Raw genomic sequence first — 55,827 nt, 5'->3', positions numbered from 1 at the left:
CCTCAAGGGCGCCGCCGAACTGGGCGTCGCCCCGGCCGACTGCATCGTCTTCGAGGACTCCGGCGCCGGCATCCAGGCCGGCCGCGCGGCCGGGATGCGGGTCGTCGGTGTGGGGTCGAGGGCCGGTTTCCATGGGCCGGACGCGCTGGTGCGGGACCTGACGGAGGTGCGGGTGGAGGCCGTGGGTGACGGGGCGGTCAGGGTGTGCGTCGGCTGAGAGCCGCGTGCGGGGTCCCGGGTGCGTCGGCTGAGTGCTGCCTGCCCGGTTTTCCGTGTATGTCGGACACGGCGTCCGGGGCCGGTTTCCGAGGCGGCCGCGCGGCCCGGTCAGGGTCTATGTCGGCTGAGAGCCGCGTGCGTCGGGTAAGGCGTCAGGGCCGGCTTCCGAGGCCCGTTTTCGAGGTCGGTCTTGGGGCCGGTCACGGCTCCGTCGTCTCCGACTCCAGCTTGGCCCGGGTCTTGTGCTCGTACACCCCGAGGTTGTCGGTGCCGACGTTCCGGGACCACTGGTAGTTGCGCAGCGCGTCCTCGACCGCGGTGGTGAAGTCCCCGTCGATCGCGCCGTTGTAGAGGTACAGCTGGCGCAGGCGCTCCTGGAGCTCGGTGACCTCGGGACCCTCGTCGCCGCGGCGCAGGACGGGGGGGTCGCTGCGGTCCTCCCCGGACTCGTCCCCGGAGCCCGGGCCCGCGGCGCTGCTCGTCACCGACTGCGTCGGCTCGGCCGACCGGGACGGGCTCGGCGAGGCGCTCGACGCGGATGCCGACGGCGAGGTGGTGGGCGACGGGCTGCGGCTGGCGGACGCGGACGGGGAGGCGGACGTCGGCGCCGCGGACGTGGTCCGCATGGACGGCGACACGGACGCCGCGCTCGGCGAGGAGTCCGGCACGGCCGCCCGTACGTCCTGCGGTGGTGCGCCGTCCCGCGAGGGCGTCTCGTACGCGAACAGCCCGCTCGCGAACCCGGCCGCCGCCACCACCGACACGACGGCTCCGCCGACGCCGAGCAGGACGGTACGAGGCCGGCGGCGCCCCGGCTCCCCGTCACCGTCGGCTTCGACGGGGCCCGGGCCGTCGGTCGCCTCGAACAGGTGCAGGTCGGTCGGGCTGGGGTAGGAGGCGGGGGGTGCCAGGGGGGTCGGGAGCGCGGAGGTCGCGTCGACGGCCGGGAGCGTGACCGTGGCGTCCTCGGCGCCGGAGGCGGTCGCGGCCGGGGTCACCGCACGCAGCGCCATGGTGGCCTCGACGGAAGGCACCCCGGGAACCCCAGGCATGTCGGGCGTGGCACGCACCTCACGAGCGTCGTCGGGTGTCTCGGACACCTCAGACGCGTCCGCCGCCCCCTCCAGCTCGACGTACGGCCGTATGCGCAGCGGATCGAAGTCCTCCGCCGCGGCCGCCTCCGCGGTGCGGGCGTCGCGCAGGGCGTCGGACGCCCGCTGGGTGCAGGCGCAGGACGGGGTGTTGTCGGCGCCTCTGGGGGCACCGCACTCCGGGCACAGGTGCCCCTTCGACTCGGTCACGCGTTCGCCCCTCCCCTCGCCGTCTTCCCCTCGCGAACTCCAGAGATTATCCAGACCTCCTCCACACCATCGCTCACGAGCCCCCGGAACAATGGCTTCCGGCATGACTCAACAGGCCATAACTGGTCACACCGACCACGATGGAAGATGGAACGAGACGGTCGGGAGGTCTTCATGGCCGGGGACGCACACGCAATGACGGGTCAGGTGCCGGACGCACGCGCCGAACACGTGCCCGGCAACGTTCTCGTCTCCATTGGTGCCCTGCTCCTCGGGATGCTGCTGGCCGCCCTCGACCAGACCATCGTGTCGACCGCGCTGCCCACGATCGTCAGCGAACTCGGCGGCCTGGAACACCTGTCGTGGGTGGTCACCGCCTATCTGCTGGCGTCGACGGCGGCGACCCCGCTGTGGGGCAAGCTCGGCGATCAATACGGCCGAAAAAGGCTGTTCCAGATCGCCATTGTGATTTTTCTGATCGGTTCGGCGCTGTGCGGCGCGGCACAGGACATGGCCCAGCTGATCGCGTTCCGGGCGCTGCAGGGCCTCGGCGGCGGCGGGCTGATGGTGCTGTCGATGGCGATCGTCGGCGACCTCGTCCCACCGCGCGAACGCGGCCGCTACCAGGGGCTGTTCGGCGCGGTCTTCGGGGCGACCAGCGTCCTGGGCCCGCTGCTGGGCGGGCTGTTCACCGAGCACCTGAGCTGGCGCTGGGTGTTCTACATCAACCTGCCGGTCGGTGTCGTCGCCCTCGCGGTGATCGCGACCGTGCTGCGCATCCCGGTCAAGTCCACGCGGCACGTCATCGACTACCTCGGTACGTTCCTCATCGCGTCCGTCGCCACCTGCCTGGTGCTGGTGGCCTCGCTCGGCGGCACCACCTGGGGCTGGGGCTCGCCGCAGATCGTCGGCCTGGCGGTGCTCGGCGTCGTCCTCGCCTTCGTGTTCGTGGCCGTCGAGCGGCGGGCGGCCGAACCCGTCCTCCCGCTGAAGCTCTTCCGGATCCGCACCTTCACCCTCTCCGCGGTCATCAGCTTCATCGTCGGCTTCGCGATGTTCGGCGCGATGACCTATCTGCCGACCTTCCTCCAGGTCGTCCAGGGCGTCAGCCCGACCATGTCCGGTGTGCACATGCTGCCGATGGTGTTCGGCCTGCTGCTGTCGTCGACCGTCTCCGGGCAGATCGTCAGCCGCACCGGTCGCTGGAAGGTGTTCCCGGTCGCGGGCACCGGTGTCACCGCCCTCGGCCTGCTCCTGCTCCACCAGCTGGACGAGACCAGCTCCACGGCCCGGATGAGCGGCTACTTCTTCGTCTTCGGCCTGGGGCTCGGCCTGGTCATGCAGGTCCTCGTCCTCATCGTGCAGAACGCGGTCTCGTACGAGGATCTCGGCGTCGCCACCTCCGGCGCGACCTTCTTCCGGTCCATCGGAGCCTCCTTCGGCGTCGCCATCTTCGGCACGGTCTTCGCCAACCGCCTCGGCGACAAGCTCACCGACGCCTTCAGCGGCACCCAGCTCCCGCCCGGCGTCTCGGTCGGCTCTCTGGAGGCCGACCCGCGCGGTATCGAGGCACTGCCGGCCGCGCTGCAACTCCCGGCCGTGCAGGCGTACGCCTCGTCCATCACCGACGTCTTCCTGTACGCCGCGCCCGTCGCCGTCGTCGGCTTCGTACTGGCCTGGTTCCTGAAGGAGGACCGGCTGCGCGGCTCGGTCACGGCGCCGGACGTCACGGAGACGCTCGCCAGCAACCCGGTGGAGCGGTCCTCGTACGACGAGGTCTGCCGGGCGCTGTCCGTCCTCGGCACCCGGGAGGGCCGGCGCGAGATCTACCGCAAGATCACCGCACGGGCGGGCTACGACCTGCTCCCCGCGGCGAGCTGGCTGCTGCTGCGGATCAAGAGGTACGGCATGGTCGAGCCGGGCGTGCTCGCCGAGCGCACCACCGTCCCGCTGACCGTCATCATCGAGGCCGCCCGCCAGGTCGAGGTGCGCCGCCTCGCCCTCCGCCAGGGTCTCGACCTCGTCCTGACCGACGAGGGCCGCGAGGTCGCCGACCGGCTCGCCCAGGCCCGCGAGGAGTCGCTGGCCGAGCTGCTGGGCGACTGGTGGGGGCCGGACCGGCCCACCGACCTGATCCAGCTGGTCAAGGAGCTGAACGGGGAGCTGTGCGGCTCGGAGGCGGAACGGCCGCACGACGAGCGGGCGGTGAACCGTCCTACGTGAGCCGCTTGCGGAACCAGTGCTCGGCGTACGTGTCGGCGTTGTGCGGCTCGGTCTCCTCGTAGCCGAGCCGCGCGTACAGGGCGCGGGCCTCCACCAGGTCGCCGCGCGTGTCCAAGATCATCGACACGGCACCGAGGGCGCGCGCCGCGTCCTCGGCGGCCCGGACCAGGGGCGCGGCGCCGCCCCGGCCGCGCATCCCCTCGTAGAGGAACACCCGGGTGAGCTCGGCGCTCCCGCCCTCCAGCAGCCGTACGCCCGCGCTCCCGGCCGGTTCGCCCCCGTACCGGGCGACCAGCAACTGTCCGCTCGGCGGGGCGAGTTCGGCCCCGGTGTGGGCGGCGATCTCCCGTTCCAGCTCGTCGGGGTCGGTCCGCCGTGCCTCGTGCAGCAGGTACCAGCGGTCGCTGACCTCCGTGTAGTACGCCCGCCAGAGCGCGGCGGCGACGGGCGAGTCGAAGGGTTCAGGGGCGATGGTCCAGGTCGTCATGGCGCCCATTCTCGGGAGCGCGGCTAAGCCGTCCGCAACCGGATATGGGTGGCCTCCGGCGAGTCCAGCACCTGCGTCTTGCGCCACTCGAGCTGCTGGTCGCCGAGGCCGTCGAAGAGGCGGCGGCCGCCGCAGGCGAGGACGGGGACGACGTGCAGCCACAGTTCGTCGAGCCATCCGGCCCGGACGAACTGCTGCACGAGGTCGGCGCCGCCGGCCAGGGAGACGTCCTTGTCGCCGGCCGCCTTCCGGGCGAGAGCGAGGGCGTGTTCCGGGCCCTCGGTGACGAAGTGGAAGGTGGTGCCGCCCTCCTTCACGAGGGGCTCGCGCTCATGGTGGGTGACGACGTACACCGGCATGTGGAAGGGCGGGTCGTCGCCCCACGGGATCTCGCCGGTGATGTACATGCGGTGGCCCATGACCACCGCGCCCGGGCGGGCGATCCTCCCCCACTGCCTGAACGGCGTGGGGGGACCCCCATGGCGAGCAATTCGTCCTCCGGGCCGGTCGTCCCGCCCTTCATCCCCTGCATCCGGCGCCACGAACGCAGCCCGAACACTCACTGGTGCAGCCGCTCCCCGCCGATGCCCAGGGGGTGCTCGCGCCCCGATTCCGGACCGGCGATGTACCCGTCCAGCGACGTGGACAGCTGTGCGATGACGTCACTCATGACGACCTCCTCCTCGGAGCACTCTTCCGGTGCCTTCACCCTTGCGTCGATCGGGCGCACACCGGATCGACACGCCGTTGCCACGGATGCGCGGACCGTTTGGACGGGGCCGCCCGGGCTACCCGGTCGTTGAAACCGGCCCGTACGGAGAGCCGGTTGGGTCGAGAACCCGGAAGGCACTCATGTCGACAGGCTTGATCATCGCTCTGATCGTGATCGTGGCGGCCCTCGTGATCGTCGCGGCGGTACTGACCCTGCGGGCCCGGCGCGGGCCCGGCGGCCAGAACCTGAAGCGGCGCTTCGGGCCCGAGTACGACCGGGCCGTGGCCCGGCACGACGGGGACGCCACGGCCGCCGAACACGAACTCGCCGAGCGCGTGGAGCGGCACGGATCGCTGCGCGAGCGGCCGCTGGAACCCGCACAGCGCGAGCAGTACGAGGCCCGCTGGACGGCCGCGCAGGAGCGGTTCGTCGACTCGCCGCGGGAGGCCGTGGCCGAGGCGGACCGGCTGCTCGCCGAGCTGGCCGGCGCCCGGGGCTTCCCGGACGGCGCGCGGTACGACGAACAACTCGACGCGCTGTCCGTGCACCACGCTCACCACGTGCACGGCTACCGGCGCGTGCACCGCGTCGCCACCGCGGGCGGGACCCGGACGCAGGACGGCGACGGCAGGGCAGGCACCGAGGAAATGCGCGAGGCCATGGTCGAGGCGCGGGCCCTGTTCGAGGACCTGACGCGCCCGACCCGGCACCGGGACGAGTCCCGGAAGACCGTCGAAAGGTCCGACGGCGGGGCGGCGCACGGTCGCGCCCACCACCAGCCGTGGGGATTCACCAGGCGTCATGCGAAGGGGAGTTGAATGACATGACGGATGCGACGAGCGGCCCGGGCGCCGAGGGCGCCCCGCGCGACGGAAAGCCCAGGGGGCGGTCCGCGGTCCCGGCTGCGGCTCCGGGCCGCGACCCGGTGACGGGCGAGAAGGTACCGGGCACCGTGCAGGCGACCGGCGCGGAGACCGGGCGAGGCCGTGAGACGGAGTCGGGCGGCGGGTTCGGCGGCGAGACCGCCACGGGCCGCGACGCCCCGGCCCCGGCGGGTACCTCGGGCGCTACGGCCCCGGCGGGCATGCCGGGCAGCCATGGCCCCTCCGGTACATCCTCCGACTCGGCACCGCTGGTCACCGGCTCCGAGCAGAGCCACGGCAGCCACGGCTCCGAGCAGGGCCAGGGCAGCCACGGCGGCCGCCTCCTCCCGCATGACGAGAGCGACAAGCTCTCCTCGCGACTGCAGCACGCGGTCACCGGGTTCGTGGACGCTCCGAAGTCGGCCGTCGAGGAGGCCGACCACGTGCTGGAGGAGGCCGCCGCCCGCTTCACCGACGCGGTGACACAGCGGCGCCGTACCCTCCGCAACTCCTGGCAGGCCGCGGACGGCGGCGGCACCGAGGGCGGGCCCGCGACGTCCACCGACACCGAACAACTCCGGCTGGCCCTGCGGGACTACCGCGAACTGGCGGAGCGACTGCTACGTATCTGAGGATTCAGGCCTTCAGGCCTGCGCCGCCCGGCGCTCCCGCCACTGCCGTACGACGTCCTCGACGTCGTACGGCTTCATGCCCAGCGGGGGACCGGGCGGCGGTTTGAACATCATCTCGCTGATCCTGACGTTGACGTCCGTCAGGATCTTCCGGACGATCCGCTCCGAGGGCGCCGCGTACGCAGCCGCGAGCGCGTCCTCGGCCTCCTTGCGCAGCGCGAGGGTGGGCGGCAGGACGGCGAGGCCTTCGCGGGCCATCTTCCGTTTGATCCACCACAGTTCGTCGTACGACGTGTCGGTGATCTCCGGCAACGGCTTGCCCGCGCCCGGAAGTTGGTCGAACTCGCCGCGGCGCTCGGCATCATGGATCTGTTTGTCGACCCAGGACTCGAACGGAACTCCGGGTGGTTTTCGCTCGGTCATGAGTCCATTGTGCCGGACGGGCCGGGGCCGGGCGATTTATCATGCGGCGGCTGTGTAAGGACACTTCAGGAGGAGCGCACGTGCTCGAACTCACCATGGCCGCCGTCTCCGCGACGGAGGAGGGTGCCACGGCCGGCATGCTCATGGCCGACTCGCCCAGCGAGCCGGGCGCCGTGCTGCGGGTGGGCCGGGACAAGACCGTGTGCCGCCTCGCGACACCCGACGACTGGCTGTTCGTCTCCCGCGTCCACCTGGAGTTCCTCTGTGGCCCGGACGGCACCTGGCACCTGACCTGGCTGCAGGGCTCCCAGCCCGACCCGTCCTCCGAGGTCCGCCTCACCGTCGGCGAGTACGCGCAGCCGCTGTCCTACGGCGGGACCGTGCCGCTGCCCAGGGGCGGCAGCGGCGAGATCATCGTCCAGGACCGCACCGCCCCGCGCAGCGTCAACGTCGGCTTCTATCACGAGGTGTGAGGGAACCGGGGCAGGGGTCACGCGAGGACGCGGGCCAGCGCGAAACCGTCGTAGCCCTTGCTGCCCACCGTCTGGATCGCCGTACCGCTCAGCCTGGGGTGCCTGCCGATTAGTTCGATGGCGGCCCGGGTGCCCTGGACGTCCGGGACGGCGCTGTCCGCGTCGGCGACCCGGCCGCCCCGCACCACGTTGTCGACGACGATCAGGCTGCCGACGCTGGTGAGTTTGAGCGCCCACTCCACATAGTGCGGGTTGTTGTCCTTGTCGGCGTCGATGAAGACCAGGTCGAAGGGGGCCGGGTTCTCGTCGGCCAGTTCGGGCAGCGACTCCAGGGCCGGGCCCACCCGCACCTCGACGAGCTTGTCGAGGCCCGCGCGGGCGATGTTGCGGGTGGCGACCTCCGCGTGCCGCGGGTTGTACTCCAGGGAGATCAGGCGACCGTCGGCGGGCAGGGCGCGGGCCAGCCAGATGGTGCTGTAGCCGCCGAGGGTGCCGATCTCCAGGATGGTGCGGGCGCCCTGGATCTGGGCGAGCAGCTGGAGGAGCTTGCCCTGGGGTGCCGTGACGCTGACCGGCGGCAGCTCGGCGGCTTCACTGTCGCGCAGGGCCGCCGCCAGGGCCTCGTCGTTCCGCGCGAGGTGGGTGGTGAAGTAGTCGTCGATGTCGTCCCAGCGCTGCGACTCGCTCATGGACCTGTGCCTTTCGTATGTCTAGTTAGAACAGCTAACTAGCTGTGCTAACGAACATAGTCGCGTGCCGGTTCCCTGTCAGGGACTCCCGCGGGGAGGTTTCAGCCGATCGGCCCAGGCGCCGCCGCTTGCGGCGACGGAGGGCAGGCAGAAAACCCGCATCCCGGCCTCGCAGCGGATGTTCCGACGTCCCGCTGTGATCCTTCTCGCGCCCCGCGGAGGCAAGTGAACCTTCCGCGCACTATCGTCATCCGGACAAAAGGAGAGCGGACGTCAGGTGAAGCAGGGGTTGCCCGCGTCTCTCTCCGGGGGTGATGCGAGCCTCATAGGGTTCGCTAAGCAATCCGACGCACGCGACGCGTGGGACGAACGGGGCGGGAGGCCGACGAGGCGTGGCGAATGCGGAGCACAGTGGGCGACCGGCGGAAGCTTTCGGAGCGACAGCCGTCGGCACGGCTGCGGCTGCCCAGGCCCGCCTGCGCGCGGCCCGGCTCGGCCTGTGGCTGGTCGCCGTGGTCATCGCCGTACGACAGGTGGCTGTCGTCCTCAGTACGCCCCGGGGGGAGCGGCTGACGGATCTGGAGACCTGGGTCGGTCCGAACGGTGTCCTGCATGTGAAGGGCTCGCTGTACGACTCGACGCGCTTCACCGGCACGCCCTTCGGCGGATGGGTCATGAAACCGCTCACCCGAGCGGCCGAGCAGGCCCTCGGCTGGGGCTGGACCTTCGGCACCCTCCTGCTGGTCGTCGCGCTCGGCCTGGTCGCCGCCCGCGCCCTGCCTCAGCCGGTCAGCCGCCGTACCTCCCTGCTCGCCGCACCCGTCGCGATCAGCCTGCTGATGCTGTCGCTGCCGGTGCGCAACACGCTCTCGCTCGGCCAGACCAGCATCATCCCGGTCCTGCTCGTGCTGCTCGGCTGCTTCTCCGTACGCGGCCAGCGCGCCAGCGGCCTCCTCATCGGCATCGCCGCCGCACTCCAGCCCACGGTCCTGCTGTTCGCCCCGCTGCTGTGGTTCACCGGCCGCCGCCAGGCCGCCCTGTCCACCGGCGTGACCTTCGCCGGATGCACGGCGCTGGTCTGGGCGGCGATGCCGCACGACTCGTACACCTACTGGGTGCACCACATGGCCGGCGTCGGCCTCGGCGGCAAGGCCGACGACCTCGCCAACCAGTCCCTGCACGGGTTCCTGCTCCGCCTCGGCCTCTCCGGCCCGCTGGAGATCACGCTCTTCCTGCTGCTGGGCGCCGCGGTCGCCACCCTCGGCGTGCACCGGGCCGTGCGCTACGCGCGGGACGGACAGCTCCTGCTCGCCGTCGCGATCACCGGCTGCGCCGCGATCGCCGTCTCGCCGACCACCTGGCAGCACCAGCTGCTGTGGGTGCTGCTCGCGGTCGTCGGCCGGGTCGGCAAGCGGGCCTCCGACCGCTATGTGTGGCCGGTCGCCGTCGTCCTGGTGATGACGCTGCCCGCGAAGATGATGCTGCCGAACATGCCGGCGCTGTACGCCCTGCGCGACAACGTGGTGCTGCTCGCGGCCGTCGCGGCGGCCACCGTCATCCCGTTCCTGTCCCGCACCTCGGCGCACTACCGGTCACCGATCCCGACGGAGTACGCCGAACCCGTCCCGGCACGCCTCAAGCAGGTCCCGCTGCTGCCCTTCCTGCGCCGGGTCCTCAGCCGCCCGAACCTGCTGCTGGAACTCCTGCTCATCCGCGTCACCTACGCCGCCTACCAGCAGGTCAGACTCGCGGCGACCGGCGGATCCAACTCGGCCGGCCGGGCCCGCGCGGAGAAGCACGGCCACCAGATCCACGACATGGAGCGCTGGCTCCACATCGACATCGAGCACTGGGCCAACCACGCCGTCGTCAAGGTCGACTGGATCCGGAACTTCTTCGACTTCTACTACACGTCGTTCCACTTCGTCGTCCCGCTGAGCGTCCTCGCCATCCTGTACTGGCGCCGCCCCGTCGACTACCGATGGGCCCGCGCCACCCTCGGCTTCACCACCCTGCTCGCCCTCGTCGGCTTCTGGCTCTACCCGCTCGCCCCGCCCCGCCTGATGCCCAACCTCGGCGTCATCGACACCGTGCACGGCGTCCAGGACTTCACCAAGCCGGACTACGGCACCCTGACCGCCCTCACCAACCAGTACGCGGCGATGCCGTCCCTCCACTTCGGCTGGTCCCTGTGGTGCGGCCTCGTCATCGCGATCATCGCCCCGAGATGGTGGATGAAGGCGCTGGGCCTGCTGCACCCGCTCTTCACGGTTACGGCGATCGTGGTGACCGGCAACCACTGGGTACTGGACGCGGCGGGCGGCGCGGTGGTCGTGGCGGCCGGGTTCGGGCTGGCCTATCTGTTCCAGGGGCCGCGGGCCAGGAGCGCGCAGGCCGGGCGGGTCAGCAACGAACCGTCACTGGTGAAGGACCCCGCACCGAGCTGACCCGCCCCGCCCGCGCCCCCGGCGACCTGGTCACGAAGGCGCGGGCCCGCCGGTCCCACCGCTGGTGCCGCTCTCCGGACTCCCTTCGGGCGCGGGCCGGCTGAACACGGAGTCGACGACCGCCAGGTCGTCGTCCGTCGTGTCCCGCGAGCGGGACAGCGCCCGGGCGAGCCACAGCCCCGCGGCGAGCACCAGCACCGCCCACACGACGGCCGACGCACTGCCCGCGACCTGCTCCGGGCAGCTCCCGCTGCCACCCGGCAGGTCGCTGTGGTAGGCGGGGGGCAGACACTGCGCCGAGGCGGACGAGGGCCCGCCGAGCACGAGGACCACGATGGCCGCGGCCAGGGCCAGCAGCCGCACGGCACGGGAGCCGGTCATGACAGCGCTCCCCGCGCCGGCAGGGCGGGCGGTTCCGGGGCCATGGGCGCTCCCTTCAGTTCCAGTACGCGGTCTCGCAGCGGCCGTTCATCCGGTACGAAGATGTCGGCGCCGGATCGGTCACGGTGCAGGCGCTGTGTCGCGAGGTCCAGCTGCGCCTGCTGGAGGCGCATGAGGTGGCGTACGCCTGCCACTCCGTCCCGGCGCCACACCCGCAGTTCCAGCAGGAGCCGGCGGCGCGGGGCGAGCAGGAGCCCGATCTCCGGTTCCGTGACGGCGCCGTCCCCCTCCGCGGCCTCCGCGCGCAGCGCGCGGGACAGTCCCAGCCGCTGCGCCCTGAGTCCCTGCCTGAGGACCAGCACGTACAGGACGATGAACACCCCCGAGGTGAGGGCCGTCATCAACGGCACCCCCAGCAGCAGCCCCACCGCGTCGCTGTCGGAGAACCAGTCGTCCCGCCGCTTGGCGAGCTGCCCCAGAGCGATGTCCGTCCAGAAGTGCCCGCCCACCGCGGCCAGCACCCCCGCGCCGACGACCAGGGCCCGGTCCCTGCGCTCCCGCAGCCGGCGGGCCGCGCCGAACCCGGCCCCCACCAGCGCCGTGAACGCCACGTGCACCGCCATCAGCCCGACCACCTGCCGGGTCCAGAACTCCACGGGCAGCTGGGCCTCGGGGCCGGCCGAGCCGAGCGCGCCCGGGTAGTCGCTCATGTAGGCGACCGTCTCCGTGAGGTTGAACCCGAGGCCGACGGCCGCGCCGAGGACCACCCCGGAGACCACGCCGTCGAAGTGGCGCCGGCAGAGGAAGTACAGGGCGGCGACCACGGCGGCCTTGCCCAGTTCCGTGAAGAGGGCGCTGTTGAAGCAGCCGACGGCGAAGAGCGCGCGGACCGTGTCCCGGGGGGTCGACCAGTCGAGAAGGTAGCCGGGGGCGTACCACCACGCCCAGACGTTCATGGTGAGGCCGTACCCGGCGGCGATCAGCGCGCCCGAGCCGAACCCGGCCAGCAGCAGCCGGCCGGGCAGCCGGCGGAACAGCTGGAGGCGGTGCACGAGGAGCAGGGCCGCCGCCGTGGTGGGCAGGCAGAGCAGCAGCAGGGGCAGGCTCCGGAACAGGACGTGGAACGCCATCGTCGTGTACGGCAGGGTCAGGGCCGCCAGGATGCCGTACTGGTGGGCGCGGACCGTCCTGGCGTGCGCTTCGGGATCGGCCGGGGGAGCGCCGCGCCGCAGGGCGAGCGACAGGCCCAGGACCGCCGCGACGCCCCAGCCGACGAGCAGCAGGATCCGCGTCGCCTCGAAGATGCCCGGCAGGGGCTTCAGCCACAGCACCATCAGGGAGGTGGGCGAGGTGACGTCGGGCGTGGACCAGTAGAGGATCTGCGCGATGCCGTAGGCCGCTGACATCACGAGCGCCACCACGATCGCGGTCGGCAGGCCGTGCCGCGGCACGCGGGCCGGCGGCCGGGGCGGGGGCGGTGGGAGAGCTCCGGGTGCCGTCGTCATGGGGCACCTCCGTCCTGCGGAAGGTCGAGGCTCGGCCAGCCGCTGGGGAGTTCCGTAAGGGTCGGCAGCTCGGGCAGGGACGGGAAGGAGAAGGTCGGCGTCGGGTAGTTCGGGCCGCCGGTGGGCCAGGAGGTGGGCCACTCGCTCGGGACCCCGGTGAGCCAGTCGCTCGGGTAGCCACTGGGCAGGGGCATCTCGGTGACACCGGACGGAAGCAGTTCCGTGGGCACGATCGACGCGGGCGGCGGCATGTCGGTCTGCGGCACCGCCGGTTCGGTGGTGGCCCCCATGACCGCGGCGACCACGAGGGCCACGGCGCCGACCCCGCCGATCGCGGCCATCAGCCGTACGTAGGGCCGGGGCCCGCGCTCCGGCTCGGCCGCATACGCCGCGGTCTCCTCGTCCGGGAATCCCCTGAGCTCCGGGGGAGGAGACGGATCCGGAGGATACGGCGCTGAACCCGGCGGGTACGACGACGATCCCGCCTGCTGCGGCGTCATGGGCGGCGGGCCGGCGCCCGCCGGTAACTCAGGGGCCGGGCCCCTCTCGTCCTCGGACGTCATGGTTGTCTCCCTGTGGAGAGGGACGGGGTCGGGTACGGGCGGATCGGAGAGCCGCCTGGCGCAGGGGACTCACGGCGGCCGGGGTGGAGAGGGGACGGCGTCGCCACCGCCGGAGCAGCAGTACGGCGAGCGGCAGGAGCAGCACGGCCGCCGCGAAGGGCAGCAGACGCAGCGTCAGGTCCCACGGGGACGAGCCGTCGCCGGGCGGGCCGAGGCCGGCCGCCTGGCGCGGGGTGGGGGAGCCGAGCGACAGCGTGCCGGACGCGTCGCCGGGCGACGGCTGCCGCAGGGACTTGTCGACGTCCTCGCGCAGGTCGCCGTACCGGCTCTCGAACGAACCGTCCGACATCTGCCGCAACGGTACGTCGCGCAGGTTGACGCCGCCGGACACGTACGAGCGCCGGTAGCGCACGCCGTTCTCGGTCCACTCGCGGACGATGTCGAACTCGTGGTTCGTGTACGAGTCCACGTACGCGTCGTAGGTGTCATCGGCCGTCCACCCCGTCCTCGTCGTCCACGGGCCGATGTCGCCCCGGTCCACGAGATCGCCGTAGGTGGTCTGCTGCGACCGGCTCAGGTCGCGGTACCACTCGGCGGCCACCCGGGCGAGATACACGCGGCGCAGATCGGCGTACCCCGGGCCGGAGTTGACGTCCTTCTTCAGCCGGGGCAGCACGAGGCGCTGGATCAGCCGCTCGTTGTGGTTCTCGGTGGCCACGTCGTTCCCTGGGCAGCTCTCGGCCGGGCGGGAGCGGTACTGGGACTTCATCCGCACGTCCAGCGGCGCGTCGAGGATGTAGAGCCGGTCATCGTCACGGCGGACCTGCGCGGGAGCGGGCACGATCCACACCCGGGTCCGCGTGCACGTCCCCAGCAGGCCGTCCCAGAACTCCCGGCCGCTCGCGGTGTCCGGGTGGAGGATCCTGCTGGTGTCCTTCTTGAGCCGCAGGTCGGCCTGGAGCATGACGCGTCCGACGTCGGTGCGGCCGAGCCGGGAATCCACGATGCGGTCCGGCTCGTTCGGATTCAGATTCACCCAGTACGTCGACGGATCCAGCGCCAGCCAGGTGAAGAAGGCGTCCGAGGTGAGCCGCGCCGCGTCCACGCCGAGGTCCGGGGAGGTGCCACCGGTGGTGGAGGCCGGGGCCTGGAAGGAGTACTGCAGGCCGCTGCCGTCGCCGGGGTCGGACAGGTAGCGCAGTTGGAGAGCGGAGAAGTCGATACCGCCCAGGGCCTGCTCGACGGGTGCCGCCAACGCCCTGACGAGCCCGCTCTCGGCGCCGCCCGCCGCGTCGCTCTCGCCGCACGCCGAACGCACCGCGGAGGTGAGCGCCGCCGAGGCGAGGCCGAGACTGCAGGAGCCGCCCCCTCGGGCGGTTCTGAAGACGCGGCTCGTTTGCCTGGCCTTTTCCCGCCTGCGCTCCTCGGTCACCTCCTCGCGCTGTTCGAGCCTCTCCTTCTCCTGGGCCACCTCCTGGCGGAACGCCGCGTTCTTCTCCGTGGCCGGTGCCGTTGCGGTGAGGAGCCTCCTCATCGCCGCTGTCGAGCGCGTGCCGTGCGGGACGGCGTAGTACACGCGCGCGTTCTTCGGGATCTCGGGAGCACACCTCGGGCAGGGCGAGCGGTCGGTGTAGACGGCGAAGAGCCGGTTCTGGTCCTTCACACCGAGGTAGTCCAACTCTTCCAGCAGGCGTATTTCGGAGTGCTCGGCATGGGCGTTGTTGGTCTTCCGGATGATGATGAACCGCTTGATCTCCGGGTTCTCGTCGAGGCAGAGCTGCCGGTGGAGCTCGGGGTCACTCTCCTGTAACTCCGTGACGTCGACGACCTCCAAACCCTTGGTGTTCAGGCCGTCCAGGTTCGTGATGTCGATGAATCCCATGGCGAGGTTGCGCCATGCCTTTTCCGGATCGTCGATGTACCTCGCCGCCCGTGCGACGTACGCCCTCCGCCCGATCGGGGTCTGGAACCACGACGTGAGCTTCGTCCTCGCCTTGCCGCACGGCTTCGGCGTCGCTTCGACGACCTGCGCTTGGGCGACCGGCGTCGCGGTGCTCTGCGGTACCCCGAGTAGGAGAACGAGGACGAGGCCGATGACAGCAGCTGCCCCCCGTGTCACGACATTCACAGCAAAACCCCCGTAATGCTGTCCCTCTCCCAGACTGTCGTCGGCCCCGGAGGCGGTCAACCCGTCGGGAGGACGAAAGGCCGGACGGGCCGACGGCGCCGGGAAGCCGTCGGCCCGAGAACCGCGGGGTACGCGAGAACCGCGGGGTACGAGAGAACCGCGGGACACGCGGGATACGTCAACTCGTGCTGACCTGAAGCTCCTTGACGCCGTTGATCCAGGCGGAGCGCAGGCGGCGCGGGTCGCCCGTCGGTTTCAGGTTGGGCATGGCGTCGGCGATCGCGTTGAAGATGAGGTCGATCTCCAGGACCGCCAGGGACTTGCCGAGGCAGTAGTGCGGGCCTCCGCCGCCGAAGCCGAGGTGGGGGTTCGGGTCGCGGGTGATGTCGAAGACGTCCGGGTTCTCGAAGACCTCGGGGTCGTGGTTGGCGGCGGCGTAGAAGAGGCCGACGCGGTCGCCCTTCTTGATCTGCTTGCCGCCGAGTTCGGTGTCCTGGGTGGCGGTGCGCTGGAAGGAGTTGACCGGGGTGGCCCAGCGGACGATCTCCTCGGCGGCGGTCGCCGGACGCTCCGCCTTGTACAGCTCCCACTGCTCGGGGTTGGTGAGAAAGGCGTGCATGCCGTGGGTGATGGCGTTGCGCGTGGTCTCGTTGCCGGCCACGGCCAGCATCAGCACGAAGAACCCGAACTCGTCCGAGTTGAGGTTGCCCTCGTCCTCGGCCGACACCAGGGTCGTCACGATGTCCTTCGCGGGGCACTGCTTTCGGTCGGCGGCCATGTTCATCGCGTAGGCGATGAGCTCGGTGGCCGACTCCTGGCCGACCTCCTCGGTGATCGCGTACTCCGGATCGTCGTACGAGATCATCTTGTTGGACCAGTCGAAGATCTTGGCCCGGTCGTCCTGCGGGATGCCGATGAGCTCGGCGATGGCCTGCAGGGGCAGTTCGCAGGCGACTTCGGTGACGAAGTCGAAGGACCCGGTGCGGGCGCGTGCGTTCGCCGCGATCGCGAGGGCGCGGGCGCGCAGGTTGTCCTCCAGCGCGCGGATGGCCCTCGGCGTGAACACCCGCTGCACGATCTGGCGGACCCGCGTGTGCTCCGGCGGGTCCATGTTGAGCAGGATCAGCCGCTGGGCGTCGATCGCGTCGCGCTCGATGTGCTCGTTGAAGCGGATGATCGCCGTGTTGAGGTACGAGGAGAACAGCTCCGGGTGCGTCGAGACGTACTTGACGTCCGCGTGCCGGGTGACGGCCCAGTACCCCTCGTCCTGGAAGCCGGCGAGGTTCGAGGGCTGGGGGACCCAGTGGACCGGCTCGGCCCGGCGCAGCTCGGCGAACTCCGGGAGAGGTACGCGGTGTTGCAGCAGATCGGGATCGGTGAAGTCGAACCCGTCGGGAAGCGCTGGACAGGGCATCGGCAACTCACTCCAGCCATCTGACGGTCCATCAGGGACAAGGCTGCCGTGAAGGTAGTAACGGGTTCTAGAAGTAGCAAGGGGTGCGGCACCCCGAATTGCCTGCACGCCCCTTGCGGTGGGGGGTGAGGGGTCAGCAGACTGCAGATGGAACTAGAACACGTACTAGTTCCGCGTGGCGGGCCGGGCCGGGACGCCCCCGCGCCGCGCGGGTATCGGAGGAGAGGAACTCCCCATGGCCGCGGAACCCGTGATCGTCGAGGCTGTACGCACCCCCATCGGTAGGCGCGGCGGTGCGCTCGCCAACCTGCACCCCGCCTATCTGCTGGGCGAGACCTACCGTGAACTCCTCGGCCGCACCGGCATCCCAGCCGACGCGGTCGAACAGATCGTCGGCGGCACGGTCACCCACGCCGGCGAGCAGTCCATGAACCCCGCACGCACCGCCTGGCTGACGGTCGGGCTGCCGTACGAGACGGCGGCGACGACGGTCGACTGCCAGTGCGGCTCCTCGCAGCAGGCCTCCCACATGGTGGCCAACATGGTCGCGGCGGGGGTGATCGACGTGGGCATCAGTTGTGGCGTGGAGTCGATGTCGCGGGTGCCGCTGGGGTCCGGGTCGAAGCACGGGCCCGGGAAGCCGTTCCCGGACGAGTGGAACGTGGATCTGCCCAACCAGTTCGAGGCGGCGGAGCGGATCGCCCGCCACCGGGGCCTCACCAGGGAGAACGTCGACTCGCTGGGCCTGATCTCGCAGGAGCGGGCTGCTGTCGCCTGGGCCGAGGAGCGGTTCAAGCGGGAGACGTTCGCGGTCCAGGTGCCGACGACGGAGGACGAGCAGCGGGCCGGGCAGGGCATGTGGCGGCTGGTCGACCGGGACGAGGGGCTGCGCGACACGTCCATGGAGGCGCTGGCCCGGCTCAAGCCGATCATGCCGACCGCCGTGCACACGGCGGGCAACTCGTCCCAGATCAGCGACGGTTCGGCGGCGATCATGTGGGCGTCGAAGCGGATGGCGCGGGCGCTGAAGCTGCGGCCCCGAGCGCGGATCGTCGCACAGGCCCTGGTGGGCGCCGACCCGCACTTCCACCTGGACGGGCCGATCGACGCGACGCGGGCCGTCCTGGGCAAGGCCGGCATGTCGTTGAAGGACATCGACCTGGTCGAGATCAACGAGGCCTTCGCGTCGGTGGTGCTCAGCTGGGCCCAGGTCTTCGAGCAGGACCTGGAGAAGGTCAACGTCAACGGCGGCGCGATCGCGCTCGGGCATCCGGTGGGGTCCACCGGGGCCCGGCTCATCACGACGGCACTTCATGAACTGGAGCGCGCCGACAAGGAGTTCGCGCTGGTGACGATGTGTGCGGGTGGGGGCTTGGCCACCGGCACGATCATTCAGCGGTTGTAGTCGTCGTCCAGTCGACGAAGGTGGTGAACGCGGCGGGGCCGAGGGTGAGGATCGGTCCCGCCGGGGTCTTTGAGTCGCGGATGGCGATGGTGGCGGTGGGGAGTTCGGCGATCTCTACGCAGTTGCCGCCCTGGTCGCCGCTGTGCGTGGACTTGCGCCAGGCGAGCCGGCCGAGCGGCGCGCACTCGACGCACTCGCCGCCCTGGTCGCTGCTGTAGCTGGACTTACGCCAGTTGCTCTCCATAGCGGTCCTCCATCGCACGCCGGATCAACTCCGCCGAGTCCTTGAGGGATAGAGCGGCGGCCCGGAGATGATCGTAACGGAGTGAGCAGTCCTTGACGGTGTCCGGATTCGCGGTCGGATGCCCGCTGCCGTATCCCTCGGTGTAGACGATGGTCGGATCGCTCGCGAAGCGGAAGAGGGTGAAGGAGCCAGTCAGGCCGGCGTGCGCTCCCGCCGAGAACGGCAGCACCTGGACGTTGGTCCGAGGGTCGTCCTCGAAGGCCAACAGGTGGGCGAGTTGGCCACGCGTGGTTTCCGGCCCGCCGATCTCCTGGTACAGCGCGGCCTCACTGATGACCATCCAGAAGACCGGGGGCTCCTCCTTCTCGAAGATGCGCTGACGGGCCAGCCGTACGGCGGTGCGGTCGTCGAGGTTGGTGCGGTCGAGCGTGCCGAGGGTGGCCCGTGCATACGCGTGGGTCTGGAGGAGGCCGTGGATCATGCCCATCTGGAAGGCGCAGATTTCGACTGCCCGTGCCTCCAGTTCGGCCACCTGCCTGAACCACCCCGGCAGTTGACTCCGCATCACCAACTCGACGAGCCGCGACAACGCCCCGCCCGTCCCCAGCGCCGCATCGGCACGCTCACTGAAGTCCTGCGTGGGCAGCTTTCTGGCCGTTTCGATTTGCCCGACCATCGAGCCGGTGTAGTTGACGATGTCCCCGAGCTGTCGTTGCGTCAGCTCGGCGGCTTCGCGGTACCGGCGCAGCTCGTAGCCGTAGTAGTCGAGCGGCGAGGCGCCCGGGTCGAGGGTGTTGATGTGGGTCACGCACGGTCCCCTCTGTGCGGCAACTCCGTCCACTTCGGGACTGGTTGTATTCAGTACGTAGCCCAGGGTAGTCACGCCAGGTCACTCTCGTCCTGTGAACGCATACATTCCCCAGTACCGCCTGACCCTCACCGCAGGCGAACACTCCGCCCGTCACATCCGCCGCATCGTCCGCTCGCTGCTGGACGAGTGGGAGCTGCCGGAGCTGTCCGACGTCGTGGAGCTGGGCGTGACGGAGCTGGTCACCAATGTCGTACGGCATGTTCCGGACCGGCGGTGTGCGGTGCTGGTGCTGCGGCTGGCGGGAGCGGTGCGGGTGGAGGTGGCGGACGGTGTGCCCGAGCTGCCGTACACCCGGCCTCAGTTGTCCGTCGAAGCGGAGGGCGGCCGAGGGCTGGTGCTCCTGGACGCGATCGTCGACAAGTGGGGTGTGGGACCGAGATCGGAAGGCGGCAAGACGGTGTGGTTCGAGTGCGGCGCGGGTGAGGGCTGAGGGTCCGGCCTCCCCGCGGGCCCTCACCCGGGGAGACCGGACCCGTTCCGGCGTCGGCCGCCGCCGGGACAGCGCGGGTTACGGCGTGTCGTTGAGCGTGGTCGCTATGCCATTGGCGATCTTCACTTCAGCGGGGAAGCCCTTCTTGGCGGCACTCTCCAGTTCGGCTTCCGTGCACTGGGTGCCGCCCTGCTGGCCTTCGCCCACCCCCGGGCCTCCGCAGACCTGGCCGTAGCCCCAGATGTCGGTGTCCTCGGAGACGAAGAACTGCTGCGGGACGCCGTGCTCCTCGGTGACGGTGTACTTGCCCGGCGCCAGGTAGGAGACGGTGCCGTGCCAGGTTCCGTTGACGCCCTTGCCCTTGTTGATGCCCTCGACGGCCGTGTCACGGGAGCCGGAGCCGGCGTCCGTGTCGGACCCGGTGCCGTCCTCGGACTGGGCGGCACGCCGCTCGGAGACCAGCGTGGCGACTCCGTCCTTCATCCGCACATCGGCGTTGACGGCACCCTTCTTGGTGGCCGTCTCCAACTCGTCCAGCGTGCACGGCGCGTCCACCTTCGACTGCGCGTCCCCGCATATCGTGCCCACGCCGTAGACCTCGGTGTCCTCGGCGACGAAGAACTGCTGGTCGTCCTTGCCCGGCACGGACACGATGTACTTGCCCGGCGCGAGGTAGGTGACCGTGCCGTTGCTTAACGTCCCGCTGACACCCTTGGACACGGAACCCTTCGAGCCGCTGGGAGCCTTGGTGGCCGCCGACGAGTCCGCGACGGCGGCCGCGGCCGCGTCCTTGGTTCCCTTGCCGGAAGATGAGCCGCCGCTGGTCGCGGAGTCGTTCTGGCACGCGGTCATCAACAGGCCGGCGGTGATCGCGGCAGCGACGACAGTGGCCTTGCGCAGGTGGCGGTTCATCACGGGAAACCCTTCGGCTGTGGGGAGTTGGCGGGGCCGACGACGCTTTCGCCGTTCCCCGCCACGTGACCTGTATGACGGCCCGCCAGGCCCGCAGGTCACACCCGTCATCGCAGCAGGACAACGCTGTCACACAGCCGTGACACAGCAACACATCGGTGGTGGACAGCCGCGACCCGGCGCGCCGACTGGCGCGGGTAGATCGCGCGTTCGGACATATGCCGACCACCTCTTCTCTCGCCTATTGCGAGCTGTTGCTTCCACCGTCAATCGAGCATCGGTAGGCTCTCGGCGCTAGCGCTGACCTGGGAGGACTTCGCGCACAGATGGACGTTGCGTGACGTCAGTGCGTCATACCCGCCGGTACAGCTCGTTGTCCCGATGCCTTGACGTCACCGTACTGGCGGTGACGACGGCGGTATGCGCGGTCTCGGCAGCGCGCGGAACAGTACCTTGCGTCCCGGCGGCGGGACCCGGCCGAGTAGGTCATGCGTCCGCACACGGGGCATGTCAGCCGCCGCAGCAGGCGCTTGTCGTCGGTGGCCACGGCCTTCAGGAACAGTCGGCCAAGCGCTCCGAGCCGCTCGGTGACCTGCCGGTCTCGGTACGCCTGGACTCGGCAGGCCGGACCGCAGTACAGGCGCCGCCGTGTCGCGTTCTTCGGGAGCACGGCGCCGCAGACGTAGCAGTACCGACGGCGGGCCATACCTCCAGGATCGCGCTCAGCGCAGGGTGCCGGCCACGAGAGCGTTGACACGGTTCTCGTACTCGCGGCGGGCCTTGCGCTGCGCCGGGATTCCCGGGGCGCCCTGGGCGCCGTCGAGGGGCTGGCAGTGGTCGAGGAACTGGCGGTGGACCGTGTGGGGGGCGCTGACGCGCAGGGTGTAGCCCTGGCCGCGTCGTACGGTCACGCCCTGGTCGAGCGCGGCCCGCTCGACGTCGTCCAGGTCGGCGGCACGGAGGAAGTCGGCGACCTTGCCCGGCATGCCGAGGGTGACCGGCAGCTCCGGGGCTGGGGTGCCCGGGTCGGCGGCCGTGTACTGGGGCAGGAGGTCGGCGACGGCGGTGCGGACAGCGCCGCGGCTGACGTCGTGGTCGCGGGCGAGGGCGGCGATGGACCGGCCTTCCAGGTACGCGGTGCGCACGGCGTCGGTCTTGTCGGCCGCGATGGCGGGGCGGCGCCCGCCCTTGTTGCCCTTGGCCTCGGCGGCCCGCAGTCCGTCGTAGGTCAGGTCGCGTTGGAGGTCGCCGGCGGCGGCGAGGGTCTGCACCATGAACTGCACCGTGGACAGCAGTTCTCCGGTGCGCGGGTGGCGGGCGGTGAGGTCCATCGCGGAGAACGCCCCGTCGTGAATGCGCAGGGCGAGACGGTCGCGGTGGAACCCTGGGGATGCCCTGCTTTCCTGCGCTGATTCGTGTCCTGAGAACAACAGTCATCGCAGGTAGCAGGGCATCTCCAGGGTGGATCCAGGCTCAGTGGGCCATCACGGGCTCGCCCTCGGACGGCTCCAGAGCCCGATTGGGAACCAGGAACGCCGCGATCACCGCACCGACCACGAAGAACCCGGAGCCCCACGCCAGGGTGGCCGTGTAGCCCTCGACCCCGGCCTGCGCCGCGGCCAGCGCGCCGGGCTTGTGCGAAGTCAGGTAGTCGGTCGCGGCCGACGAGGCGACGGTGGTCAGTAGCGCCGTACTGATCGAGCCGCCCACCTGCTGACCGGTGTTGATCAGCGCCGAGGCGACGCCCGTGTCCTCGTGGCGCAGGCCTGAGGTCGCCCCCTGGAACGCGGTGGTCATCACCGCGCCGATGCCGAGGCCCAGCAGGATCAGGCCGGGCATGATGTGGGCGGCGTAGGTGCTGTCCAGTTCGAGCCGGGTCAGCAGGGCCATACCGGCTGCGGCGACCAGGAAGCCGGCGCTGACGACGATCTTCGGGCCGACCCTGGGCAGCACCAGCGAAGGCATCGTGGTCGACGAAGCGACGACGGCCGCGACCATCGGCAGGAACGCCAGACCGGTCTTGATCGGCGAGTAGCCGAGGCTGGCCGCGAAGTAGTAGGTCAGGAACAGGAAGATCGAGAACATCCCCATGCCCAGGACGAACACCGCCATGAACGAACCACCGCGGGTCCGGTCCAGCACGACGCGCAGCGGCAGCAGCGGATGCGCGACCCTGGACTGCAGCCAGACGAACACCGCGAGCAGCACCACGCCGACGATCATGGAGCCGAGTGCGACCGGGTTGGTCCAGCTGGTGGACTCGACGTGCGCGAACCCGTAGACGACGGCGAACAGCGCGGCGCTCACCACGAAGATGCCCGGAATATCGAGTTTGGGCTTCTTGGTGATCACGGGCTTGGCCAGCAGCAGCAAGGCACCGATCAGGGCGGGGGCCGCGAAGGCGACGTTCACGTACATCACCCAGCGCCACGACGCCCATTCGGTGAGCATGCCGCCGAGCAGCAGCCCGATCGCGCCGCCCGCACCGCCCAACGCACTGAAGATACCGAAGGCCTTCGCCCTTTCAGACGGTTCGGTGAAGGTCACACTGAGCAGTGAGAGTGCCGCGGGCGCGAGTACTGCGGCGAAGAGGCCCTGGGCCACACGTGCCGCGACGAAGATCTCGAAGCTGCCGGCCGAGCCGCCGACGACGGACGCGGCCCCGAAACCTGCCAGGCCGATCACGAAGAGGGTACGTCGGCCCAACAGGTCACCGAGTCGGCCGCCGAGCAGCAGCAGGCTGCCGAACGCCAGGGCGTAACCCGTGATGACCCACTGCCGGCTGCCGTCGCTGAAGCCGAGGTCTTGCTGCGCCTCGGGCAGCGCGATGTTCACGACGGTCGCATCGAGCATGACCATGAGCTGTGCCATGCCTATGACGGCCAGCACCCACCAGCGCACGGCATGTGAGCCGCGAAGGCCCGAGTCTTTCTTTCCGGAGGCGGGCGCCCCGCGGTCGATGCTGGTACTCATTTTTTTCCCTTGCTTGCTGGACATGGCTGAAAGCCGTCTGGAAACTGATGGGTTTCCTCACCGGTGAAGGTGAGGTGAGTGGGTGACGGGCTGAGATCTCAGGGCTTCGAGATCATCGTGTGGTCGCTTTGGGGCTTTCCTCGGCGATCGCCTGGAGGGCCGCGTCGGTGTCCGCAGTGGCCAGCATCCTGTTGATGTCGGCGCCGGCCAGTGCGCCGGCCGCTGCGGAGGCCCCGACCTGGGCGACCAGATCGGTGGCGTTGCCGGCCACCCACACACCCGGCACCTCGGTGGTGCCGGCCGTGCCGGAGGCGAAGCCGCGGCCCGTCGGCAGGTCCTGCACCGGCAGGCCCAGGCCTTCCAGGCCCTGGGTGCGGGCCTGCATCGGCGAGGCGACCGCGAGGACGCGGCGGGCCACGACCTGGCCGTCGGCCAGGCGCACCCCGGCGAGGGCACCGTCCTCGTCGTTGACGACCTCGGTGACCGGGGTGTCGATGACGCGGATGCCGCGGGCGGCGAAGCGGGCGCGGCTGTCCTCGTCCAGGTCGGTGCCGCGGGTGAAGTAGGTCAGGTCGTCGGTCAGTTGACGGAACAGATACGCGTGGCCGAGGGAGGCCGGGCCGGTGGCGAGGACGCCGATGGGCTCGTCGCGCACCTCCCAGCCGTGGCAGTACGGGCAGTGCACCACACTGTGTCCCCAGTGCTCGGCGAGTCCGGGCACCTGTGGCAGCACATCCGTGAGGCCGGTGGCCACCAGGATGCGGCGGGCGGTGATGCTGCGGCCGTCGGCCAGGGTGACGGTGAACCGCAGGTCCCCGTCCGCCGACGGGGCGGTGGACTCGGCCGAGACCACCTCGCCGAGCACCACGCGTCCGCCGTACTGGCGCACCTGCTCCCGGCCCCGTCGAAGGATCTCGGGCGGCGGGGTGCCGTCCAGGGCGAGGAGACCGTGCACGGCCTTCGCGGGCGCGTTGCGCGGGGAGCCGCTGTCGATCACGACGACCGAGCGGCGGGAGCGGGCGAGGATCAGTGCGCCATTCAGCCCCGCGGCGCCCCCGCCGATCACCACCGCGTCGACGGTCCCCTCGGCCAGTGCGTCGCTCGCGTACAAAGGAGTCGCCACAGCCATGGCCTCCTGGCTTTCCTTGTCAGTCATGGTTGGGTCAACCCTTCGAGTTCTGGGTGGTTGGAGGGGGGGTCAGCTGTTCAGGAAGCCCACGATGTGGTCGGCGACCGTCTTGGGCTGTTCCAGGTGCAGGAAGTGCCCTGCGCCGGGTACGACGACGCGCTCGAGGCCGTTCGTGTACAGGTCGTCCATGCCGTCGCTCAACTCCACGGACATGCAGTTGTCGTCGGCCCCGTGGAGGTAGAGCGAGGGGACGGTGAGGGCGCCGAAGACCCGGGCTTGCAGGGCTTGGGTCGCCTCGTCCGCGGGGGGCGTGAACAACTGGCGGTAGTAGCCCAGGATCTCGGTCAGGACTCCTGGAGCACCCAGGGTTTCCTTGAGCGCGGCACGCTCCGCGTCCGGCAGCTCGTAGCCGGGTGACCATTCCCGCCAGAGCCGGTCGATGAAGGCGAAGTCGTCGAGCTCGATGGCCGCCTCGGCCATGGCTGTCTGGAAGAAGAACATGTACCAGCTGAGTCGCTGCTGGTCGCCGTTGGTGACCAATGCGTTCAGCAGTTGACGGCCAGGGGGACCCGCCATGGTGACAAGCTTGCGGACACGTCTCGGGTCGAGGCTCGTAGCCGCGTACGCCGCCGCGGCGCCGAAGTCGTGGCCGATGAGATCCGCCTGCTCGCGCCCGAGGGCTTCGATGAGGGCGAGGACGTCCTGGCCGGTCGTGGCAATGCGGTAGGAGCCGTCGGGGGCCGCGCCGCCGGGCCAGTATCCGCGCTGTGCGGGCGCGACCGCCCAGTAGCCTTCCTGCGCAAGGCGGTCGAGGATTCCTGTCCAGCTGGCGGCATGGTCGGGAAACCCGTGGAGGCACACAACGAGCGGCCCGCTGCCGGCCTCAAGGATCGGGACCTCCAGTCCGCCTGCCTGAACCGTGCGATGACGGACGCGGTCGGTCGCCTGGGACCCCCTGGCCGGGGAGTCCTCGCCAAAGGGCGGTCGCTGGGTCATCTGTGTCATGAGTTCAACCTCCAAGCCGCCTTCGCGGCGTCGCGGTCCGGCAAGCCCGGACCAAGTGCAAGTACGGCTGTCTGAAGCCGGGGTCGGTGCCGGTGAGCGGTCACGAGGTGGCTGTTCACCGAGGGGAGAGTCCGGCTCCGGGTTCGCTTGGGACGTTCGTGATGTGCAGATCCAGTACGGCGATGAAGCTCGCCGTCGCCAGGACCGTGAGGATCAGACCGGGCCTCGCCGGCCTGGAAGGCGTCGCAACGCCGGGCGGCGCGGAGGAGTTCAATGGCATGGGTTGCCCTCGATCGCGCCAGGCGTGCACGCAGCCTGTTTGGTGAGCTCAGGATGGTTGTGTACTGAACAGTCAGAAACCTAGGCGGTTCTGTACTGAGTTGTCAAGTGCGGCAGGTCGACCCTCGCTCACCACGGCGATGCCCGGAATGCCGAGTTTGGGCTTCTAGGTGATCACGGGCTTGGCCAGCAGCAGCAAGGCACCGATCAGGGCAGGGGCCGCGAAGGCGACGTTCACGTACATCACCCAGCGCCACGAGGCCCATTCGGTGAGCATGCCGCCGAGCAACAGCCCGAACCGCTCGATGGTTTCGGGCCCGTAGATGCCGGCGAAGTCCTCGCCGAGGCGAACAGCAGAAGACCGCGCTGCCACGCTGTGATCGAGACTCAGCGTGGACCAGGTAGGGGCCGGTTTGATGCCGCATCTTCTTGAGTTGGAAGGATGCATGTCATGCCGAAGAAGGTGGATCCCGAGCTGAGGGCCCGAGCCGTCCGGCTGATGCTGTAGCACCGTGCCCAGTACCCGACCAGATACCGCGGCGGTGCTGACGGTGTCCAAGCAGGTCGGGATAGGCAGAAGTCGTTATGGCGCTGGGGCGCCCAGGCCGAGATTGAACGTCGGCGAGGCGCCCGGGGTCACGATCGAGGAGAACGAGGAGATCCGCCGGCTGCGTGAGGACGTGGCGATCCTGAAGGCGGCCACAACTTTCTTCGTCGGGGAGCCCGACCCCCGCAACGGCTGGTGATCGCCTTCATCGACGAGCACCGTTCACCTGACGGTTCTGACCGACCGGGTTGACGGTTGCATCGCTGGTCACGGGGCAGAGATCCGCCCCATCCCGCCGTCCGCAACAACGCCATGTCAGAGTCCGCCCCGCGCCGCCCATCATGTCGGTCGTCGACCTGCGGGGTGGAGGAGGCAGCCGTCGTCGGCACCGTGGAGCTGCAGGAGGGCATCGCGATCGGCCGATGAGTGGAGTGCCGAACAGGTTCTGCGGCACAGATGAATCCTGACATCCACCACTGACAGCCCTGGTCGGCCAGGCTCAGCGCAGCGTGTCCGCCCAGTTCGCCGGCACGCGCCCCGCCGGTCCCGGCACGGGCTGGTCGGCAGGGTGGGCGGCCGGGGGAGCCAGGGCCGGACCGGAATCGTAGAGCTCGGACGTCTCGAAGTTCCAGAACCAGGCCTCGCCGGCTCGTAACTGCGGATCACCGGATGGCCGGTGGCCCGGAAGTGGCCGGTGGCGTGCTTGGCGGGTGAGTCGTCGCAGCAGCCGATGTGACCGCACTGGGCGCAGCGCCGCAGATGGAACCACCAGCCGCCGTCGGCGTCGCACTCGACGCAGCCGGCACCGCTGGGCGGGACGCTGGGGTCGATGCCGGTGTCCTTGGTCATGAGGGCTCCCGGGCCGGGTCGGGGACGGCATCGGGCCCGGCGTCAGGGTCGGTGGCGGTGAGAGGGAGCAGCACCTGGAAGCGGGTGTCGCCGGGTACGGACTCGACTTTCAGGTCACCGTGGTGCTTGTTGACAACGATCCGCCAGGAGATGTCGAGCCCCAGCCCGGTGCCCTCGCCCACCGGCTTGGTGGTGAAGAACGGGTCGAAGATCCGGCCTCGGATCTCGGCCGGCACTCCCGGGCCCGTGTCGCGGAACTCCACCAGCAGCCGGTCGTGCACCAGAGCGGTGCGTACGGTCAACGTCCCTTCGCCGCCCGCGCCCTTGATGGCGGAGACCGCGTTGTCGATCAGGTTGGTCCACACCTGGTTCAGTTCGGCCGAGTAGGCCGGAATCCTCGGCACCGAACGGTCGTACTCCTTCACGACCTTGACCTGTGGACCGATCTTGCCCGACAGCATCAGCAGCGTGCTGTCGAGGAGTTCGTGCACATCGGCGACCTGGTAGGGCGCGCGGTCCAGCTGCGAGTACTGCTTGGCGGCGTCGACGAGGTGCGAGATACGGGTGGTGGAGTCCTCGATCTCGGACATCAACAGCTCGGCCTCGACCGTGTAGTTGAGGCACTCGATGGCACTCTGCAGGATTCCCGGCTCGTCGACGGCCGCCGCGATCTGCTCCAGCCAGTCGACGTCGAGACCGCCCTGCACGAAGGTCGGCGCGATCTGCCAGCCGTTCTGGACACCGTGGTCGTCGAGCCAGTCGGCGAGTTCGTCCTCCCGGTCGGACGCTTCGAGCGGCCTCAGTGCCGGCGCCTTGGAGACCCGCTCGGCCGTACGCTCCTGGAGGTCGACCAGGGCCTTCAGGGCGTCGCCGTGGTGGGGGCCCGAGGCGATGACGCCGAGCGTGTTGCGCATGTGGGCGACCCGGTCCCTGAGCGACGAGGTGGCCCGTACGGCCGCCGCGGCCGGGTTGTTGAGCTCATGGGTGAGACCCGCGGACAAAGAGCCCAGCGCCAGCAGCCGTTCGCGCTGCCCGACGGCCCGCTGAAAGGTCTGCGAACCGAGGGTGAGCCCCTCCAGGAGATGGACCGCCATCGGAAACCACTCGTGGATGAAGTTCGCGAACGATTCGGCGGGCAGGACGAAGAACCGCGTCGGCTCCGACACCCGCAACGAGTTCATGTACCGCTGCGGTTTTCCGTCCCAGAGGTACGCCATCACGGCCCCCGCGTACACCCCTGGCTGGGACGTGCGGCTCACCTCGATGTCGTCGCTGCCCACCCGGCGGGACATGACGAGCGTGCCCTCGATCATCACGTAGAAGTCGGTCGCCGGGTCACCTTCGGTGAACACCGGCCCGGGGTCGAACAGTTCGATCCGTCCCTCGCTGCACAGCCTGCCGAGCTGCTCGGAGTTCAGCTTCTCGAAGAGGAACAGCGAGCTGATCTCCGCCGCGCTGCACGGCATCAGCCGCCCGCTCACGACTGCTCCAGATACCGGTGTACGAGCATCACGGCCATGGCTCCCTCTCCGACGGCGGACGCGACCCGCTTGGCGGACTCCGCGCGCGCGTCCCCGGCGACGAACACGCCGGGGATGTTGGTCTCCAGGTGGTACGGCGGCCGGTCCAGCTCCCAGTTGGCCGGTGGCCGCCCGTCGGCGGTCAGATCGGGCCCGGCCAGGATGAACCCGCGCTCGTCCCGCAACACCGCACCCTCCAGCCAGCCGGTCAGCGGGGCCGCGCCGATGAACACGAACATCCACTGCGCGTCGACCCGTTCGGTCTGCCCGCTCGTCGTGTCGCGCAACGTCAGCTGTTCCAGGTAGTTGTCGCCGTGCGCGGCCTCGACGACCGTGTGGGCCCGCACCGAGATGTTCGGCGACTCGGCGATCTGCTGGATCAGATAGTGCGACATCGACGCGGTGAGGTCCGCTCCGCGCACCAGCAGGGTGACCGACTTGGCGCCCCTGGAAAGGTACATCGCCGCCTGCCCGGCCGAGTTGGCGCCGCCGACGATGTACACGTCGTGGCCCTGGCAGGCGGCGGCCTCGGTGAGCGCGGACCCGTAGAACACCCCACGGCCCGACAGCTCGTCGGCACCCGGCGCCTCCAGCTGCCGGTAGGACACACCGGTCGCCAGGATCACACTGTGCGCCGCGATCGCCGACCCGTCCGCGAACCGTACGAGCCGCGCCGCCCCGCTGCTCTCCAGACCGGTCACCTCACGGGCGGTGAGGATCTCGGCGCCGAACTTCGTGGCCTGGCGTCGCGCCCGGTCGGTGAGCTGGCCGCCGGACACCCCGTCCGGGAAGCCCAGATAGTTCTCGATCCGCGAACTCTGCCCGGCCTGCCCGCCGGTCGCCGACCGCTCCACGAGCACCGTACGCAGGCCCTCCGAGGCCCCGTACACCGCCGCGCCCAGCCCGGCCGGACCGCCGCCGATGACGACGAGGTCGTAGAAGTCAGCGGTGGGTGTCGTCGCCAGTCCCACGTGCGCGGCCAGTTCGAGCACCTCCGGCTCGACGAGCGCCGTACCGTCCGCCGTGATCACGACCGGCAGCCGCTGCCCGTCCTGACCGCAGGCCGCGAGGAGCCGCTGCCCCTCGGGCTCCTCGGTGGAGTACCAGCGGTACGGCACCTGGTTGCGGGCCAGGAACTCCCGTACATCCGACGAGCGGGCCGACCACCGGTGGCCGACGACCTTGGTGCTCGGCACCGGCCGGAAGTCACTGCACCGCCACGCCTCCAGGAGGTCGTCGAGCACCGGGTAGAGCTTCTCCTCCGGCGGGTCCCAGGGTTTGAGGAGGTAGTGGTCGAGGTCGACGACGTTGATCGCGTCGATCGCCGCGTTCGTGTCCGCGTACGCGGTCAGCAGCACGCGGCGGGCGCCCGGATAGACGTCCATGGCCTGTTCGAGGAACTCGATGCCGTTCATCTGGGGCATCCGGTAGTCGGCCAGGATCACCGCGACCAGATCACCGCGCAGCTTCAGCTCCCGCAGCGCGTCCAGCGCGGACTCGCCGGACTCCGCGCGCACGATCCGGTACGACTTGCCGTAGCGCCGCCGCAGGTCACGGGCGACGGCCCGGGACACCCCGGGATCGTCGTCCACGGTCATGATGACGGTCCGCGCAGCGTCTGCGGCCTGTGCCATACGTCTACACCCCGAGTGATCGGATTACGGTCGGCGCCGGCTCGGTGCCGCGCCGCCTTTCAGCCATCGTATGTTCGTCGCCCTGCTTCGCTCCGGTCAGCTCCGCCGCGAGCCGAGCACCCAGAACTCGTTGCCCTCCGGGTCCACCAGTGTGGTCCAGGACTGCTCTCCCTGGCCGATGTCCGCGTGCCACGCCCCGAGGGCCGGCAGCCGGTCGACCTCGGCCTGCCGGTCGGCCCCGCGCCGCCCATCCCGGCGGTCTCGCCGCGAGCGGCTTCGGTGTCTCTGGTTCGGACATGTGCGTCTCCTCGGGCGCCGGGTGTACTGCGGGGTCAGCCGGCCAGCCGGTTGAGCTTGCGGATTTGTCTGTCGAAGGCGCGCGAGGGCACGATCCGGCGCAGGAGGCTGACGCGTGCGGCCAACGAGCCGGCGGTGTACCGGAGCTTGGGCTTGGAATCGGTGGCGGCCGCGACGATCACCTTCGCGACAACGTCCGGGTGGTCGGCGTTGCGCAAGGCCGTGGCCAGCACGTCTCGGGAGACCTCCCGCTGTGCGGCGTAGATCGGCAGGGGCGAGTCGGGTGCCATGCTGCTCGCCTCGAAACTCGTGCGTGTGTAGGTCGGCTCGACCAGCAGCATCCGGACGCCGTGCTCGCGAAGCTCGTGATCGACGGACTCCGCGTAGCCCTCGACCGCATGCTTGGTGGCGGCGTAGACGGCCATGAAGGGCGCTGGGATCCGACCGAGCATCGAGGAGACGTTGACCACGCGGCCACTGCCCTGGGCGCGCATCTGGGGCAGCACTGCGTTTGTCATCCGAATCAGACCGAAGACATTGATGTCGAAGACCTCCTTGGCCTGGTTGATCGAGCTCTCCTCGCCGGCGCCGACCGCACCCACACCTGCGTTGTTGACCAGGACGTCGATCCGGCCGAACCGCTCGATCACCTCCTCGACCAGGGAGCGGACCGATTCGTCGCTGGCCACGTCGAGATCGAGGAACGTCACCCCGGCGAGCGGCTCGGCCTTCGCCGCGTTGCGGCTCGTGCCGACCACCGCGAAGCCGGCACCCACGAGAGCGAGCGCCGCCGCCCGCCCGATCCCGGAGGAAGCGCCCGTCACGAGGGCCACTGGGGAAGCTGTCTGCATGTCGGTTCCTTCGGTTGTGGCCATGACTTCGTCGTGCGCTGTGCGGGGTCGCCTGTGCTCAGGTCGACACGGTCCGCACCGGTCCTGCAAGCCCGGACCAGGCCGGTCCGGTGAGCTCAGGACGGTTGTGGACTGAACAGTCGGAAACCTAGATGGTTCTGTACTGAGTTGTCAAGAAGGGTGGGTTGGCTTTACCTTCGGTATATGGCGAGACCACGAAGCTTCGACCCCGACCACGTCCTCCATGCCGCCGAGCGGCAGTTCCGCACCTCGGGCTACAACGGCACGAGCGTCGACGACATCAGCGCCGCCACCGGCCTGGGCCGCGGCAGCCTCTACGCCGCGTTCGACGGCAAGCACGGCGTGCTGCTGCAGGCGATGGCCGGCTACTTCGCCCGGCTGGGGCAAGGTCCGCGGAACATGCTCGCCGGACCGGACGAGGGCGCCCTGGAACGACTGCACGCGTACTTGCTCCGCGCCGTCCACGGAGTGCCACTCGCCGCCGACGTACCCCCCGCCCCCGACCGGGCGGCGGCGGCCTGCTTCGCCGCCAAGATGGCCCTGGAGATCGGCGCCTCCGACCCCGAGGTGCAACGCCTGGCCAACGACTGCTTCTCCGTGGTCCGGACGGCGGTGGCCGAGTGCGTGCGAGCGGCGCAGCGCAACGGCGACATCGACCCCGACGCGGACCCCGACGACCTTGCATACCTTCTGCTGACCGTCATCCGCGGGTGCGATGTCGTGGGCGCGTACGGCCACAGTCCCGACCGCCTGACCTCGATCGCGGAGAGCGCGTTCGCCTTGCTGCCCCGCCCGCGCCACCACTGACAAGGGCACGGCCGACCTCGTTGCCCAGGCATCTGATGCGGTCGGCCCACTTCGACGCTGCGGAGGCACGGCCCGTAGGTTTACGCGCCGCCGTGACCTCGTGTGTTGGCGCGTGCTGTGGTGTTCCGGGGGTATGCGGGGTGGGCACTGCTCGGTGCTTCGGACGTGAGGCGGTTCCATGGATGCTGCTGCCCAAAATGAGGGCCAGGACCAGCTTGCCGACCGTCTGATCAGGGCTGGAGATCGTCGAGGGTGCCGTCCAGATCGGCGTGTGGGACAGCAGCACCACGCTGCCGTCCATCCAGGCGGCCGACCCGGAACACCGGTGTGGGTCGTGTGGTGAAGGCCTTGGCTCCCGGTATCGAGGTGATCTGTGTCCAGCCGCTGGGCGCACCGGCGCTGACACGCTCGTGGCGCGGGCGGCGCGTCGTCACCACCGACTCGACCGACACCATCGCTGACGGCGTCGCCGGCCGGCGTCCCGTCCCGGCCGTCCTCGGAAACTCGGCGGCCTCGGCCTGGGTGAGCGGGCGGACATGGCGAAGGCGGCGGCCCCGGGGATCGGGGGCCGCCGCCTTCGCGTAAGAGGGGCTGGGATCAGCGGAGCGATCAGTACCAGCCGTTGGCCTGCCAGAACGACCAGGCGCCGGTCGGGCTGCCGTAGCGGTCGTTCATGTAGTCGAGGCCCCACTCGATCTGGGTCTCGGCGTTGGTCTTCCAGTCGGAGCCGGCGGAGGCCATCTTGGCGCCGGGGAGGGCCTGGACCAGGCCGTAGGCGCCGGAGGAGGCGTTCGTGGCGTCGACGTCCCAGCCGCTCTCGTGCTCGACGATCTTGCTGAAGGCGTTGTACTGAGCGGTGTCCGGGATCAGCTTGTGCGCGATCGCCTTCGCCTCGGTGGCCGAGGCGCCCGTGGTGGCCGCCTGGGCGGGGGCCGCGGTCAGGGCCATGCCGGTGGTGGCGGCGGCCAGCGCTACGGCGGTGAGGGCCTTCTTCGGGGAAGCGATGCGACGAACGATGCGCGGGACGGACACGGAGAACCTTTTCTTCGGGGACTGGGATGTCGTGGCGTGCCGTGACCCCGTGGTGCGGGGGCGGTGGCGTGCCGCGGCGCCGCGGCCCTGAGGGCTCGTCGGCGCCGTGCGACGTCCTTCAGAGAAACAGGCCCGCGCCCTGTCCGCAATGACCCCTTTTACTAGTGGTGGTCGCATGTGGGGCCTCGGCCCTCTGTGTGATCTGGCTCTCAACGTGCAGGTCAGCGGGGCTGCGTGCGCGTACATGCCAGGCGCCGGAGTCTACGACCGGGCCTCGTAGGTGACCTGGGTCATGTGGGGCTCTTCACTCGGCGGGGGCGTCGAAAGTGACCGGGGTCTCGAAGGCCGCCCTGCGGGTGGCCCGGCGCAGGGCCCTGAGGATCGCCGGGCCGAGCAGCGCCGTCAGGACGACCGTGACCAGCGCCCGGCCCAGGTCCCAGCCCAGTGACGTGGCCAGGCAGTACGCGACGAAGCGGGCCAGGTTGGCGGCGACCGCCCCGTCCGGCTGGAAGGCGATGTTCGAGGCGTTCTGCGTCATGAAGGTCCAGCCCGCGAGGTTGGTGATCGTGCCGTAGGCGAAGGCGGACACGAAGCCGTAGCCGCCGAGGAGCGCGAGTTCGGCGCGGCCGCGCAGGCGGTCGGGGCCCGGCAGCAGACCCGCGCCCATCGTGAACCACCCCATCGCCAGCATCTGGAACGGCATCCACGGGCCCACCCCGCCCGTGAGCAGCGCCGACGCGAACATCGTCACGGAGCCGAGCACGAAACCGAAGCCAGGGCCGAGCACGCGTCCGCTCAGCACCATCAGGAAGAACATCGGCTCGAGACCGGCCGTCCCGGCGCCGATGGGGCGCAGCGCCGCACCGGTCGCCGCCAGCACGCCGAGCATCGCCACCGCCTTCGGGCCCAGGCCGGACTCCGAGATCGTCGCCGCCAGCACCGCGACGAGAAGGAGCAGCAGGCCCGCGAAGAACCACGGGGCGTCCTGCGCATGCGCCCCGACCCGGGACGTGGGCGGGGCGAGGAACGGCCAGCCGAGAGCGGCCACGCCGACCGCGCTCACGAGGAGCAGGGCGGCTGTCGAGCGAGGGCCCAGGCGGACGGCCTTGGCCTGGCGCGTATCGGTCATGCCAGCGCCTCCCGCACCTGCGCGACCGTGAGCCACTTCTGCGGCGCCAGGATCTTCGTGACCTGCGGGGCGAAGGAGGGGGAGGCCACCACCACGTCCGCCGTCGGGCCGTCCGCGATCACCTCTCCGTCGGCGAGGAGCACCACACGGTGGACCAGCTCGGCGGCCAGCTCGACGTCGTGGGTCGCCAGCACGATCGCGTGCCCCTCGGCCGCCAGCCCGCGCAGGACCGCGACCAGGCGGGCCTTCGCCGCGTAGTCCAGGCCCCGGGTCGGCTCGTCGAGGAGCAGCAGGGGAGGGCGGGCCGCCAGGACCACGGCCAGCGCGAGAGCCAGCCGCTGGCCCTCGGAGAGGTCACGCGGATGGATGTCGTCGGTGACGCCGGGGAGCAGCTCGGTGACCAGCGCCCGGCAGGTCCCCGGCGCCGCGCCCGCGTCCCGGTCGGCGGCCGCGCACTCGGCGGCGACCGTGTCGGCGTACAGCAGGTCGCGCGGTTCCTGCGGTACGAGACCCACGCGGCGTACGAGCTCGGGGGGCGCCGTGCGATGCGGTACGGCACCCCCGACCCGCACCGACCCGGCGGCCGGCTCCACCAGACCGACCAGCGCGGAGAGCAGCGTCGACTTACCGGCGCCGTTGCGGCCCATGAGGGCGATCGTCTCGCCGGGGGCGACGGTGAGGTCGACGTGACGCAGGGCCTGGACGCGGTCGCGGCGGACGGCGAGGGCGTGGACTTCGGCCGGGGATGCGGTAGTTGGGGCCGGGGTGGGCTTCTTGCGGAGACGGAGGCGGAGACGGAGGCGGAGACGGGAGGTCGGGGGAGCCTCCGGCTGGGGTGGTGCCGTCGTGACGGGGGACACTTCGGGCGTCCCGTCTTGTCCGCCCAGCCGTTCCCGCAGATCGCCCGCCCGTCGCCGCGCGTCCCGGACCGTCAGCGGCAGCGGGGACCAGCCCGCGAGCCGGCCCAGGTCCACCACCGGTGGGTACACCGGCGATACGGCCATGATCTCGGCCGGGGTGCCGAGGACCGGGGCCGCGCCGGGCGAGGGGAGGAGGGCGACCTGGTCGGCGTACTGGACGACGCGTTCCAGTCGGTGCTCGGCCATGAGGACCGTCGTGCCGAGGTCGTGGACGAGGCGCTGGAGGACCGCGAGGACCTCCTCCGCGGCCGCCGGGTCGAGCGCGGAGGTCGGTTCGTCGAGGACGAGGACCCGCGGGTGCGGGGTGAGGACCGAGCCGATCGCGACGCGCTGCTGCTGCCCGCCGGAGAGCGTGGTGATGGGCCGGTCGCGCAGATCGGCCAGACCCAGAAGGTCCAGGGTCTCCTCGACGCGGCGGCGCATCACATCCGGGGCGAGGCCCAACGACTCCATGCCGTAGGCGAGTTCGTCCTCCACGGTGTCCGTCACGAAGTGGGAGAGCGGGTCCTGGCCGACTGTCCCCACCACGTCGGCGAGTTCCCGCGGCTTGTGCGTACGGGTGTCCCGGCCGGCCACCGTGACCCGGCCGCGCAGGGTCCCGCCGGTGAAGTGCGGGACGAGCCCGCTCACCGCGCCGAGCACGGTGGACTTGCCGACGCCCGACGGGCCTACCAGCAGAACGAGTTCGCCTTCCGGCACCTCGAAGTCCACGCCCTGGACGGTGGGTTCGGCGGCACCGTCGTACGTCACCGAGACGTTCTCGAAGCGGATCACGACGGGTCCTTGGGGTCGGGAGCGGGAGCGGGGTCGGGGTCGGGGTTGGGATCGGGGGCGACGAAGGCCGGGAGCAGGCCGAGGAGTACGGCCGCCGCGGGCCACAGGGGGAGGGCCGGGGCGACCAGGGGGACCACGCCCGGGTTCAGGGCCTCGGGGTCGTGGGCGGAGGCGAGCACGAGCAGCGTGGCCACCGCCACGCCGGAGCCGGTGACCAGCCAGGCGCGCATGTCCCAGCGGTCCGGGCGGTACCGGGTGCGCAGCGAACGCCGGCCGCCCAGGCGGAGGCCCGCGAGAGCGGTGGCCAGTCCGGCGAGGAGGACGGGGAGGCCGTAAGTGCCGCCCTCGGCCGTCAGCAGTCCGTACGTTCCCGCGCAGACCCCGAGCAGCCCGCCGAGGGTGAGAGCGGTCGTCGTACGGCGGACCGGGGCGGGGACGTCGGCGGTACGGCCGTAGCCGCGGGCGTCCATCGCTGCGGCGAGGGCGACGGAGCGTTCCAGGGCGCCTTCGAGCACCGGGAGCGCGACCTGGAGGAGGCCGCGGATGCCCTTGTCGGGGCGGCCGCGCAGCCGGCGGGCGGCGCGCAGGCGCTGGACGTCGAGGATCAGGTTCGGGGCGAAGGTGAGGGCCACGACCACCGCCACGCCCATCTCGTACAGCGCGCCCGGGAGCGACTTGAGGAGACGGGCCGGGTTCGCGAGGGCGTTCGCGGCGCCCACGCAGATGAGGAGGGTGGCCAGACGCAGGCCGTCGTACAGGGCGAAGAGGAGGCCTTCGGCGGTGACTCTGCCGCCGAGGCGGATGCCCTGGGCCCAGTCGGGGAGGGGGACTTCGGGGAGGGTGGCGATCACGTGGGTGCCGGGGACGGGGGAGCCGAGTGCCACCGCGAAGGCGAGGCGGATGAGGAGGACGGCCAGGGCCAGTTTGACGAAGGCGGTGTAGGAGCGGGCGGTGGGGGTGTCGGGGCGGCGGGTGGCCACGACGTAGGCGGAGGTGGTGATGAGGAGGGCGAGGAGGAGGGGGTTGGTGGTGCGGGTGGCTGCGGTGCCGAGGGCGAGGGCCCAGAGCCACCAGGCGCCGGGGTGCAATGTGGGCCGGCGCTGGTGCGGGCGGGTGGGGTGCGCAGCCCGGCGTTGCGGGGTGCCGCCTGCGCCCACCCTCCCCCACTCTCGGCTCCGCTCGAGCGGGGGGACGCCCATCGCCCCAGCGGCACGACTGCCCGCAGGCTGGGCGGCTCGACACGAGCTATCCATTCCTGCGCCGCCGTGCCTGCCATACCGCCGCCGCGCCCAGGGCTGCCACGGCCGCCGCGCCCGCCAGCAGGCCCGCCGACGGGCCCCCGTTCTCCTTCTCCTCCCTGGATGCGGTGCTCGGCTTCTTCTCGGTCGACACCTGCTCCCCGCACCCCGCCTCCGGATAACCCGCGATCGCGCACAGCAGGGCGTTGGTGTTGTAGCGGAGCGGTTTGGCGACGGCGGCCAGGGCCTCGGCGGTCGTGGCGTCGGGGGCGGTCGGCACGCAGCCCGTGCGGGCCGGGGGCGGGGTTTCGCCGGACGGGGCGTCGGTCGTCGTACCGAAGTCGATGACCAGGGCGATCCGCTTCTTGCCGTCCTGCGCGGGCGTGTTCGCGCAGATCGTCGCGAAGTCGGCCGTGCCGCGTGGCTTCGTCGCGTCGCCGGAGTCCTCGCTGACCGCGAAGCGGAAGCCCTGGACGTCGCCGTCGTACGGACGAGCGGTCGAAGGGCCCTGGGTGGCGTACGTCCACTGGTTGCCGTCGCGCTCCCAGAAGGACCAGTAGCGGTAACCGGCGGCCTGCGCCTGACCCGCGTTCCCGGAGAACAGGAACGAGGCGAGGAGCAGGAGGGTCGCGGCACGGCGGCGGGAGGTCACGGCTGCCGCCTCTTGTTGCGGCTGCTCAGCAGGAAGCCGATGCCCGCCCCGGCGGCGAGGCCGGCGCCGACCATCCACCACACGTCGCCGCTGCCCGAGTCATCCGTTTCGTCGGTTGTTTCGTCGGCCTTCTCGCTGTTGGCCGTCGCCGTCTGCGGAGCCGGCCCCGTCGCGTTGAGCTGCTCGACCAGGTCCGTGCCGCCGAAGTCACGCGGGTCCGTGCCCGTGGCGTGGGCGGCGAAGATCAGCTGGGCGTAGGCGGCCGGGCCGCTCTGCGCCGCCCAGGCGGAGGAGTTCTGCTCGAGCCACTCCAGCGGCTTCTTCGCCTGCGCGGCCTGGCCCTGGGCGGCGAGGGCGACGACGGCGTCGGCCGTGTTGCCGTGGTCCGGTTGGTCGGTGGAGCCGGGGAGGGCCGAGGTGAGGTGGCCGTCCTTGGCGAGGGCCTTGGTGAGGTAGGCGGCGCCGTTGGCGGCGGCCTGCCGCGGGGACGGCGAGCCGGAGCCGGAGCAGGCGGCGGCCTCCGCCTGCGCGGCGGGCTCGACGACCAGGCCCTTCCCGAGCGCGCCGACGACCCCCGCCGCGGTGGCGTCGGCGTTGGCGGCCAGCTCACCCTTCTTGCCGGGCTGGAAGGCGAAGGCACCTGCGTCGGCAGCGGCTGCGGCGCCCTCGCACGGCAGGGCGAGCTTCACCAGGGCGTCGTACGGCCCTTGGCCCCCCTTGCGTACGTCCGCCGGCTTCTCCCCCACGGTCGTCAGCGCGCCGACGACCACGGACGTCGAGTTGGTGTCGCTGGCGCCGCCGGGGGCGTACCCCCAGCCGCCGTCCTTGTTCTGCACGGACTTCAGCCAGGCGACCGCCTTGTCCGTGGCGGCGTCGTGGCCGCCGAGCGCGGCGAGAGCCTGGACGGCGGCGGCGGTGTTGTTGGTGTCGACCATGAGCTTGGCGTCGCAGGCCGTGGCGGGGTCGGCGCGGTAGGGCGCGAAGGCGCCGCTCGCGCACTGCTGTCCGGTCAGCCAGTCCACGGACGTCGCGGCCGGCTTCACTCCCGCCGTGTGCTGGGCGAGCAGGGCGAGGGACTGACGCCAGACACCGTCGTACGTCGGGTCCGTGCTGCCGTACAGCGCGGCGGGGAACGCCCGCGAGGCGGAGGGGGACGGGTCGGCGGCGACGGCGGGCACGGCGGCCCCGATCACGGCGGTGGCGGCGGCCAGGACCGCGGCGCTGCGGCGGACGTTCATGATCGGCGGGTGCCTCTCCCTGAAGGGAGCCGGGCAGCACGGGACACCCCGGCGGCTCGGCTCCGTATACCTCGACGGTGCCGCACACCGGCCGGTTGCCGGTGTGCGTGAGCCGGTCACGGTCCGTGCGGGGCAGTCCGGCTCGCCGCCCTGGACGGACGGCACACGGTTGCGGGTCAGCGCCGGATTTGCACCGGCTTCCCCCCGTACGGGTGTGATACGACCCGGCCACTCTACCGGCCCGTACGGAGCATCCCGAGGGCCGCCCGCACGGGGGAGGTAGGTTCGGTCCCATGCAGCCGACGGGGAGACTGCTCGGCTCCGGCCGTTCCGCCGACGTGTACGAGATCGACGAGGCGTGGGTGCTGCGCCGCGACCGGGAGGGGCACGGGGACGCGCTGGCCGAGGGCGCGGTGATGGAGTTCGTACGCCGCCACGGCTATCCGGTGCCGCGGGTCCGCCCGGCCGACTCCACGCGCACCGAGCTGGTGATGGAGCGGCTCCACGGCCCGACGATGCTGGACGCGTTCGGCGCGGGCCGGATCGACGCGAGTGAGGCGGGGGACGTCCTCGCCCGTCTCCTACGGCAGTTGCACACCGTCCCCGCCCGGCACTCGCCCGGCGCCCGCGTCCTCCACCTGGACCTCCACCCGGAGAACGTCATCCTCACCGCGGACGGTCCCCGGGTCATCGACTGGACCAACACGGAGGAGGGCGACCCCGGCCTGGACTGGGGCATCTCCGCGATGATCCTCGCCCAGGTCGCCGTGACCGACGAAGCCCTCGCCGCCCCCGCCCGCACGATGCTCACCACCCTCCTCGCCGACCCGTCCCACCTCACCGAGGCGGGCATGACGGAGGCCCGCCTCCGGCGCGCGGCGAACCCGACGATGAGCCGTCGGGAGGTCGAACTGCTGGGTGAGGCCGAGGACTTGATCCGCTCGGTCGTGTCCTAGTCGCCGGACGCGCGGCCGGCGTCCAGCACGTCGGTCCCGGCCGGAGGCCGCACGTCCAAGGGCGCGTCGAAGGCGCTAGCGAGGTGGTGCTGTGGCGACGTAGAACGTGTAGAGGTGCCGCCGTTCATGCTATCGAACTCGCGTGCGGGGTCGGGCCGCCGAAGGGGAGGTGGAGGACGCGGGCGGAGAGCAGCCAGGTGCCGTCGGGGTGGCGGTGGAAGGTGTCCTCGTAGTGGCCGACCTGGACCGGTGGGCCGGACGGGACCGGGGTCGTGCCGCCGTCGTGGCCGTCGATGCGGTACGTCGTGAAGTACGAGGTCGCCGTCGCCGCGTCCGGGGACGTCACGGTCACGAGGATGTTGGACATCAGGCGGCGCGAGAGGCGGTCGGCGGGGCGGGAGGCGAAGTACCGGCGCAGTGCGTCCCGGCCCTTGACCAGACGGTCGCCGGCCGGCCACTCCCAGCTGCCGTCCTCGGTGAACAGCTCGGCGACGGAGCCGGGTTCGCCGAGGTCGAGCCGGTGGACGAAGCCGATGATCAGGTGCTCGCAGGCGCGTTCGGCGAGGAGGCGGTCGATGGGGTCCATGGGGTTGTTGGTACCAGCGGTGGCCGGTGAGGGCGACCGCTTTACGCCGCCACGTATTTACACCGCCACGTACGTCACCGGCTCGCTCCCCGCCACCGCCTCCGCCCGCCCCAGCTTCACCAGTCGCCGCAGATGGGCCTCCGCCTCCGAGACGGCGATGTTCCGCGAGCCGTACCGGATCTGGGCCCAGGGGCGGTTCCACTCCATGCGTTCGGCGAGCTGCCAGGGCGTGAGGGGCTCGGTGAGGAGGGTGAGCAGGCCGGTGAGGCGGTCCTCGTGGTGGGTGAGCAACTCCCGTACGCGGGAGGCCGCGTCGGTGAAGGCGTGCTGGTGGGCGGGGAGCACCTCGGCGGGGGCGAGGCGGCCGACGCGTTCCAGGGAGTCGAGGTAGTCGCCGAGGGGGTCGGTGACGGTGGCGTCGTCCGGGTCCTCGTACAGGCCGATGTGCGGGGTGATCTCGGGGAGCAGGTGGTCGCCGGAGAACAGGCGGCCGTGGCCCGGGAGACGGCCGGGGTGCGCCTCCTCCAGGTGCAGACAGACATGGCCGGGAGTGTGGCCCGGCGTCCAGATCGCGCGCAGCCGGCGGCCGGGGAGGGCGAGGAGTTCGCCGGGGACGATCTCGCGGTCGGGCAGGGCGGGGGCCAGGCCGGGGACGGAGCGGGGGCGGGCGGCGCGCAGCGGTGCCAGGTGGTCCTCGGGGGCGCCGGCGGCCTCGAGCTTGGCGCTCATGTAGGTGAGCCAGCGTTCGGGGCGCGTCGAGCGGGCCCGCCGTACGATCGCGCCGTCCGCCTCGTGCATCGCGATCCAGGCACCGGACGCCTCCCGCACCCGGCCCGACAGGCCATGGTGGTCGGGGTGGTGATGGGTGATCACGACACCGTGGATCTCCTCCGGCGAGGTGCCGCACGCCGTCAGGCCCTCGGCGAGGGTGTCCCAGGAGGCCGGGTCGTCCCAGCCGGTGTCGATCAGCACCGGCCCGCGGTCGGTGTCGACGACGTACACGAGGGTGTGGCCGAGGGGGTTGTCCGGGATGGGGACCTGGAGGGAGCGAACGCCGCCGCCGTGGTCGTACACCTGCGTCATGGGCTCCCCAATCGCCGTGTCCGGGCCAACTATAACTAGAACGCGTTTCGATGGGAGCCCGGGTCGACCTTCTCGGCGCGATGGTCGGCGTCCCGCCCGTGGACTCCTCCAGGCGGACCTGGTATCAGTGGCCGTATCTGATGAACCGTCAGAGACGGAGTCGTTCCGGGGAGGCAGTCGCCATGACCGAGCTCGTGGAACACGGACAGCTGTTCATCGGCGGGGAGTTGACCTACCCCCTGGGCAAGGACGTCATCGAGGTGATCTCGCCGCACACCGAGCAGGTCATCGGGCGCGTGCCGCACGCCTCGACGGGGGACGTGGACCGGGCGGTCGCCGCGGCGCGGAAGGCGTTCGACGAAGGGCCCTGGCCGCGGACGACCCTCGACGAGCGGATCGAGGTGGTCGGACGGATCAAGGACGCGATCGCCGTACGGCACGAGGAGATCGCCCGCGTGATCTCGTCCGAGAACGGGTCGCCGTACTCCTGGAGCGTCCTCGCGCAGGCGCTCGGCGCGATGATGGTGTGGGACGCGGCGATCACGGTCGCGCGGAACTTCACCTACGAGGAGACACGCGACGGCGTGCTCGGCAGGATCCTCGTGCGGCGCGAGCCCGTCGGGGTCGTGGCGGCCGTGGTCCCCTGGAACGTCCCGCAGTTCGTCGCCGCGGCCAAGCTCGCGCCCGCGCTGCTCACCGGCTGCACGGTGGTGCTGAAGCCGTCGCCGGAGTCGCCGCTGGACGCGTACATCCTCGCCGACATCGCCCGCGAGGCCGGGCTGCCGGAGGGCGTCCTGTCGATCCTTCCGGCGGACCGCGAGGTCAGTGAGTACCTGGTCGGGCACCCGGGCGTGGACAAGGTCTCCTTCACCGGCTCGGTGGCGGCCGGCAAGCGCGTGATGGAGGTCGCCGCGCGCAACCTGACCCGCGTGACGCTGGAGCTGGGCGGCAAGTCGGCGGCGGTGGTGCTGCCGGACGCGGACGTGGAGACGGCTGTCGCCGGGATCGTCCCGGCGGCCTGGATGAACAACGGGCAGGCGTGCGTGGCCCAGACCCGCATCCTGCTGCCGCGGGCGCGCTACGACGAGTTCGCCGAGGCCTTCGCGGCGGCGGCCGGCGCGCTGGTGGTCGGCGACCCGCTGGACCCGGCGACCCAGGTGGGCCCGCTGGTGGCGAAGCGGCAGCAGCAGCGCAACCTCGACTACATCCGCATCGGCCAGGAGGAGGGCGCGAAGATCCTCACCGGCGGCGGGCGTCCGCCGGGCCTGGACCGCGGCTGGTACGTCGAGCCGACCCTCTTCGGCGATGTCGACAACTCCATGCGCATCGCCCGCGAGGAGATCTTCGGCCCGGTCATCTGCCTGCTCCCGTACGGCGACGAGTCCGAGGCCGTGAAGATCGCGAACGACTCCGACTACGGGCTCAGCGGCAGCGTGTGGACGGCCGACGTCGCCCGCGGCATCGAGGTCGCCCGTCAGGTCCGTACCGGCACGTACTCGGTGAACACCTTCAGCCTCGACATGCTCGGCCCCTTCGGCGGCTACAAGGACTCCGGCCTGGGGCGGGAGTTCGGGCCGGAGGGGTACGGCGAGTACCTCGAGCACAAGATGATCCACCTGCCGGCGGGCTGGGAGGGCTGACCGACCATGGGCGACCGCTGGCAGATCGAGGTCGACCGCTCCCTGTGCATCGGCTCCGCCCCAGTGCGTCCACCACGCCCCGGACGGCTTCCGCCTCGACACGGGCCGCCAGTCCCACCCCGTCGACCCCGAGACCGACGCCAACGAGAAGGTCCTCGCGGCGGCGGAGGGCTGCCCGGTCGAGGCGATCATGATCACGCTGCTGGGGAGCGGGGAGCCGGTGTTTCCTCCGGAGGAGTAGCGGTTCCGTGCGACCCTCCGCCTCACGTTCGGGACGTGACGAGGTGGGAGAACGATGCGTGGGGTGGGGGCGGCCGCGGTGCGGGGTGACATCCGGGCGGCGGTCGCCGCCGGGGACTTCGGGCGGCCTCGGTTCATCGACAACGAGGCCGCCCGACGCATGGGCGCCTGCTCGGGCGGGACTGCGGTGCGGCCGCCGCCACTCCGTCTCCCTGAGAACTCCCTGAGAGCTCCTTGAGAACTCCTTGAGAGATTCGCCCTAAAAAATCATGATTCAGGGGGTTCTGTCACGGAATAAAAGTTCTATCCTGGGAAGTGGCCTACGGGACGAGTGAGGGAGTTCGACCGGAGTAGCCGACTGTGGCGAGACGCTTCGGCATCCGCCAGTGGCCGACGTCGACGGTCGGGCTGAGAGGCTGGAAGGCAGTAGTCGGGCCGGAAGGCGACCCCTAGCACCTGATCCGGGTAATACCGGCGAAGGGAACCCGTCTCGTAGGTTCTTCGCATGCCTAGACCCGGCTGTCGTTCGCCGGGTCCGTCAGGTCGATCAGCCGGCACACCGTCTCGATGTCGATCTTCACCTGGGCGATCGAGGCCCGGCCCGACAGCCAGGTGATCAGCGCCGAGTGCCAGGTGTGCTCGATGACCCGGACCGCGGACAGCTGCTCCGGCGTCGGATTCTCCAGCCCCATCGCGTCCAGGATGATCACCGTGGTCTGGCGGGACACCTGGTCGACCTCGGGGGACACGCTGCGGTCCGCGAACGTGAGCGCGCGGACCATCGCGTCCGCCAGGTGCGGCTCCCGCTGCAGCGCGCGGAAGGCCCGCATCAGCGTCTGAGCCACCCGTTCCGCCGCCGTCTCGCCGGCCGGCGGCTTCTTGCGCAGCGTGCCGTGCATGTGTTCCAGCTGATCCTGCATCGTGGCGACCAGCAGATGGATCTTGGACGGGAAGTAGCGGTACAGCGTGCCGAGCGCCACCTGCGAGGACTCCGCGACCTCCCGCATCTGCACCGCGTCGAAACCGCCCCGGCTGGCCAGTTGGGCGCTCGCGTGCAGGATGCGCCGACGCCGCGCCTCCTGCCGCTCGGTGAGCGGCGGCGAGTCGGACCGCGGGGTACTGGCATCCACCTTGGCCACCTTGTCCACCTTGGCTTCCGCAGGCATGGGTCCCGTTCCGTGACAGTCGGTGAGGGCAAGTGATCACACAGCATGACAGGGGCGCCGGTCGTGGCGTGAATCACCTGATCCACTGCTCACCGTGCTCCTACCTGCCGGTAGATTCAGAGCCTCCTGAACGATCAAGTCTGAAACTTGTTCTAGATTAGCGTCCCGGCGTAATCTCGCGGGACAGTGCAGGCAGAAGGGGGCCCAGAGTGACCGCTGAGGCCAGTCAGGCGGGGCCCTTGGAGGGACCGGCCACCGACGGCGAGCGACCGCTCCGCATCGCACTCCTCACATACAAAGGGAACCCGTTCTGCGGGGGACAGGGCGTCTACGTACGACACCTCTCGCGCGAGCTGGCCCGCCTCGGCCATACCGTCGAGGTCATCGGTTCCCAGCCCTATCCCGTCCTCGACGAGGGCCACGACGAGCGTCTGAGCCTCACCGAGCTGCCCAGCCTGGACCTGTACCGCCACCCCGATCCCTTTCGCACCCCGAAGTTCGGCGAGTACCGCGACTGGATCGACGCCCTCGAAGTCGGGACGATGTGGACCGGCGGCTTCCCCGAGCCGCTCACCTTCTCGCTCCGCGCCCGCCGCCAGCTGCGCGCCCGGCGCGGCGAGTTCGACGTCGTCCACGACAACCAGACGCTCGGATACGGCCTGTTGGGCGACATCGGCGCCCCGCTGATCACCACGATCCACCACCCCATCACCGTGGACCGCCGGTTGGAGCTGGAGGCGGCACAGGGTGCGCGGCGCAGGTTCTCGGTACGCCGCTGGTACGGCTTCACGCGCATGCAGAAGCGGGTGGCGCGCCGCCTGTCGTCCGTCCTCACCGTCTCCGCCACCTCCCGCCAGGAGATCGTCGACGATCTCGGCGTACGCGACGACCGCATCCACGTCGTCCACATCGGCGCCGACACGGACCTGTTCTCGCCGGATCCCTCGGTGCCCGTCGTGCCGGGCCGGATCGTGACGACGTCCAGCGCCGACGTCCCGCTCAAGGGTTTGGTCTTCCTCGTCGAGGCGCTGGCGAAGATACGCACCGAGCGCCCGGACGCCCACCTCGTCGTCGTCGGCAAGCGGCCCGAGGGCGGCCCCGTCGCCCAGGCCGTCGAGCGGTACGGCCTCCAGGGCGCCGTCGAGTTCGTCAAGGGCATCACGGACGCCGAACTGGTCGACCTGGTGCGCTCGGCGGAGGTCGCGTGCGTCCCGTCGCTGTACGAGGGCTTCTCGCTCCCGGCGGCCGAAGCCATGGCGACGGGCACCCCGCTGCTGGCCACGACCGGCGGCGCGATCCCCGAGGTCGCCGGCCGGGACGGGGAGACCTGCCTCGCCGTACCACCGGGGGACTCCGAGGCGTTGGCGGCAGGCCTCAGCCGCCTGCTGTCCGACCCGGAACTGCGCGCCCGGCTCGGCGCGGCCGGCCGCGAGCGCGTACTGGCCCGCTTCACCTGGGCCCGCGCGGCCGAGGGCACGGTGGCCCGCTACCGGGAGGCCATGGCCGTCCCCGGCACCGGCGAAGCCGCTGCCCGCCCCGCCACCACACCTCCCGGCCGCTCAGCGGCCCCAGAAGTTGCCGACGTTGTATCCGATCGCGAAAGCAGGGCCACGTGCTGACCGTCGACTTCTCCCGGTTCCCGCTCGCCCCGGGCGACCGCGTCCTGGACCTCGGCTGCGGCGCAGGACGGCACGCGTTCGAGTGCTATCGGCGGGGTGCCCGGGTCGTGGCCCTCGACCAGAACGGCGAGGAGATCCGCGAGGTCGCCAAGTGGTTCGCGGCGATGAAGGAGGCCGGGGAGGCACCGGAGGGCGCCACCGCGACGGCGATGGAGGGCGACGCCCTGGCGCTGCCCTTCCCCGACGAGTCCTTCGACGTCGTCATCATCTCCGAGGTGATGGAGCACATCCCGGACGACAAGGGCGTACTCGCCGAGATGGTACGGGTGTTGAGGCCCGGCGGCCGGATCGCGATCACCGTCCCGCGCTACGGGCCCGAGAAGGTCTGCTGGACGCTGTCCGACGCCTACCACGAGGTCGAGGGCGGCCACATCCGCATCTACAAGGCGGAGGAACTCCTCGCCAGGATCCGCGAGGCCGGCCTCAGGCCCTACGGCACCCACCACGCCCACGCGCTGCACTCGCCGTACTGGTGGCTCAAGTGCGCGTTCGGCGTCGACAACGACAAGGCGCTGCCGGTGCGGGCGTACCACAAGCTTCTGGTCTGGGACATCATGAAGAAGCCACTCGCGACCCGGGTCGCCGAGCAGGCGCTGAACCCGCTGATCGGCAAGAGCTTCGTGGCGTACGCGACCAAGCCGCACCTGCCGGGTCTCGCCGGGACCGAGGTGGCCGCCAAGTGACCACCCCCCGGACAGAACACCTCGTCCTGCCCGGGGTCCTCACCGCCGAGGAGGCCGCCGCGACCGTCGCCGGCATCCTCGCCGTGCAGCGGGAGGACGGGGCGATCCCGTGGTTCCGCGGGCATCACCTGGACCCGTGGGACCACACCGAGGCCGCGATGGCGCTGGACGCTGCGGGCGAGCACGAGGCCGCCGAGCGGGCGTACACGTGGCTGGCCCGACACCAGAACGCGGACGGCTCCTGGTACGCGGCGTACGCCGACGGGGCCTTCGACGACGTCAGCGACCGGGGCCGGGAGACGAACTTCGTCGCCTACATAGCCGTCGGCGTCTGGCACCACTACCTCTCCACCGGCGACGACACCTTCCTCGACAGCATGTGGCCGACGGTCTACGCGGCCATCGAGTTCGTCCTCCAACTGCAGCAGCCGGGCGGGCAGATCGGCTGGAAGCGCGAGGACGACGGTACGGACACCGCGGACGCGCTGCTGACCGGCTCCTCCTCGGTCCACCACGCGCTGCGCTGCGCGCTCGCCATCGCCGAGCAGCGCGAAGAGCCGCAGCCGGACTGGGAGTTGGCGGCAGGAGCGCTGCGGCACGCGATCCGCCGCCACCCGGAGCGGTTCCTCGACAAGGACCGCTACTCCATGGACTGGTACTACCCGGTGCTGGGCGGCGCGCTCACCGGCACGGAGGCCAAGTCCCGCCTGGAGGCGGACTGGGAGCGCTTCGTCGTCCCCGGCCTGGGGGTGCGCTGCGTCGTGCCCAACCCATGGGTCACGGGCGGCGAGTCGGCCGAACTCGCCCTCACGCTCTGGGTGATGGGCGAGTCCGACCGCGCGCTGGAGATCCTCCAGTCGATACAGCACCTACGGGACTCGGAGACCGGCCTGTACTGGACGGGCTACGTCTTCAAGGACAAGGCCATCTGGCCCCGGGAACTGACCAGTTGGACGGCCGGCTCCCTGCTCCTCGCGGTCGCCGCCCTCGGCGGCCACGAGGCAACCTGCAGAATCTTCGGCGGCGACCACCTGCCGAGCGGCCTCGACCCGGACTGCTGCGGCTGAGTACTGCTCAGTGCCGGTGTACGCGGTTGGCGATGGCGTGGCCGACGAAGAGGTAGACCACGGCTGCGAGGCCGTAGCCCGCGACGACCCGTGCCCAGGCTTCGTCGAAGGTGAACAGGTCGTGCGACCAGCCGGCGAGCCAGCGGGCCACGTCGTGGATGAACTGCACGAAGTCGTTCGCGCGGTTCGCGTCCAGCAGGTACATCAGGATCCACAGGCCCAGGATGAGGGCCATGACATCGGCGACGACTGCGATGATCGTGCCGGCCTGATTGGCACCGTTGCGATATCGAGGGGACATGCCCTCCGGGTTGCCGCTGAATCTTCGATGAAACCTCAACATGCGTAACCGGTCAGGTGTTGAGTTCCGCCAGTACCCGCAGCGTCTGCCGGTCCGGCGCCAGCGCCAGCAGGTCCGTCACCGGGCCCTTGCGCCACAACTCCAGCCGCTCCGCGATGCGTTCGCGCGGTCCGACGAGGGAGATCTCGTCGGCGAACGCGTCCGGCACGGCGAGCACCGCCTCCTCCCGGCGACCGGCCAGGAACAGTTCCTGGATCCGCCGGGCCTCCTCCTCGTACCCCATGCGCGCCATCAGTTCGGCGTGGAAGTTGCGGGCCGCGTGCCCCATGCCGCCGATGTAGAAGCCGAGCATCGCCTTGACGGGGAGGAGGCCCTGGGCGACGTCGTCGCAGACCTTCACCTGTGCCATCGGCGCGACCATGAACCCGTCCGGCAGCTCGGCCACCGCCTCCCCGTACACCTCGGGACGGCTCGGCGACCAGTACAGCGGCAGCCACCCGTCGGCGATCCGGACCGTCTGGGCCACGTTCTTCGGCCCCTCGGCGCCCAGCAGCACCGGGAGTTGGGGACGGAGAGGGTGCGTGATGGGCTTGAGTGCCTTGCCGAGACCGGTGCCGTCGGCGCCCCGGTAGGGGTGCGAGTGGAAGCGGCCGTCCAGCTCGACCGGCGCCTCCCGCCTGAGCACCTGCCGTACGACATCGACGTACTCGCGGGTCGCGGTCAGCGGCGACTTGGGGAACGGGCGGCCGTACCAGCCCTCGACCACCTGCGGACCGGACAGCCCGAGCCCCAGCAGCACGCGGCCACCGGACAGATGGTCCAGGGTGAGGGCGTGCATGGCCGTCGTGGTCGGGGAGCGGGCCGCCATCTGGGCCACCGCCGTGCCGAGCCTGATGCGCGAGGTCCGCGCGGCGATCCAGGTGAGCGGGGTGAACACGTCCGAGCCCCAGGACTCGGCGGTCCACACGGAGTCGTAGCCGAGCCGCTCGGCCTCCTGCGCCAGCGGAACATGATCCGGGTCGGGGCCGCGGCCCCAGTATCCGAGGGCGAGACCGAGCCGCATACCTGCCTCCTGACGGAGTGTCAGTGAAATCGGACGAGGGGGTGGTGACGAGGGGGTGGCGACTGTACGACAACGGCCCCCCACCCGGAAGGGCGAGGGGCCGTACGTCGAAGACCGGGGATCAGCCGCGCTGGATCCCCGACGTGTCCTGCAGCACGCCACGACGGCCGTCCTGCGTCTGCGCGACCAGCGCACCGCCGCGCTGCTCGACCGCCAGGTACCAGGTACCGGGGGCGAGTTCGGCGATCGGCGCCTGCGAACCGTCCTCCGCGAACAGCGGACGCGGCACCGGCACGGCGAACCAGAACGGCGAGAACTCCGGGGCCGGCGGCTGGGCCTGCGCCTGCTGCGGCTGGGGCTGCGCCTGCTGGGGCTGCTGGGGCTGTGCGCCGAAGGGCTGCCCGGGCTGCGGCTGACCGCCGTAGGGCTGCCCGGGCTGCGGCTGCTGGGCGCCGGGGTAGCCGTAACCACCGGGCGGCTGGGCGCCGTAGGGCTGGGGGGTGGGCGGCTTGGGGGCTGGGACGAGTCCCGCCTGCAGGGCCGGGACCAGCGGGGTGGCGACGGCGGCCGCGGCCAGGAGCAGGGTCGCGACGAAGGCGAGGATCAGACCCATTCCGGCGTCGGGGCCGCTCGAGTTGCCGTTCACGTTGTCCGCACCGCCGGCGGGGTCGAAGAGGTTGCCGAGCGCGCTCCACGCGGCGAAGACGGTGAAGGCCACGCCGAACGGGCCGAGATCAAGACCGGCGACCTTCGGCGCCTGCGGCAGACCGCGGGCGACAACGACGAGCGCGGCGCCGATGATGCCTGCCAGCACGACGCCCAACAGCACCGGACCGCTTTCCCAGGCGTTGGGGAAGTCGGTGTCGTCGGGGGCTCCGTCGACCGAGTAGATGTCGAGGAACGACGCGACGAACAGCAACACCGCTGCTCCGATCACCACGCCGTCGCCTCGAGTGAGGGAGCGGATATTCACTTCAGGTCCTTCGTAAGTCGTCTCGTCGTCGGTAGAGGCGTCGCCAGTCACCATGTCGCCGTCAGGCCCCGGTGTGAAGCGCGGGGGTGGCCCCTCATCGTAAGGACGACACTATCGTCCGCCGGAACAGGGTGTCCGCCCGGATCAGCGCGCTGATCACTACCCGCGCAGGAAACTCACGATTCCCTCAGAGATCCCCTGCGCCGCCTTCTGCCGCCAGGCGCCACTGGTCAGCAGCGCCTCGTCCTTGCTATCGCGCATGTTGCCGCACTCGATGAACACCTTGGGAACCGTTGACAGATTGAGACCGCCCAGGTCCGTGCGGGTGTCCAGTCCGGTGCCGTCTCCGATGTAGTTGGAGGGCGCGCTGCCCGTGACGCGTACGAAGTTGCCCGCGATGCGCTCACCGAGGCGGCGGGAGGGGGCGACGATCGGGCGGGTGTCCGCGGCGCCCGCGTGCACGCTGCCCGGCAGGATCACGTGGAAGCCGCGGTTGCCGGCCGCCGAGCCGTCCGCGTGGACCGAGACGACGGCGTCCGCGTGCGCCGCGTTGCCGATCCGGGCGCGCTCGTCCACGCACGGGCCATAGGGCCGGTCGCCGTCCTGGGTCAGTTTCACCGTGGCGCCCTGCGCTTGGAGCAGCGTGCGCATCCGGTGGGCGACGTCGAGAGTGAACTCGGCTTCCGTGTAACCGGCGTTGGTGGAGGTGCCCGTCGTGTCGCACTCCTTCCAGTTCGTGCCGATGTTCACCTTGCGGTTGATCTCGGCCGTGTGCTGGAAGTTGCCCGGGTTGTGACCCGGGTCGATGACGATCACCTTGCCCTTGAGAGGGCCGGAGGCGGCGGGCGCGGACGTGCCGGGCGCGGAGGTGGCGGGGGTCGGGCTCGGCTGCTTGGCGTCGTCGTTGCCGGAGTCCGTCGGTTCGGATGCCGTCGGGGAGGCGGGCGCGCGCGACGACACGGGCGTCCCGACCGCCCCCGCCGACCCTCCGTCGGATCCGCCGACCGCCTCGTACACCACCCAACCGAGCAACGCGCCGGGCACGAGCGCGGCGAGCGCGACGGTGAGGGGGCGGCGCCTGGGGCGGCGCGGCGGGGAGGGTTCGAAGTCCGGGCCTACGTACGACACGACAGCCACCTTACGGTCCCGCCACATGCTCCGCCGGGAGCCCCCGCGCGACCCTGCGGCGTGCCGCGGCCGAGCGATCGGATCCCGTGACGAGGTGCCCCGGGATCAGATCCCCGCGCCGGTCCGCCGCAACACGCGCAGCGAGTCCGTCGCCGAGACCTCCGTGAAGGCGCCCGAGGCCAGGGCCCGCAGATACACGCGGTACGGGGCCTGGCCGGTGAACTCGTCCGCCGGGTCGGGGAACACGTCGTGGATGACGAGCAGGCCGCCCTCGGCGACATGGGACGCCCAGCCCTCGTAGTCGGCGTTCGCGTGCTCGTCGGTGTGGCCGCCGTCGACGAAGACCAGGCCGAGCGGGGATCCCCAGACCTTCGCGACCTGCGGCGAGCGGCCGACCAGCGCCACGACGTGCTCCTCCAGGCCCGCCTTCTGGAGGGTGCGGCGGAAGGTCGGCAGGGTGTCCATCAGGCCGATCTCCGGGTCGACCGTCTCCGGGTCGTGGAACTCCCAGCCCGGCTGCTGCTCCTCGCTGCCCCGGTGGTGGTCGACGGTCAGCGCGACGACCCCCGCCTCACGGGCCGCGTCGGCGAGCAGGATCGCGGACCGCCCGCAGTAGGTACCGACCTCCAGGAGCGGCAGCCCGAGCCGCCCGGCCTCGACGGCCGCCGCGTACAGGGCGAGCCCTTCACCGGCGGGCATGAACCCCTTCGCGCCCTCGAAGGCGGCCAGGATCTCGGGCTTGGGGGCCGCGGGCATGGGGGCCTGCCTTCCGTCGTACGAATGTCTGGGCGCCCATGATGCACCGCGGCCCCCGGCATGGGGGTGACGGGGGGGGCGGGCGGGGGCGGGGGCGGGGGCGGTGAGTGCAGGCGGGCGTCGGGCGGGGCTCGGCGGAGGCCCGGCTGTCCTGGCAGCGCCGGGTATCCGGTGGTGCGGCGTGCCTCCGGGCGTGCGTGGCGACGGGGGCGGGCTCGGGCGGGGTGGGCCGGGCTGAGGCGGGCGTCGGGCGGGGCGCAGCGGAGGCCGTCTGTCCTGGCAGCGCCGGGTCCTGTGGTGCACCGCGCCCCCCGGCCATGCGTGGCGACGGGGGGCGCGGTAGGGCGGGTTCAGGCCGGCGCGGGCGTCAGGCGGAGACCGTCTGTCCCGGTAGCGACAGGTCCAGGTCGACCGCGTTGTCGTCGCCCGCGTGGGTCGCCGCGGAGGCGAGCGGGCCGTGGCCGGTGGCGCGGGCGGCCAGGACGTAGGCGCCCTGGGTGGGGACGGCGAGGGTGTAGGTGCCGTCCTCGGAGGAGAGGGTCGCGCCCGCCTGGCGGCCGCGGCGGTCGATCAGGGTGACCTTGGCGCGGGCGACGGGAGTGCCCGTGGCGTCCAGGACCCGGCCCCGGAAGCCGCGCAGCACTTCCTCGGCGTGTGCGAGCACCGCGTCCTCCTCGCTGCTCGCGCGCAGCTGCGGCTTGGTCGCCGGGCGGTTGCGGGGCAGCAGGAGGGCCATCAGGAGGCCGACCGCCACCGCGCCCGTCGCGATCAGGAAGGAGACGCGGAAGCCGTGCATGGTCGGGATCGCGACGCCGTTCACGTTGTTCGCGGTGTTGGCGAGGACCATGCCGATCACGGCGCTGGAGACCGACGTACCGATGGAACGCATCAGGGTGTTGAGGCCGTTCGCCGCGCCCGTCTCCGAGGCCGGGACCGCGCCGACGATCAGCGCGGGCAGCGAGGAGTAGGCGAGGCCGATGCCCGCGCCCAGGACGACCGCGATGACGAGGCTCTGCCAGGCGGCGCTCATCAGGCCGAGGCCGGCGCCGTAGCCGATCGCGATGATCAGCATGCCGAGGATCAGGGTGACCTTGGGGCCGTACTTGGCCGACAGGCGGGCGTAGACGGGGGCCGTGACCATCATGGTCAGGCCGAGCGGTGCCACCAGCAGTCCGGCGACGACCATGGACTGGCCGAGGCCGTAGCCCGTGGACTTGGGCAGCTGGAGGAGCTGGGGCAGGACCAGCGAGACGACGTAGAACGAGACGCCGACCATGATCGAGGCGAGGTTGGTGAAGAGGACCGTAGGGCGGGCCGTGGTGCGCAGGTCCACCAGCGGGGCCTTCACCCGCAGCTCCATCACGCCCCACAGGACGAGGACGACCGCCGACGCGCCGAACAGGCCGAGCGTGGTCCCCGACGTCCAGCCCCAGTCGCTGCCCTTGGTGATCGGCAGGAGGAAGAGGACGAGGCCCGCGGAGAGTCCGATCGCGCCCAGGACGTCGAAGGTGCCCTTGGCGCGCAGCGGCGACTCGGGTACGACGAGGAGGGTGAGGGCGATGGCCAGGACGCCGATGCCGGCGGCGCCGTAGAAGAGGGCGTGCCAGTCGGCGTGCTGGGCGACCAGCGCCGCGGCGGGCAGCGCGAGGCCGCCGCCGACGCCGATCGAGGAGCTCATCAGGGCCATCGCCGAGCCGAGCTTCTCGCGGGGCAGCATGTCGCGCATCAGGCCGATGCCGAGCGGTATCGCGCCCATCGCGAAGCCCTGGAGCGCACGGCCCGCGATCATCGTGAGCAGGTCGCTGGTGAGCGCGCTGACCAGCGCGCCGACGACCATCACCGAGAGGCTGAAGATCAGCATGCGCCGCTTGCCGTAGAGGTCGCCGAGGCGGCCCATGATCGGCGTGGCGACGGCACCGGAGAGCAGGGTCGAGGTCAGCACCCAGGTGGCGTTGCTCGGCTCGGTGTCCAGCAGCTGCGGCAGGTCCTTGATGACCGGGACGAGCAGGGTCTGCATCACCGCGACCACGATGCCCGCGAAGGCGAGCACCGGGACGACGGCCCCGCTCGCTCTGCGTACGGGCTGGTCGGCGGTCGACGTGTGCGTCATGGAGTGGGGCCTCCAGGCCGGGGAACGAGGGGTTCGGACGGGATACGTGCACGGTGAACCCCGTGCGCCCGGGCAACTATTCCGATGCTTCGGCTCACTAACGAATTCTTTGTCTTCTCTTGGGGAAGCCGCCCCGGCCGGCGGCCTGGGACGAAATCCCGATGCAAGGACCGTCGGCCGGTTGAGAGCATGACAGGCATGCTCGGAGCCGCTGACGTCACCCGCATGTCCCGCCGCCGTACCGCGCCGCCCACCTGGCTGGTCGTGGCGCTCGCGTGTGCCGGCCAGTTCCTGGTCGTGCTGGACGTGTCCGTCGTGAACGTGGCGCTGCCGTCGATGCGGACCGACCTCGGGCTGAGCGAGCAGGGGCTCCAGTGGGTCGTCAACGCCTACGCCATCGCGTTCGCCGGGTTCATGCTGCTGGGCGGGCGGGCCGGTGACCTCTACGGCCGCAAGCGGATGTTCCTGGTCGGCCTCGGTCTGTTCACGGTGGCCTCGCTGGCCGGCGGACTCGCCCAGGAGGGCTGGCAGCTGCTGGTGGCGCGGGCCGCGCAGGGGCTCGGCGCGGCGGTGCTCGCGCCCTCGACGCTGACCATCCTCACCTCCGCCGTCCCCGAGGGCGCCGCACGCGCGCGTGCCATCGCGACCTGGACGGCGGTCGGCGCGGGCGGCGGCGCGGCCGGCGGGCTCGTCGGCGGGGCGCTGGTGGAGGTGCTCTCGTGGCGGTGGGTGCTGCTGATCAACGTGCCGATCGGCGCGGTGGTACTCGTCGGCTCCGTGCTGTGGCTCGCCGAGGGCCGGGCGGGGGACGGACGACGGCTCGACCTGCCGGGCGCCGTGCTGGTGACCGCGGGGCTCGCCACCTTGGCCTACGGCATCTCGCAGACGGAGGCCGAGGGGTGGACGGCCGCGGCCACCCTGGTGCCGCTGCTCGCCGGGCTCGCGCTGATCGGCTGCTTCCTCGCCGTCGAGGCCCGTACGGCGGCCCCGCTGATGCCGCTCGGACTGCTCAGGGTGCGGGCGGTGGCGTCGGCGAACGTGGCGATGTTCCTGTGCGGCTCGGCGATGTTCTGCATGTGGTTCTTCATGACGCTGTACGCGCAGAACGTGCTCGGCTACTCGCCGCTGGACGCCGGGCTCACGCTGGTGCCGACCTCCCTGGCCATCGTCGTTGGCTCG

General features: G+C 71.2%; 52 protein-coding genes, 4 pseudogenes and 2 riboswitches (2 of these 58 only partly in view). Of the genes and pseudogenes, 18 read left to right on the top strand and 38 right to left on the bottom strand.

Annotated features, from left to right (window positions below):
- Positions 1–217: the 3' end of an HAD family hydrolase gene (locus QFZ76_RS16725; protein WP_307674495.1), read on the top strand. The gene continues 443 nt to the left of window position 1, outside the view; only the last 217 of its 660 coding nucleotides appear in the window; its start codon lies off the left edge, out of view; the stop codon is at positions 215–217.
- 202 nt (positions 218–419) lie between these two features.
- Here the strand turns inward: QFZ76_RS16725 and QFZ76_RS16720 are convergent, their stop codons facing one another.
- The gene (locus QFZ76_RS16720) at positions 420–1,520 is read right to left on the bottom strand and encodes a peptidoglycan-binding protein (protein WP_307674494.1); all 1,101 of its coding nucleotides are present in this window, start codon (positions 1,518–1,520) and stop codon (positions 420–422) included.
- Between the two features lie 174 nt (positions 1,521–1,694).
- Here QFZ76_RS16720 and QFZ76_RS16715 point away from each other — a divergent pair, with 174 nt between their 5' ends.
- Positions 1,695–3,743, top strand: a complete 2,049-nt coding sequence (locus QFZ76_RS16715) for an MFS transporter (RefSeq protein ID WP_307674493.1) — start codon at positions 1,695–1,697, stop codon at positions 3,741–3,743.
- On the opposite strand, the gene QFZ76_RS16710 is transcribed toward QFZ76_RS16715, so the two are convergent.
- Together QFZ76_RS16710 and QFZ76_RS16705 are read right to left on the bottom strand one after the other, a co-directional pair.
- Positions 3,736–4,239, bottom strand: a complete 504-nt coding sequence (locus QFZ76_RS16710; RefSeq protein WP_373464306.1) for a GNAT family N-acetyltransferase — start codon at positions 4,237–4,239, stop codon at positions 3,736–3,738. The genes QFZ76_RS16715 and QFZ76_RS16710 overlap by 8 nt on opposite strands.
- Positions 4,240–4,253: 14 nt before the next feature.
- Complete coding sequence (locus tag QFZ76_RS16705; protein ID WP_307674491.1) at positions 4,254–4,649, bottom strand: dihydrofolate reductase family protein; 396 nt, start codon at positions 4,647–4,649, stop codon at positions 4,254–4,256.
- 433 nt (positions 4,650–5,082) lie between these two features.
- Here QFZ76_RS16705 and QFZ76_RS16700 point away from each other — a divergent pair, with 433 nt between their 5' ends.
- Complete coding sequence (locus tag QFZ76_RS16700) at positions 5,083–5,760, top strand: hypothetical protein (protein WP_307674490.1); 678 nt, start codon at positions 5,083–5,085, stop codon at positions 5,758–5,760.
- Positions 5,761–5,765: 5 nt separating this feature from the next.
- Complete coding sequence (locus QFZ76_RS16695; protein WP_307674489.1) at positions 5,766–6,437, top strand: hypothetical protein; 672 nt, start codon at positions 5,766–5,768, stop codon at positions 6,435–6,437.
- Between the two features lie 12 nt (positions 6,438–6,449).
- Here QFZ76_RS16695 and QFZ76_RS16690 read toward each other — a convergent pair whose 3' ends face one another.
- Entirely contained in the window at positions 6,450–6,860 is a 411-nt protein-coding gene (locus tag QFZ76_RS16690) for a DUF1992 domain-containing protein (RefSeq protein WP_307674488.1), read from the bottom strand.
- 80 nt (positions 6,861–6,940) lie between these two features.
- On the opposite strand from QFZ76_RS16690, the gene QFZ76_RS16685 reads away from it, so the two are divergent.
- Complete coding sequence (locus QFZ76_RS16685) at positions 6,941–7,333, top strand: FHA domain-containing protein (RefSeq protein ID WP_307674487.1); 393 nt, start codon at positions 6,941–6,943, stop codon at positions 7,331–7,333.
- Positions 7,334–7,350: 17 nt separating this feature from the next.
- Here QFZ76_RS16685 and QFZ76_RS16680 read toward each other — a convergent pair whose 3' ends face one another.
- Positions 7,351–8,022, bottom strand: a complete 672-nt coding sequence (locus QFZ76_RS16680) for an O-methyltransferase (protein WP_307674486.1) — start codon at positions 8,020–8,022, stop codon at positions 7,351–7,353.
- Between the two features lie 392 nt (positions 8,023–8,414).
- On the opposite strand from QFZ76_RS16680, the gene QFZ76_RS16675 reads away from it, so the two are divergent.
- Complete coding sequence (locus tag QFZ76_RS16675) at positions 8,415–10,469, top strand: bifunctional glycosyltransferase 87/phosphatase PAP2 family protein (RefSeq protein ID WP_307674485.1); 2,055 nt, start codon at positions 8,415–8,417, stop codon at positions 10,467–10,469.
- Positions 10,470–10,499: 30 nt separating this feature from the next.
- On the opposite strand, the gene QFZ76_RS16670 is transcribed toward QFZ76_RS16675, so the two are convergent.
- The 5 genes from QFZ76_RS16670 to QFZ76_RS16650 form a co-directional block, all read right to left on the bottom strand.
- Entirely contained in the window at positions 10,500–10,850 is a 351-nt protein-coding gene (locus QFZ76_RS16670) for a hypothetical protein (protein WP_307674484.1), read from the bottom strand.
- Positions 10,847–12,355 carry a PrsW family glutamic-type intramembrane protease gene (locus QFZ76_RS16665; protein ID WP_307674483.1) on the bottom strand — a complete coding sequence of 503 codons (1,509 nt, stop codon included), beginning with the start codon at positions 12,353–12,355 and terminating at the stop codon, positions 10,847–10,849. Before QFZ76_RS16665 ends, QFZ76_RS16670 begins: the two co-directional genes overlap by 4 nt.
- Positions 12,352–12,918, bottom strand: coding sequence for a hypothetical protein (locus tag QFZ76_RS16660; protein ID WP_307674482.1), 567 nt, complete (start codon positions 12,916–12,918; stop codon positions 12,352–12,354). The genes QFZ76_RS16665 and QFZ76_RS16660 overlap by 4 nt, the downstream gene beginning before the upstream one ends.
- A complete protein-coding gene (locus QFZ76_RS16655; RefSeq protein ID WP_307674481.1) occupies positions 12,884–15,037 on the bottom strand; it encodes a nucleic acid/nucleotide deaminase domain-containing protein in 2,154 nt (717 codons plus the stop codon). The genes QFZ76_RS16660 and QFZ76_RS16655 overlap by 35 nt, the downstream gene beginning before the upstream one ends.
- Positions 15,038–15,224: 187 nt before the next feature.
- Positions 15,225–16,460, bottom strand: coding sequence for a cytochrome P450 (locus QFZ76_RS16650; protein ID WP_307674480.1), 1,236 nt, complete (start codon positions 16,458–16,460; stop codon positions 15,225–15,227).
- A gap of 235 nt (positions 16,461–16,695) precedes the next feature.
- Here QFZ76_RS16650 and QFZ76_RS16645 point away from each other — a divergent pair, with 235 nt between their 5' ends.
- Positions 16,696–17,865: a steroid 3-ketoacyl-CoA thiolase gene (locus tag QFZ76_RS16645; RefSeq protein ID WP_307674479.1), complete on the top strand. Its 1,170-nt coding sequence runs from the start codon at positions 16,696–16,698 to the stop codon at positions 17,863–17,865.
- On the opposite strand, the gene QFZ76_RS16640 is transcribed toward QFZ76_RS16645, so the two are convergent.
- Together QFZ76_RS16640 and QFZ76_RS16635 are read right to left on the bottom strand one after the other, a co-directional pair.
- The gene (locus tag QFZ76_RS16640) at positions 17,849–18,109 is read right to left on the bottom strand and encodes a DUF397 domain-containing protein (protein ID WP_307674478.1); all 261 of its coding nucleotides are present in this window, start codon (positions 18,107–18,109) and stop codon (positions 17,849–17,851) included. The two genes, QFZ76_RS16645 and QFZ76_RS16640, sit on opposite strands and share 17 nt — an antisense overlap.
- Positions 18,090–18,917, bottom strand: a complete 828-nt coding sequence (locus QFZ76_RS16635; RefSeq protein WP_307674477.1) for a helix-turn-helix transcriptional regulator — start codon at positions 18,915–18,917, stop codon at positions 18,090–18,092. Before QFZ76_RS16635 ends, QFZ76_RS16640 begins: the two co-directional genes overlap by 20 nt.
- Before the next feature lie 94 nt (positions 18,918–19,011).
- Here QFZ76_RS16635 and QFZ76_RS16630 point away from each other — a divergent pair, with 94 nt between their 5' ends.
- On the top strand, positions 19,012–19,410 hold the full coding sequence (locus QFZ76_RS16630; RefSeq protein WP_307674476.1) for an ATP-binding protein: 399 nt from the start codon (positions 19,012–19,014) through the stop codon (positions 19,408–19,410).
- A gap of 78 nt (positions 19,411–19,488) precedes the next feature.
- Here the strand turns inward: QFZ76_RS16630 and QFZ76_RS16625 are convergent, their stop codons facing one another.
- From QFZ76_RS16625 to QFZ76_RS16600, 6 genes are all read right to left on the bottom strand, one after another.
- Positions 19,489–20,322 carry a hypothetical protein gene (locus QFZ76_RS16625; RefSeq protein WP_307674475.1) on the bottom strand — a complete coding sequence of 278 codons (834 nt, stop codon included), beginning with the start codon at positions 20,320–20,322 and terminating at the stop codon, positions 19,489–19,491.
- Between the two features lie 722 nt (positions 20,323–21,044).
- The gene (locus tag QFZ76_RS16620) at positions 21,045–21,653 is read right to left on the bottom strand and encodes a hypothetical protein (RefSeq protein ID WP_307674474.1); all 609 of its coding nucleotides are present in this window, start codon (positions 21,651–21,653) and stop codon (positions 21,045–21,047) included.
- A 142-nt stretch (positions 21,654–21,795) separates the two neighbouring features.
- Complete coding sequence (locus QFZ76_RS16615; protein ID WP_307674473.1) at positions 21,796–23,295, bottom strand: MFS transporter; 1,500 nt, start codon at positions 23,293–23,295, stop codon at positions 21,796–21,798.
- Between the two features lie 112 nt (positions 23,296–23,407).
- Positions 23,408–24,424, bottom strand: coding sequence for an NAD(P)/FAD-dependent oxidoreductase (locus tag QFZ76_RS16610; RefSeq protein ID WP_307680029.1), 1,017 nt, complete (start codon positions 24,422–24,424; stop codon positions 23,408–23,410).
- 69 nt (positions 24,425–24,493) lie between these two features.
- Positions 24,494–25,429, bottom strand: coding sequence for an alpha/beta fold hydrolase (locus tag QFZ76_RS16605; protein ID WP_307674472.1), 936 nt, complete (start codon positions 25,427–25,429; stop codon positions 24,494–24,496).
- Between the two features lie 445 nt (positions 25,430–25,874).
- A complete protein-coding gene (locus tag QFZ76_RS16600; protein WP_307680388.1) occupies positions 25,875–26,267 on the bottom strand; it encodes a hypothetical protein in 393 nt (130 codons plus the stop codon).
- A gap of 52 nt (positions 26,268–26,319) precedes the next feature.
- Here QFZ76_RS16600 and QFZ76_RS16595 point away from each other — a divergent pair, with 52 nt between their 5' ends.
- A complete protein-coding gene (locus tag QFZ76_RS16595) occupies positions 26,320–26,454 on the top strand; it encodes a hypothetical protein (RefSeq protein ID WP_307674471.1) in 135 nt (44 codons plus the stop codon).
- A gap of 300 nt (positions 26,455–26,754) precedes the next feature.
- Here QFZ76_RS16595 and QFZ76_RS16590 read toward each other — a convergent pair.
- From QFZ76_RS16590 to QFZ76_RS16570, 5 genes and pseudogenes are all read right to left on the bottom strand, one after another.
- Positions 26,755–27,104: pseudogene (locus QFZ76_RS16590) on the bottom strand (UBP-type zinc finger domain-containing protein).
- Positions 27,101–28,570: an ATP-binding protein gene (locus QFZ76_RS16585; protein WP_373464519.1), complete on the bottom strand. Its 1,470-nt coding sequence runs from the start codon at positions 28,568–28,570 to the stop codon at positions 27,101–27,103. Before QFZ76_RS16585 ends, QFZ76_RS16590 begins: the two are co-directional and overlap by 4 nt.
- 11 nt (positions 28,571–28,581) lie before the next feature.
- A complete protein-coding gene (locus QFZ76_RS16580) occupies positions 28,582–30,258 on the bottom strand; it encodes an FAD-dependent oxidoreductase (protein ID WP_307674469.1) in 1,677 nt (558 codons plus the stop codon).
- Positions 30,259–30,354: 96 nt separating this feature from the next.
- Positions 30,355–30,648, bottom strand: a pseudogene (locus QFZ76_RS16575) (VOC family protein); the annotation flags it as partial.
- Positions 30,591–31,406, bottom strand: coding sequence for an oxidoreductase (locus QFZ76_RS16570; protein WP_307674468.1), 816 nt, complete (start codon positions 31,404–31,406; stop codon positions 30,591–30,593). The pseudogene QFZ76_RS16575 and the gene QFZ76_RS16570, both read right to left, overlap by 58 nt.
- A 204-nt stretch (positions 31,407–31,610) precedes the next feature.
- On the opposite strand from QFZ76_RS16570, the gene QFZ76_RS16565 reads away from it, so the two are divergent.
- Both QFZ76_RS16565 and QFZ76_RS16560 read left to right on the top strand, forming a co-directional pair.
- Complete coding sequence (locus QFZ76_RS16565) at positions 31,611–32,234, top strand: TetR/AcrR family transcriptional regulator (RefSeq protein WP_307674467.1); 624 nt, start codon at positions 31,611–31,613, stop codon at positions 32,232–32,234.
- Between the two features lie 321 nt (positions 32,235–32,555).
- Positions 32,556–32,732 (top strand): annotated as a pseudogene (locus tag QFZ76_RS16560) (pyridoxal-phosphate dependent enzyme); the annotation flags it as partial.
- A gap of 111 nt (positions 32,733–32,843) precedes the next feature.
- Here the strand turns inward: QFZ76_RS16560 and QFZ76_RS16555 are convergent.
- From QFZ76_RS16555 to QFZ76_RS16530, 6 genes are all read right to left on the bottom strand, one after another.
- The gene (locus QFZ76_RS16555; RefSeq protein ID WP_307674466.1) at positions 32,844–33,266 is read right to left on the bottom strand and encodes a transglycosylase SLT domain-containing protein; all 423 of its coding nucleotides are present in this window, start codon (positions 33,264–33,266) and stop codon (positions 32,844–32,846) included.
- Between the two features lie 304 nt (positions 33,267–33,570).
- Complete coding sequence (locus QFZ76_RS16550) at positions 33,571–34,395, bottom strand: ECF transporter S component (RefSeq protein ID WP_307674465.1); 825 nt, start codon at positions 34,393–34,395, stop codon at positions 33,571–33,573.
- The gene (locus QFZ76_RS16545) at positions 34,392–36,089 is read right to left on the bottom strand and encodes an ABC transporter ATP-binding protein (RefSeq protein WP_307674464.1); all 1,698 of its coding nucleotides are present in this window, start codon (positions 36,087–36,089) and stop codon (positions 34,392–34,394) included. Before QFZ76_RS16545 ends, QFZ76_RS16550 begins: the two co-directional genes overlap by 4 nt.
- Positions 36,086–37,246, bottom strand: coding sequence for an energy-coupling factor transporter transmembrane component T (locus QFZ76_RS16540; protein ID WP_307674463.1), 1,161 nt, complete (start codon positions 37,244–37,246; stop codon positions 36,086–36,088). The genes QFZ76_RS16545 and QFZ76_RS16540 overlap by 4 nt, the downstream gene beginning before the upstream one ends.
- 88 nt (positions 37,247–37,334) lie before the next feature.
- Positions 37,335–37,979, bottom strand: coding sequence for an SCO2322 family protein (locus tag QFZ76_RS16535; RefSeq protein ID WP_307674462.1), 645 nt, complete (start codon positions 37,977–37,979; stop codon positions 37,335–37,337).
- A complete protein-coding gene (locus QFZ76_RS16530) occupies positions 37,976–39,217 on the bottom strand; it encodes a prenyltransferase/squalene oxidase repeat-containing protein (RefSeq protein WP_307674461.1) in 1,242 nt (413 codons plus the stop codon). Before QFZ76_RS16530 ends, QFZ76_RS16535 begins: the two co-directional genes overlap by 4 nt.
- A gap of 130 nt (positions 39,218–39,347) precedes the next feature.
- Positions 39,348–39,421: riboswitch (cobalamin riboswitch) on the bottom strand.
- Between the two features lie 89 nt (positions 39,422–39,510).
- On the opposite strand from QFZ76_RS16530, the gene QFZ76_RS16525 reads away from it, so the two are divergent.
- A complete protein-coding gene (locus tag QFZ76_RS16525; RefSeq protein WP_307674460.1) occupies positions 39,511–40,173 on the top strand; it encodes a phosphotransferase in 663 nt (220 codons plus the stop codon).
- A 124-nt stretch (positions 40,174–40,297) separates the two neighbouring features.
- Here the strand turns inward: QFZ76_RS16525 and QFZ76_RS16520 are convergent, their stop codons facing one another.
- Both QFZ76_RS16520 and QFZ76_RS16515 read right to left on the bottom strand, forming a co-directional pair.
- Positions 40,298–40,759 (bottom strand): nuclear transport factor 2 family protein, encoded by a 462-nt coding sequence (locus QFZ76_RS16520; protein WP_307674459.1) that lies wholly within the window; start codon positions 40,757–40,759, stop codon positions 40,298–40,300.
- A 57-nt stretch (positions 40,760–40,816) separates the two neighbouring features.
- Positions 40,817–41,842, bottom strand: coding sequence for an MBL fold metallo-hydrolase (locus QFZ76_RS16515; RefSeq protein ID WP_307674458.1), 1,026 nt, complete (start codon positions 41,840–41,842; stop codon positions 40,817–40,819).
- Between the two features lie 182 nt (positions 41,843–42,024).
- Here QFZ76_RS16515 and QFZ76_RS16510 point away from each other — a divergent pair, with 182 nt between their 5' ends.
- Entirely contained in the window at positions 42,025–43,482 is a 1,458-nt protein-coding gene (locus QFZ76_RS16510; protein WP_307674457.1) for an aldehyde dehydrogenase, read from the top strand.
- Between the two features lie 6 nt (positions 43,483–43,488).
- Positions 43,489–43,723 (top strand): annotated as a pseudogene (locus tag QFZ76_RS16505) (ferredoxin).
- 322 nt (positions 43,724–44,045) lie between these two features.
- Positions 44,046–44,222: riboswitch (TPP riboswitch) on the top strand.
- Between the two features lie 9 nt (positions 44,223–44,231).
- Here QFZ76_RS16505 and QFZ76_RS16500 read toward each other — a convergent pair.
- The gene (locus QFZ76_RS16500) at positions 44,232–44,888 is read right to left on the bottom strand and encodes a TetR family transcriptional regulator (RefSeq protein WP_307674456.1); all 657 of its coding nucleotides are present in this window, start codon (positions 44,886–44,888) and stop codon (positions 44,232–44,234) included.
- Between the two features lie 209 nt (positions 44,889–45,097).
- Here QFZ76_RS16500 and QFZ76_RS16495 point away from each other — a divergent pair, with 209 nt between their 5' ends.
- Genes QFZ76_RS16495 through QFZ76_RS16485 form a run of 3 tightly spaced genes read left to right on the top strand, consistent with a single transcriptional unit; the run spans position 45,098 to position 48,317 of the window.
- The gene (locus QFZ76_RS16495) at positions 45,098–46,507 is read left to right on the top strand and encodes a glycosyltransferase family 4 protein (protein WP_307674455.1); all 1,410 of its coding nucleotides are present in this window, start codon (positions 45,098–45,100) and stop codon (positions 46,505–46,507) included.
- Positions 46,501–47,250, top strand: coding sequence for a class I SAM-dependent methyltransferase (locus QFZ76_RS16490; RefSeq protein WP_266440181.1), 750 nt, complete (start codon positions 46,501–46,503; stop codon positions 47,248–47,250). Before QFZ76_RS16495 ends, QFZ76_RS16490 begins: the two co-directional genes overlap by 7 nt.
- Positions 47,247–48,317 (top strand): prenyltransferase, encoded by a 1,071-nt coding sequence (locus QFZ76_RS16485; RefSeq protein WP_307674454.1) that lies wholly within the window; start codon positions 47,247–47,249, stop codon positions 48,315–48,317. The genes QFZ76_RS16490 and QFZ76_RS16485 overlap by 4 nt, the downstream gene beginning before the upstream one ends.
- Positions 48,318–48,324: 7 nt before the next feature.
- On the opposite strand, the gene QFZ76_RS16480 is transcribed toward QFZ76_RS16485, so the two are convergent.
- The 6 genes from QFZ76_RS16480 to QFZ76_RS16455 form a co-directional block, all read right to left on the bottom strand.
- Positions 48,325–48,618, bottom strand: a complete 294-nt coding sequence (locus QFZ76_RS16480) for a hypothetical protein (RefSeq protein ID WP_030040281.1) — start codon at positions 48,616–48,618, stop codon at positions 48,325–48,327.
- A gap of 52 nt (positions 48,619–48,670) precedes the next feature.
- Positions 48,671–49,681, bottom strand: coding sequence for an LLM class F420-dependent oxidoreductase (locus QFZ76_RS16475; protein WP_307674453.1), 1,011 nt, complete (start codon positions 49,679–49,681; stop codon positions 48,671–48,673).
- A 121-nt stretch (positions 49,682–49,802) separates the two neighbouring features.
- The gene (locus QFZ76_RS16470) at positions 49,803–50,654 is read right to left on the bottom strand and encodes a DUF5336 domain-containing protein (protein ID WP_307674452.1); all 852 of its coding nucleotides are present in this window, start codon (positions 50,652–50,654) and stop codon (positions 49,803–49,805) included.
- Between the two features lie 159 nt (positions 50,655–50,813).
- The gene (locus tag QFZ76_RS16465) at positions 50,814–51,782 is read right to left on the bottom strand and encodes an N-acetylmuramoyl-L-alanine amidase (protein ID WP_307674451.1); all 969 of its coding nucleotides are present in this window, start codon (positions 51,780–51,782) and stop codon (positions 50,814–50,816) included.
- A gap of 105 nt (positions 51,783–51,887) precedes the next feature.
- Positions 51,888–52,538 carry a class I SAM-dependent methyltransferase gene (locus QFZ76_RS16460; RefSeq protein WP_307674450.1) on the bottom strand — a complete coding sequence of 217 codons (651 nt, stop codon included), beginning with the start codon at positions 52,536–52,538 and terminating at the stop codon, positions 51,888–51,890.
- 367 nt (positions 52,539–52,905) lie between these two features.
- Positions 52,906–54,648 (bottom strand): MFS transporter, encoded by a 1,743-nt coding sequence (locus tag QFZ76_RS16455; RefSeq protein ID WP_307674449.1) that lies wholly within the window; start codon positions 54,646–54,648, stop codon positions 52,906–52,908.
- A gap of 189 nt (positions 54,649–54,837) precedes the next feature.
- Between QFZ76_RS16455 and QFZ76_RS16450 the strand changes: the two genes are divergently transcribed.
- On the top strand, positions 54,838–55,827 hold the 5' portion of the coding sequence (locus QFZ76_RS16450) for an MFS transporter (protein ID WP_307674448.1). 441 nt of this gene lie beyond the right edge of the window; 990 of the gene's 1,431 nt are visible here — the first part of the coding sequence; the start codon lies at positions 54,838–54,840; its stop codon lies off the right edge, out of view.

This window comes from Streptomyces sp. V4I2, from assembly GCF_030817655.1.
GTDB lineage: Bacteria > Actinomycetota > Actinomycetes > Streptomycetales > Streptomycetaceae > Streptomyces > Streptomyces plumbiresistens.
The sequence above is the reverse complement of the archived record's forward strand: the minus strand, read 5'-3'. Positions and strand labels throughout refer to the sequence as shown.

Excerpts from the sequence above, each read along its gene's own strand:
- QFZ76_RS16715 (WP_307674493.1), top strand. The coding sequence starts at position 1,695 with ATGGCCGGGGACGCACACGCAATGACGGGTCAGGTGCCGGACGCACGC.
- QFZ76_RS16710 (WP_373464306.1), bottom strand. The coding sequence starts at position 4,239 with ATGGGCGCCATGACGACCTGGACCATCGCCCCTGAACCCTTCGACTCG.
- QFZ76_RS16705 (WP_307674491.1), bottom strand. The coding sequence starts at position 4,649 with ATGGGCCACCGCATGTACATCACCGGCGAGATCCCGTGGGGCGACGAC.
- QFZ76_RS16700 (WP_307674490.1), top strand. The coding sequence starts at position 5,083 with ATGTCGACAGGCTTGATCATCGCTCTGATCGTGATCGTGGCGGCCCTC.
- QFZ76_RS16695 (WP_307674489.1), top strand. The coding sequence starts at position 5,766 with ATGACGGATGCGACGAGCGGCCCGGGCGCCGAGGGCGCCCCGCGCGAC.
- QFZ76_RS16690 (WP_307674488.1), bottom strand. The coding sequence starts at position 6,860 with ATGACCGAGCGAAAACCACCCGGAGTTCCGTTCGAGTCCTGGGTCGAC.
- QFZ76_RS16680 (WP_307674486.1), bottom strand. The coding sequence starts at position 8,022 with ATGAGCGAGTCGCAGCGCTGGGACGACATCGACGACTACTTCACCACC.
- QFZ76_RS16670 (WP_307674484.1), bottom strand. The coding sequence starts at position 10,850 with ATGACCGGCTCCCGTGCCGTGCGGCTGCTGGCCCTGGCCGCGGCCATC.
- QFZ76_RS16665 (WP_307674483.1), bottom strand. The coding sequence starts at position 12,355 with ATGACGACGGCACCCGGAGCTCTCCCACCGCCCCCGCCCCGGCCGCCG.
- QFZ76_RS16660 (WP_307674482.1), bottom strand. The coding sequence starts at position 12,918 with ATGACGTCCGAGGACGAGAGGGGCCCGGCCCCTGAGTTACCGGCGGGC.
- QFZ76_RS16650 (WP_307674480.1), bottom strand. The coding sequence starts at position 16,460 with ATGCCCTGTCCAGCGCTTCCCGACGGGTTCGACTTCACCGATCCCGAT.
- QFZ76_RS16645 (WP_307674479.1), top strand. The coding sequence starts at position 16,696 with ATGGCCGCGGAACCCGTGATCGTCGAGGCTGTACGCACCCCCATCGGT.
- QFZ76_RS16640 (WP_307674478.1), bottom strand. The coding sequence starts at position 18,109 with ATGGAGAGCAACTGGCGTAAGTCCAGCTACAGCAGCGACCAGGGCGGC.
- QFZ76_RS16625 (WP_307674475.1), bottom strand. The coding sequence starts at position 20,322 with ATGAACCGCCACCTGCGCAAGGCCACTGTCGTCGCTGCCGCGATCACC.
- QFZ76_RS16620 (WP_307674474.1), bottom strand. The coding sequence starts at position 21,653 with ATGGACCTCACCGCCCGCCACCCGCGCACCGGAGAACTGCTGTCCACG.
- QFZ76_RS16615 (WP_307674473.1), bottom strand. The coding sequence starts at position 23,295 with ATGAGTACCAGCATCGACCGCGGGGCGCCCGCCTCCGGAAAGAAAGAC.
- QFZ76_RS16610 (WP_307680029.1), bottom strand. The coding sequence starts at position 24,424 with ATGGCTGTGGCGACTCCTTTGTACGCGAGCGACGCACTGGCCGAGGGG.
- QFZ76_RS16605 (WP_307674472.1), bottom strand. The coding sequence starts at position 25,429 with ATGACACAGATGACCCAGCGACCGCCCTTTGGCGAGGACTCCCCGGCC.
- QFZ76_RS16585 (WP_373464519.1), bottom strand. The coding sequence starts at position 28,570 with ATGCCGTGCAGCGCGGCGGAGATCAGCTCGCTGTTCCTCTTCGAGAAG.
- QFZ76_RS16580 (WP_307674469.1), bottom strand. The coding sequence starts at position 30,258 with ATGGCACAGGCCGCAGACGCTGCGCGGACCGTCATCATGACCGTGGAC.
- QFZ76_RS16570 (WP_307674468.1), bottom strand. The coding sequence starts at position 31,406 with ATGCAGACAGCTTCCCCAGTGGCCCTCGTGACGGGCGCTTCCTCCGGG.
- QFZ76_RS16565 (WP_307674467.1), top strand. The coding sequence starts at position 31,611 with ATGGCGAGACCACGAAGCTTCGACCCCGACCACGTCCTCCATGCCGCC.
- QFZ76_RS16550 (WP_307674465.1), bottom strand. The coding sequence starts at position 34,395 with ATGACCGATACGCGCCAGGCCAAGGCCGTCCGCCTGGGCCCTCGCTCG.
- QFZ76_RS16530 (WP_307674461.1), bottom strand. The coding sequence starts at position 39,217 with ATGAACGTCCGCCGCAGCGCCGCGGTCCTGGCCGCCGCCACCGCCGTG.
- QFZ76_RS16525 (WP_307674460.1), top strand. The coding sequence starts at position 39,511 with ATGCAGCCGACGGGGAGACTGCTCGGCTCCGGCCGTTCCGCCGACGTG.
- QFZ76_RS16520 (WP_307674459.1), bottom strand. The coding sequence starts at position 40,759 with ATGGACCCCATCGACCGCCTCCTCGCCGAACGCGCCTGCGAGCACCTG.
- QFZ76_RS16515 (WP_307674458.1), bottom strand. The coding sequence starts at position 41,842 with ATGACGCAGGTGTACGACCACGGCGGCGGCGTTCGCTCCCTCCAGGTC.
- QFZ76_RS16510 (WP_307674457.1), top strand. The coding sequence starts at position 42,025 with ATGACCGAGCTCGTGGAACACGGACAGCTGTTCATCGGCGGGGAGTTG.
- QFZ76_RS16500 (WP_307674456.1), bottom strand. The coding sequence starts at position 44,888 with ATGCCTGCGGAAGCCAAGGTGGACAAGGTGGCCAAGGTGGATGCCAGT.
- QFZ76_RS16480 (WP_030040281.1), bottom strand. The coding sequence starts at position 48,618 with ATGTCCCCTCGATATCGCAACGGTGCCAATCAGGCCGGCACGATCATC.
- QFZ76_RS16475 (WP_307674453.1), bottom strand. The coding sequence starts at position 49,681 with ATGCGGCTCGGTCTCGCCCTCGGATACTGGGGCCGCGGCCCCGACCCG.
- QFZ76_RS16460 (WP_307674450.1), bottom strand. The coding sequence starts at position 52,538 with ATGCCCGCGGCCCCCAAGCCCGAGATCCTGGCCGCCTTCGAGGGCGCG.
- QFZ76_RS16455 (WP_307674449.1), bottom strand. The coding sequence starts at position 54,648 with ATGACGCACACGTCGACCGCCGACCAGCCCGTACGCAGAGCGAGCGGG.